The 55,653-nt window shown below is 63.0% G+C and carries 54 protein-coding genes and 2 pseudogenes (1 of these 56 only partly in view); 17 read left to right on the top strand and 39 right to left on the bottom strand.

Annotation, left to right across the window (positions count from 1 at the left end; genetic code table 11):
• The 8 genes and pseudogenes from V8Z78_RS14685 to V8Z78_RS14650 all read right to left on the bottom strand — a co-directional run.
• Positions 1-464: the 5' portion of an aspartate dehydrogenase gene (locus tag V8Z78_RS14685; RefSeq protein ID WP_046460451.1), read on the bottom strand. 337 nt of this gene lie to the left of the window's left edge; only the first 464 of its 801 coding nucleotides appear in the window; its start codon is at positions 462-464; the stop codon falls past the left edge of the window.
• Between the two features lie 42 nt (positions 465-506).
• Positions 507-1,313, bottom strand: coding sequence for an IclR family transcriptional regulator (locus V8Z78_RS14680; RefSeq protein ID WP_349731595.1), 807 nt, complete (start codon positions 1,311-1,313; stop codon positions 507-509).
• Positions 1,314-1,318: 5 nt separating this feature from the next.
• A complete protein-coding gene (locus tag V8Z78_RS14675) occupies positions 1,319-2,197 on the bottom strand; it encodes an alpha/beta fold hydrolase (protein ID WP_046460450.1) in 879 nt (292 codons plus the stop codon).
• Positions 2,198-2,205: 8 nt separating this feature from the next.
• Positions 2,206-2,739, bottom strand: a complete 534-nt coding sequence (locus V8Z78_RS14670; RefSeq protein WP_003072476.1) for a cupin domain-containing protein — start codon at positions 2,737-2,739, stop codon at positions 2,206-2,208.
• Between the two features lie 260 nt (positions 2,740-2,999).
• A pseudogene (locus tag V8Z78_RS14665) lies at positions 3,000-4,677 on the bottom strand (long-chain-fatty-acid--CoA ligase).
• Between the two features lie 213 nt (positions 4,678-4,890).
• Positions 4,891-5,955 carry a class II fructose-bisphosphate aldolase gene (gene fba, locus V8Z78_RS14660; protein WP_004340312.1) on the bottom strand — a complete coding sequence of 355 codons (1,065 nt, stop codon included), beginning with the start codon at positions 5,953-5,955 and terminating at the stop codon, positions 4,891-4,893.
• A 130-nt stretch (positions 5,956-6,085) separates the two neighbouring features.
• The gene (locus V8Z78_RS14655) at positions 6,086-7,435 is read right to left on the bottom strand and encodes a histidine kinase dimerization/phospho-acceptor domain-containing protein (RefSeq protein WP_057094828.1); all 1,350 of its coding nucleotides are present in this window, start codon (positions 7,433-7,435) and stop codon (positions 6,086-6,088) included.
• A gap of 5 nt (positions 7,436-7,440) precedes the next feature.
• Positions 7,441-8,136 (bottom strand): response regulator transcription factor, encoded by a 696-nt coding sequence (locus V8Z78_RS14650; protein ID WP_004340295.1) that lies wholly within the window; start codon positions 8,134-8,136, stop codon positions 7,441-7,443.
• 155 nt (positions 8,137-8,291) lie between these two features.
• On the opposite strand from V8Z78_RS14650, the gene V8Z78_RS14645 reads away from it, so the two are divergent.
• The 3 genes from V8Z78_RS14645 to V8Z78_RS14635 are packed head-to-tail and all read left to right on the top strand — an operon-like array spanning position 8,292 to position 10,287.
• Positions 8,292-8,882: a phosphatase PAP2 family protein gene (locus V8Z78_RS14645; protein ID WP_004340293.1), complete on the top strand. Its 591-nt coding sequence runs from the start codon at positions 8,292-8,294 to the stop codon at positions 8,880-8,882.
• 47 nt (positions 8,883-8,929) lie between these two features.
• Positions 8,930-9,685 carry a phosphatase PAP2 family protein gene (locus tag V8Z78_RS14640; protein WP_054074325.1) on the top strand — a complete coding sequence of 252 codons (756 nt, stop codon included), beginning with the start codon at positions 8,930-8,932 and terminating at the stop codon, positions 9,683-9,685.
• 26 nt (positions 9,686-9,711) lie between these two features.
• Positions 9,712-10,287: a phosphatase PAP2 family protein gene (locus tag V8Z78_RS14635; RefSeq protein WP_057094007.1), complete on the top strand. Its 576-nt coding sequence runs from the start codon at positions 9,712-9,714 to the stop codon at positions 10,285-10,287.
• A gap of 159 nt (positions 10,288-10,446) precedes the next feature.
• Here V8Z78_RS14635 and pyk read toward each other — a convergent pair whose 3' ends face one another.
• The 6 genes from pyk to V8Z78_RS14605 form a co-directional block, all read right to left on the bottom strand.
• A complete protein-coding gene (pyk, locus tag V8Z78_RS14630) occupies positions 10,447-11,883 on the bottom strand; it encodes a pyruvate kinase (RefSeq protein ID WP_004340286.1) in 1,437 nt (478 codons plus the stop codon).
• Positions 11,884-12,193: 310 nt separating this feature from the next.
• Positions 12,194-12,973, bottom strand: coding sequence for a CPBP family intramembrane metalloprotease (locus V8Z78_RS14625; protein WP_012840250.1), 780 nt, complete (start codon positions 12,971-12,973; stop codon positions 12,194-12,196).
• Between the two features lie 22 nt (positions 12,974-12,995).
• The gene (locus tag V8Z78_RS14620; protein ID WP_046460447.1) at positions 12,996-14,405 is read right to left on the bottom strand and encodes an aminopeptidase P N-terminal domain-containing protein; all 1,410 of its coding nucleotides are present in this window, start codon (positions 14,403-14,405) and stop codon (positions 12,996-12,998) included.
• A 31-nt stretch (positions 14,406-14,436) separates the two neighbouring features.
• Positions 14,437-15,264 (bottom strand): sulfite exporter TauE/SafE family protein, encoded by an 828-nt coding sequence (locus tag V8Z78_RS14615; protein WP_057094008.1) that lies wholly within the window; start codon positions 15,262-15,264, stop codon positions 14,437-14,439.
• A 172-nt stretch (positions 15,265-15,436) separates the two neighbouring features.
• The gene (locus V8Z78_RS14610; protein WP_057094011.1) at positions 15,437-16,465 is read right to left on the bottom strand and encodes a hypothetical protein; all 1,029 of its coding nucleotides are present in this window, start codon (positions 16,463-16,465) and stop codon (positions 15,437-15,439) included.
• 3 nt (positions 16,466-16,468) lie between these two features.
• A complete protein-coding gene (locus V8Z78_RS14605) occupies positions 16,469-17,236 on the bottom strand; it encodes a nucleotidyltransferase family protein (RefSeq protein WP_279089633.1) in 768 nt (255 codons plus the stop codon).
• 154 nt (positions 17,237-17,390) lie between these two features.
• On the opposite strand from V8Z78_RS14605, the gene tkt reads away from it, so the two are divergent.
• From tkt to V8Z78_RS14590, 3 genes are all read left to right on the top strand, one after another.
• Positions 17,391-19,439: a transketolase gene (gene tkt / locus V8Z78_RS14600; RefSeq protein WP_012840255.1), complete on the top strand. Its 2,049-nt coding sequence runs from the start codon at positions 17,391-17,393 to the stop codon at positions 19,437-19,439.
• A 141-nt stretch (positions 19,440-19,580) separates the two neighbouring features.
• Positions 19,581-20,579 carry a type I glyceraldehyde-3-phosphate dehydrogenase gene (gap, locus tag V8Z78_RS14595; RefSeq protein ID WP_003060372.1) on the top strand — a complete coding sequence of 333 codons (999 nt, stop codon included), beginning with the start codon at positions 19,581-19,583 and terminating at the stop codon, positions 20,577-20,579.
• 211 nt (positions 20,580-20,790) lie between these two features.
• A complete protein-coding gene (locus V8Z78_RS14590) occupies positions 20,791-22,293 on the top strand; it encodes a rhomboid family protein (protein WP_004340262.1) in 1,503 nt (500 codons plus the stop codon).
• Positions 22,294-22,310: 17 nt separating this feature from the next.
• On the opposite strand, the gene V8Z78_RS14585 is transcribed toward V8Z78_RS14590, so the two are convergent.
• Positions 22,311-23,477 carry a hypothetical protein gene (locus V8Z78_RS14585; protein ID WP_223305612.1) on the bottom strand — a complete coding sequence of 389 codons (1,167 nt, stop codon included), beginning with the start codon at positions 23,475-23,477 and terminating at the stop codon, positions 22,311-22,313.
• 457 nt (positions 23,478-23,934) lie between these two features.
• On the opposite strand from V8Z78_RS14585, the gene V8Z78_RS14580 reads away from it, so the two are divergent.
• The gene (locus V8Z78_RS14580; RefSeq protein ID WP_003072435.1) at positions 23,935-24,351 is read left to right on the top strand and encodes an OsmC family protein; all 417 of its coding nucleotides are present in this window, start codon (positions 23,935-23,937) and stop codon (positions 24,349-24,351) included.
• Between the two features lie 133 nt (positions 24,352-24,484).
• Here the strand turns inward: V8Z78_RS14580 and V8Z78_RS14575 are convergent, their stop codons facing one another.
• Complete coding sequence (locus V8Z78_RS14575; RefSeq protein ID WP_003072434.1) at positions 24,485-24,766, bottom strand: hypothetical protein; 282 nt, start codon at positions 24,764-24,766, stop codon at positions 24,485-24,487.
• Positions 24,767-24,998: 232 nt separating this feature from the next.
• On the opposite strand from V8Z78_RS14575, the gene V8Z78_RS14570 reads away from it, so the two are divergent.
• Positions 24,999-25,931: a pirin family protein gene (locus V8Z78_RS14570; RefSeq protein WP_012840259.1), complete on the top strand. Its 933-nt coding sequence runs from the start codon at positions 24,999-25,001 to the stop codon at positions 25,929-25,931.
• Positions 25,932-26,218: 287 nt separating this feature from the next.
• Entirely contained in the window at positions 26,219-27,619 is a 1,401-nt protein-coding gene (locus V8Z78_RS14565) for an aspartate ammonia-lyase (RefSeq protein ID WP_003061583.1), read from the top strand.
• A 124-nt stretch (positions 27,620-27,743) separates the two neighbouring features.
• On the opposite strand, the pseudogene V8Z78_RS14560 reads toward V8Z78_RS14565, so the two are convergent.
• The 5 genes and pseudogenes from V8Z78_RS14560 to V8Z78_RS14540 form a co-directional block, all read right to left on the bottom strand.
• Positions 27,744-28,122 (bottom strand): annotated as a pseudogene (locus tag V8Z78_RS14560) (HPF/RaiA family ribosome-associated protein).
• 279 nt (positions 28,123-28,401) lie between these two features.
• Positions 28,402-28,845, bottom strand: a complete 444-nt coding sequence (locus V8Z78_RS14555) for an ExbD/TolR family protein (RefSeq protein ID WP_003061580.1) — start codon at positions 28,843-28,845, stop codon at positions 28,402-28,404.
• Positions 28,846-28,856: 11 nt separating this feature from the next.
• Positions 28,857-29,516 carry a MotA/TolQ/ExbB proton channel family protein gene (locus V8Z78_RS14550; protein WP_046460441.1) on the bottom strand — a complete coding sequence of 220 codons (660 nt, stop codon included), beginning with the start codon at positions 29,514-29,516 and terminating at the stop codon, positions 28,857-28,859.
• 60 nt (positions 29,517-29,576) lie between these two features.
• The gene (gene dapB, locus V8Z78_RS14545) at positions 29,577-30,410 is read right to left on the bottom strand and encodes a 4-hydroxy-tetrahydrodipicolinate reductase (protein ID WP_012840263.1); all 834 of its coding nucleotides are present in this window, start codon (positions 30,408-30,410) and stop codon (positions 29,577-29,579) included.
• A gap of 106 nt (positions 30,411-30,516) precedes the next feature.
• Positions 30,517-31,062 (bottom strand): outer membrane protein assembly factor BamE, encoded by a 546-nt coding sequence (locus V8Z78_RS14540; RefSeq protein ID WP_046460440.1) that lies wholly within the window; start codon positions 31,060-31,062, stop codon positions 30,517-30,519.
• 146 nt (positions 31,063-31,208) lie between these two features.
• Here V8Z78_RS14540 and fur point away from each other — a divergent pair, with 146 nt between their 5' ends.
• The 3 genes from fur to V8Z78_RS14525 all read left to right on the top strand — a co-directional run bounded on the left by fur (position 31,209) and on the right by V8Z78_RS14525 (position 34,619).
• A complete protein-coding gene (gene fur, locus V8Z78_RS14535) occupies positions 31,209-31,634 on the top strand; it encodes a ferric iron uptake transcriptional regulator (protein WP_003060349.1) in 426 nt (141 codons plus the stop codon).
• Positions 31,635-31,797: 163 nt separating this feature from the next.
• On the top strand, positions 31,798-33,393 hold the full coding sequence (locus V8Z78_RS14530) for a DUF1800 domain-containing protein (RefSeq protein WP_349731594.1): 1,596 nt from the start codon (positions 31,798-31,800) through the stop codon (positions 33,391-33,393).
• Between the two features lie 11 nt (positions 33,394-33,404).
• Entirely contained in the window at positions 33,405-34,619 is a 1,215-nt protein-coding gene (locus tag V8Z78_RS14525) for a DUF1501 domain-containing protein (RefSeq protein WP_349731593.1), read from the top strand.
• On the opposite strand, the gene hprK is transcribed toward V8Z78_RS14525, so the two are convergent.
• The 3 genes from hprK to hpf form a co-directional block, all read right to left on the bottom strand.
• Complete coding sequence (hprK, locus tag V8Z78_RS14520; RefSeq protein ID WP_003060345.1) at positions 34,616-35,575, bottom strand: HPr(Ser) kinase/phosphatase; 960 nt, start codon at positions 35,573-35,575, stop codon at positions 34,616-34,618. The genes V8Z78_RS14525 and hprK overlap by 4 nt on opposite strands.
• Before the next feature lie 36 nt (positions 35,576-35,611).
• Positions 35,612-36,085 (bottom strand): PTS sugar transporter subunit IIA, encoded by a 474-nt coding sequence (locus tag V8Z78_RS14515; RefSeq protein WP_034347954.1) that lies wholly within the window; start codon positions 36,083-36,085, stop codon positions 35,612-35,614.
• A 156-nt stretch (positions 36,086-36,241) separates the two neighbouring features.
• On the bottom strand, positions 36,242-36,601 hold the full coding sequence (gene hpf, locus V8Z78_RS14510) for a ribosome hibernation-promoting factor, HPF/YfiA family (protein ID WP_349731592.1): 360 nt from the start codon (positions 36,599-36,601) through the stop codon (positions 36,242-36,244).
• A gap of 441 nt (positions 36,602-37,042) precedes the next feature.
• On the opposite strand from hpf, the gene V8Z78_RS14505 reads away from it, so the two are divergent.
• On the top strand, positions 37,043-37,960 hold the full coding sequence (locus tag V8Z78_RS14505) for a phosphoribosylaminoimidazolesuccinocarboxamide synthase (protein WP_003067010.1): 918 nt from the start codon (positions 37,043-37,045) through the stop codon (positions 37,958-37,960).
• A 146-nt stretch (positions 37,961-38,106) separates the two neighbouring features.
• On the opposite strand, the gene V8Z78_RS14500 is transcribed toward V8Z78_RS14505, so the two are convergent.
• The 4 genes from V8Z78_RS14500 to V8Z78_RS14485 form a co-directional block, all read right to left on the bottom strand.
• Positions 38,107-38,592 (bottom strand): FKBP-type peptidyl-prolyl cis-trans isomerase, encoded by a 486-nt coding sequence (locus V8Z78_RS14500; RefSeq protein ID WP_003067008.1) that lies wholly within the window; start codon positions 38,590-38,592, stop codon positions 38,107-38,109.
• 77 nt (positions 38,593-38,669) lie between these two features.
• Positions 38,670-39,653, bottom strand: a complete 984-nt coding sequence (locus V8Z78_RS14495) for a Bug family tripartite tricarboxylate transporter substrate binding protein (protein WP_003067006.1) — start codon at positions 39,651-39,653, stop codon at positions 38,670-38,672.
• A 67-nt stretch (positions 39,654-39,720) separates the two neighbouring features.
• Positions 39,721-40,095, bottom strand: a complete 375-nt coding sequence (locus V8Z78_RS14490; RefSeq protein WP_003067005.1) for an AtuA-related protein — start codon at positions 40,093-40,095, stop codon at positions 39,721-39,723.
• A gap of 15 nt (positions 40,096-40,110) precedes the next feature.
• A complete protein-coding gene (locus V8Z78_RS14485) occupies positions 40,111-41,472 on the bottom strand; it encodes an acyclic terpene utilization AtuA family protein (RefSeq protein ID WP_003067003.1) in 1,362 nt (453 codons plus the stop codon).
• Positions 41,473-41,598: 126 nt separating this feature from the next.
• On the opposite strand from V8Z78_RS14485, the gene V8Z78_RS14480 reads away from it, so the two are divergent.
• Positions 41,599-42,486: a LysR family transcriptional regulator gene (locus tag V8Z78_RS14480; RefSeq protein WP_349731591.1), complete on the top strand. Its 888-nt coding sequence runs from the start codon at positions 41,599-41,601 to the stop codon at positions 42,484-42,486.
• Between the two features lie 180 nt (positions 42,487-42,666).
• Here the strand turns inward: V8Z78_RS14480 and V8Z78_RS14475 are convergent, their stop codons facing one another.
• Together V8Z78_RS14475 and V8Z78_RS14470 are read right to left on the bottom strand one after the other, a co-directional pair.
• Positions 42,667-43,713 carry a pirin family protein gene (locus tag V8Z78_RS14475; protein WP_349731590.1) on the bottom strand — a complete coding sequence of 349 codons (1,047 nt, stop codon included), beginning with the start codon at positions 43,711-43,713 and terminating at the stop codon, positions 42,667-42,669.
• Between the two features lie 147 nt (positions 43,714-43,860).
• On the bottom strand, positions 43,861-44,583 hold the full coding sequence (locus tag V8Z78_RS14470; protein WP_349731589.1) for a glutathione binding-like protein: 723 nt from the start codon (positions 44,581-44,583) through the stop codon (positions 43,861-43,863).
• A gap of 234 nt (positions 44,584-44,817) precedes the next feature.
• Here V8Z78_RS14470 and V8Z78_RS14465 point away from each other — a divergent pair, with 234 nt between their 5' ends.
• Positions 44,818-45,861 carry a Bug family tripartite tricarboxylate transporter substrate binding protein gene (locus V8Z78_RS14465; protein ID WP_046460436.1) on the top strand — a complete coding sequence of 348 codons (1,044 nt, stop codon included), beginning with the start codon at positions 44,818-44,820 and terminating at the stop codon, positions 45,859-45,861.
• A 17-nt stretch (positions 45,862-45,878) separates the two neighbouring features.
• On the opposite strand, the gene V8Z78_RS14460 is transcribed toward V8Z78_RS14465, so the two are convergent.
• Complete coding sequence (locus V8Z78_RS14460; protein ID WP_057094030.1) at positions 45,879-46,763, bottom strand: LysR family transcriptional regulator; 885 nt, start codon at positions 46,761-46,763, stop codon at positions 45,879-45,881.
• A 163-nt stretch (positions 46,764-46,926) separates the two neighbouring features.
• On the opposite strand from V8Z78_RS14460, the gene V8Z78_RS14455 reads away from it, so the two are divergent.
• Entirely contained in the window at positions 46,927-47,736 is an 810-nt protein-coding gene (locus V8Z78_RS14455; protein ID WP_003066994.1) for a substrate-binding domain-containing protein, read from the top strand.
• A 67-nt stretch (positions 47,737-47,803) separates the two neighbouring features.
• On the opposite strand, the gene V8Z78_RS14450 is transcribed toward V8Z78_RS14455, so the two are convergent.
• Positions 47,804-48,379: a DUF1439 domain-containing protein gene (locus tag V8Z78_RS14450; protein ID WP_224649271.1), complete on the bottom strand. Its 576-nt coding sequence runs from the start codon at positions 48,377-48,379 to the stop codon at positions 47,804-47,806.
• Between the two features lie 232 nt (positions 48,380-48,611).
• Between V8Z78_RS14450 and V8Z78_RS14445 the strand changes: the two genes are divergently transcribed.
• Complete coding sequence (locus V8Z78_RS14445) at positions 48,612-49,283, top strand: DUF924 family protein (RefSeq protein ID WP_179627371.1); 672 nt, start codon at positions 48,612-48,614, stop codon at positions 49,281-49,283.
• Between the two features lie 5 nt (positions 49,284-49,288).
• Here V8Z78_RS14445 and V8Z78_RS14440 read toward each other — a convergent pair whose 3' ends face one another.
• From V8Z78_RS14440 to V8Z78_RS14410, 7 genes are all read right to left on the bottom strand, one after another.
• A complete protein-coding gene (locus V8Z78_RS14440; RefSeq protein ID WP_034350912.1) occupies positions 49,289-50,392 on the bottom strand; it encodes an acyltransferase family protein in 1,104 nt (367 codons plus the stop codon).
• A 434-nt stretch (positions 50,393-50,826) separates the two neighbouring features.
• Positions 50,827-51,588, bottom strand: coding sequence for a sterol desaturase family protein (locus V8Z78_RS14435; RefSeq protein ID WP_231879755.1), 762 nt, complete (start codon positions 51,586-51,588; stop codon positions 50,827-50,829).
• 59 nt (positions 51,589-51,647) lie between these two features.
• Positions 51,648-52,610 carry a transporter substrate-binding domain-containing protein gene (locus tag V8Z78_RS14430; RefSeq protein WP_052951043.1) on the bottom strand — a complete coding sequence of 321 codons (963 nt, stop codon included), beginning with the start codon at positions 52,608-52,610 and terminating at the stop codon, positions 51,648-51,650.
• A 156-nt stretch (positions 52,611-52,766) separates the two neighbouring features.
• Positions 52,767-53,603, bottom strand: coding sequence for a tRNA-uridine aminocarboxypropyltransferase (locus tag V8Z78_RS14425; protein ID WP_046460432.1), 837 nt, complete (start codon positions 53,601-53,603; stop codon positions 52,767-52,769).
• Between the two features lie 81 nt (positions 53,604-53,684).
• On the bottom strand, positions 53,685-54,467 hold the full coding sequence (locus tag V8Z78_RS14420; protein ID WP_349731588.1) for a hypothetical protein: 783 nt from the start codon (positions 54,465-54,467) through the stop codon (positions 53,685-53,687).
• A gap of 72 nt (positions 54,468-54,539) precedes the next feature.
• Positions 54,540-55,151, bottom strand: a complete 612-nt coding sequence (locus tag V8Z78_RS14415) for a class I SAM-dependent methyltransferase (RefSeq protein ID WP_034382436.1) — start codon at positions 55,149-55,151, stop codon at positions 54,540-54,542.
• Between the two features lie 132 nt (positions 55,152-55,283).
• Positions 55,284-55,526: a hypothetical protein gene (locus tag V8Z78_RS14410; RefSeq protein ID WP_003066979.1), complete on the bottom strand. Its 243-nt coding sequence runs from the start codon at positions 55,524-55,526 to the stop codon at positions 55,284-55,286.
• Between the last annotated feature and the right edge of the window lie 127 nt (positions 55,527-55,653).

Genomic DNA, 55,653 nt, shown 5'->3' with positions numbered 1-55,653 from the left:
GTGCCGCTCCATGCCTTGGGTGGCTTGCGGCCCGTGTAGAGCACCGTCTCCAGGCCGCCGACACGCGCCGCAGCCAGGGCATCAATGCCACCGATGGCGCCCGACAACAGCTGGGCCTGCGTCTTGCCGGCCTCGGCCGCAGCCTGTACGCGATCGGCCATGCCCGGTGCGCTCAAGGCACCTATGGATGCGATGACCGCAGGAATGCCACGCGCAAGCGCCGGCAGCACATGCTCCTCGATGGCTGCATGACCCGCGCATTCCACGAGAAGATCCGGCACCGCATCGCCGGGCAGGGCCTGCAGCAGTTGCGCCTGTGGCGCCAGGCGGGCAGCCGTCTCGCGCACGGCTGGCGTGATCTCGGGAACCAGTACCCAGCCCACCTGCAACCGGGTATCTCCGCTCAAAAGCTCCAGCACACTGGAGCCAATCGCGCCGCAGCCAATCAAAGCAATATTTTTCATCTCTAGCCTCCTGAAAAATGCGCTGGCCCGGCGTGATCGGGGTCAGCGCAAATGGTCCGGGTGCTGCTGGCGCAAATGAGCGGACAGAGTCTCTGCCGCCTGCTGCACCTTCTGCACCCAGAGCTGGGTTTTTTCGGGCCCCAGCTCGGTAAACGGAATGGCCATGGCCAACCCCGCAACCACCCGCCCGTCTGCGGCGCGCACCGGCGCTGCAATACTCGAAACGCCAGGCTCGTAAAAGCCCTCGCCCATGGCATAGCCACGCTCGCGATCCTCGGCCAGCAGGCGCAGCAGCTCGTCGATATTGCGCGGCGTGCTCTCGGAGAACTGGGGCAGTTCCTCGCCACCAAACACCGAGCGCAGCTGCGCGCCGTCCATGTCATGCAACAGGGCTCGTCCCAGCACCGTCGCATGCGCCGGCAGACGCGAACCCATGCGCACAGCGCCCTGGAATGCTCCGGACGGAGTGACGCGTGCCACATAGACCACGGAAGTGCCGTCGCGCAATGCAAGATTGCTGGTCATGCCCAGCTCATCGCACAAGGCCTGCAGCACAGGCTCGGCCAGTTGCGCCAGCGGCTGGGTGGACAGGTAGTCATAGCCCAGGCGCAGCACGGCCAGACCGAGCCGGTATTCGGTGCCGCTGCGCTGCAGATACCCCGAGTTTTCAAGCGTGGTCAACATGCGAAACACCGTGGAGCGCGGCAGCTCGAGGCTGCGCGCCAGCTCGGGTGCGCTCCAGACCGGTTGCGCCGGGCCAAAGCAGGCCAGCAGGCGCAGTCCTCGGTCCAGAGCGGGCACGGTGTAACGGTCTTGTTCGTTGGTTGAAATCTCGGAGGTTTCGCTCATAGCAATCAGCTGGTATTGGGGCAATAGCTTTGGTTCAACAAAGATGCCAGCCTATGCGCGACCTCCATTGGTTGTTCCACGGGTGAAGCATGACCGGCAGCCGCAAGCGTACCGTAGTGCGCGCCCAGCAGTTCGGACCAGGACTTGCAAGCTGCAGGTGTAGTCACCACATCGTGCTCGCCGACCCAAACCTCGACCGGCATGCCAAGCCTGCCCCGTGCCTGTGCCAGATCGCTGCCGCAAAGCAGCTCGACCGCCTGCGCATAGCCCTGCGGCTGCATGCGCGCCGTATTCCAGCGCACCCATGCACGCACGGCTTCAGGAGCCTCGGAGGACACCAGGCGCTGATCGATAACGGCCGCCAGACCGGCGACGCCCTTCTCGGCCAGAGCCGCCAGGCGGCCCTCGCGTACCTTGGCCTGCTGCTCGGCCTTGGCTGGGGCGCCGTAGCCGCCCGCCGGGCTGATGAGCACCAGTTGCTCGACCAGCCCGGGGGCCGCCGTGACTGCCAGCCTGGCCGCCATCAGGGCGCCCAGGGAATGGCCGACCAGCAGGCAGCGCCGCACACCGAGCACCAGCAGTGACTGGGCCAGCACCTGCGCATAGTCGGCATCGGCAGGCGCCGATTGGGCCAGCGGCGTCGACACGCCATAGCCGGGTGCATCCCAGGCCAGAACGCGCGCCTTGTCACCCAGCTGCAGCGCCACATCCAGCCAGGATGCAGCCCCGGAGCTGATGCCATGCAGCAGCACCACCGCAAAATCGGAGCTGGCATCGCCAGCCTCGCGCCAGGCGACCTGGGCCTTCTGCGGAAGCTTCACCAGCTGCTCGGGAAAACCGGTCTGCAGCAGCTGTTGTTTCAGCGACAGCAAATCCTCGTGCATGACAAAGCTCAGCGCTTGATCTTGGCCAGAGGGTGCTCGGGCGGATAGGTCGGGGTGACAGGCTTTTTGGCGCCCAGCATCACGCACATCAGCGCATCTTCATCACCGACATTGATCTCTTCGCGGTACACGCCGGGCGGCACCGAAACCACATCGCGATCGGTCAGGATGGTCTCGAAACGCTCGCCGTCCTTTTCCAGCACCAGCTTGAGCTTGCCGCGCATCACGAAGAACACTTCTTCCACATCGGTGTGCAGATGCGAAGGGCCTTCATGGCCGGCGGGAATCACCATGGTGGAGAAGGTGAAGTTTTCCGACGGAATGGTGTTGCTGTCGGAGGCCACGCCCGTGCCGCCCGTGCCGATGTAACGCATCTGGCCGCGGCGGTATTTGGGATCAAAGTCGGCCTGGAACTTCAGGGCATCGAAGTCGTACTTGCGCGTGGCAAAGCGCGCAATGCGTGTGCTCATCCAGTCTTCAAAGCTGGAGCCTTCGGGGCGATCCCAAGTACGGGCGCTGTTGTCTTGTGCGATCTCGCTCATATGTCTCTCCTGAAACCGTTGGTGAACACAAAAAGCGACCTGCTTTTTGTTTTACTAATAAAACCAGGTTCATTTGGCGAAACAATTATAAGAAGACTTGCCCGATATCAACAAGCACATTTCCTTGTTGCTGCGGTGGAGACAGGTATCGGTGTGGCGTTTTTCCCCGCCCACACAGGCACGGGCCTGAAAACAGGCATAAAAAAAAGGAGCGCCAAGCGCTCCTGTGAACTCGCCTTGAAGGACAAGATGAAAAACTCTCAGGCGTCGCGCAGCTCCCTGCGCAGGATCTTGCCCACGGGAGTCTTTGGCAGATCGGTGCGAAAGACGATGTGGCGCGGACGCTTGTAGCCAGTCAGATTGGCATGGCAGTAGTCGCGGATGGCCTGCTCCGTCAATGCCGGATCTTTTTTTGACGACGACGAGCTTGATGGCCTCGCCGGACTTTTCGTCGGGTACGCCGACCACCGCGCACTCCAGCACGCCGGGGCAGTTGGAGACCACGTCCTCGACCTCGTTGGGGTAGACATTGAAGCCGCTGACGATGACCATGTCTTTCTTGCGATCCACGATCTTCACAAAGCCGCGCTCGTCCATGGTGCCGATGTCGCCGGTGAGGAAGTAGCCGTCCGCCGTCATGACCTTGGCGGTCTCGTCGGGGCGCTGCCAGTAACCGGCCATGACCTGCGGGCCCAGCACGGCGACTTCACCGGGCAGACCCGGCTCGCTCACGTCCTGGCCGTCGCTGCCGACCAGCTTCACATAGGTGCTGGGCAGGGGCACACCTATGGTGCCCGAGTAAGCCGTGGCCGTGACCGGGTTGCAGGTCACCGAGGGGCTGGTCTCCGAGAGGCCGTAACCCTCGCAGATGGGGCAGCCGGTTTTCTTGAGCCACAGCTCGGCGACCGCGCTCTGCACGGCCATGCCGCCGCCCACCGAGACCTTGAGGTGGCTCCAATCCACGGTGCCGAAGTCGGGGTGGTTGGCCAGTCCGTTGAACAAGGTGTTCACGGCCGGAAAGCTGTGGAAACGGTGCCTGGACAGCTCCTTGAGCGTGGCCTTGAGATCGCGCGGATTGGGGATCAGCACAGTCTTGCCGCCGGTACGCATGGCCAGCATCATGTTCACCGTGAACGCGAAGATGTGATAGAGCGGCAGCGCGCAGATGCTGGTGGGCTGCTCACCTGCCGGCACCTTCTTCATGGCGGGCTCGTTCCAGGCTTCGGACTGCAGCACGTTGGCGATGATGTTGCGGTGAAGCAGTACGGCCCCTTTGCTCACGCCCGTGGTGCCGCCCGTGTATTGCAGCAGCGCCATGTCGTCGGCCTTGAGCACCGGCGCATTCAAGGTCGCACCGCGCCCCTTGGCCAATGCGTCATTGAAGCGAACCGCGCCGGGCAGGCTGAAGGGCGGCACCAGCTTCTTGACGGAGCGCACCACGTAATTGACCAGCATGCCCTTCAAAAGCCCCAGCTCGTCGCCCATGGCGCAGAGCACGATGTGCTGCACGGCGCTGCCATGCATGCCGTCCTGCAGGGTCTTGGCGAAGTTCTCGATGATGACGATGGCCTTGGCGCCCGAATCCTTGAGCTGATGCTCGAGCTCGCGCGCCGTGTAGAGCGGGTTGACGTTGACCAGCACATAGCCGGCACGCAGCACCCCGGCCACGGCCACCGGGTACTGAGGAATATTGGGCATCATCAGCGCCACGCGGTCGCCGCGCTGCAGTCCCAGGCTTTGCAGATAGGCGGCAAACAGCTTGCTCTGCGCATCGACCTGGGCGAAGGTCAGCTCCTTGCCCATGAAGGAATAGGCCACCTTGTCGGCATGCTTGGCAAATGCCTCCTCCATCAAGGCCACCAGCGATGAATACTGGGACGTGTCAATGTCCGCAGGAACTCCCTCTGGATAAGCATTCAGCCAAGGACGGTCACTCATTCTTCTGTCTCCGTGTCTTATCGTCTGATCCCGCCATTGTGTTAAAAAGCACGGTCGTTCGATACTGTAGTAACCCTAGGAAACAAGCCGGGTCACCTTGGTAACAGAAGTCAAAACCCATGAAAAAAGCCCGCAGGCAACAGACTGCGGGCTTTGAGTGTTTCCAGCCTCCAGCGCTTACTGGTAAAGCGCTGACAGCTATCAAACCTGAGTTTACTTGACCAGCTGGGCCAGATCGCCGGCGGCGTACTTCTTGGCCATTTGCTCCAGGCTATAGCCCTTGATCTTGGCGCCCTGGCCTTCGCAGCCGAACTCGATGTAGCGGGCCTTGCAGACTTGCTTGGCCGCTTCGCGGGCAGGCTTGAGCCATTCGCGGGCGTCGAACTTGTCGGGATTCTCGGCCAGGAACTTGCGCACGGCGCCGGTCATCGCCAGACGGATGTCGGTGTCGATATTGATCTTGCGCACGCCGTACTTGATGGCTTCCTGGATCTCTTCCACGGGCACGCCGTAGGTTTCCTTCATCTTGCCGCCGTACTGGTTGATGATGGCCAGCAGTTCCTGAGGCACGGAGGAGGAGCCATGCATCACCAGGTGGGTGTTGGGGATGCGGGCGTGGATTTCCTTGACGCGCGAGATCGCCAGGATGTCGCCTGTGGGCTTGCGGCTGAACTTGTAGGCGCCGTGGCTGGTGCCGATGGCAATCGCCAGTGCGTCCAGCTGGGTGGCCTTGACGAACACGGCAGCTTCTTCGGGATCGGTCAGCATCTGGCTGTGGTCCAGCTTGCCTTCGGCGCCGATGCCGTCTTCTTCGCCAGCTTCGCCTGTTTCCAGGTTGCCCAGGCAGCCCAGCTCGCCTTCCACGGTGGCGCCGATCTGGTGGGCCATGGCCACCACCTTCTGAGTCACGTCCACGTTGTAGTCGAAGGACGAAGGGGTCTTGCCGTCGCTCATCAGCGAGCCGTCCATCATCACCGAGCCGAAGCCCAGGTTCAGCGCGCCCTGGCAGACTTCAGGCGTGGTGCCATGGTCCTGGTGCATCACCAGGGGGATGTGGGGGTACATCTCGGCGGCCGCCTGGATCAGGTGCTTGATGAAGGGCTCACCGGCGTACTTGCGGGCACCGGCGCTGGCCTGCAGGATCACGGGCGCGCCGACTTCGTCAGCCGCCGACATCACGGCCTGAACCTGCTCCAGGTTGTTCACGTTGAAGGCGGGGATGCCATAGCCGTTTTCAGCAGCATGGTCCAGCATTTCGCGCATCGAGATCAAAGGCATGGTGGGTTCCGTTCAAAGTTTTGAGAGGCAACGCCCCCGGCGATGAATCACTGCAATGCGCCGCACTGCAGCTGTGGCCCGGGGAAAGACCAGCGGCCACGCTTCGGTAACCGCTTAGTAACCGGGTATTTTAACCGGCTAGCGGTAATTCCATGCGATAGCAGGTGGTGAAGCCTTGCGGCGCCTCGGCCACCATGAAGCGCCCGCCATGGGCCTGCATGACACGGCTGACGATTTCATGGCCCAGATGCAGGCTGTCCACGGGCGGCACATGGTCCGGTGCGGCATCACGTCGGCCGTCATCGCAGACCTGCACCCAGGCCCGTTCCTGGACGCTGTCAAGGCCGGCCTGCACCTCGATCTGCGTGCCTGTCGGCGTGTGACGCACGGCGTTTTCCACCAGATTGCGCAGTGCCGAATCGAGCAGCAGCGCATTGCCGCGCACTGGCAGCTCCTGCGGGGCCTCCACGGAGATCATGTCTTCACGCTGCCAGGCATGCTGGGCCTGCGCCGCCGCCACATTGCGCACCACATCGGCCCAGTTCACGGTCTGCAAAGGGGCATCCAGCATGCCGCGTCCAGCCCGGGCCAGGGTCAGCAACTGATCGAGCACATGGCCGGCATGCAGGGCGTCCCGGCCGATGCGCTGCAGCGCGGCCTGCATGACAGCGGTATCGGTCTGCCCCTCCGACTTCAGCGCCTGGGCCTGCAAAGCGATGGAGGCCAGCGGCGTGCGCAGCTCATGGGCCACTTCATTGGCCAGATTGCGCTCGCGCTCCAATGCCTCCTGCTGGCGGTCGAGCAAGGTGTTGATCGAGCTGACCATGGGCGAGAGCTCGCGCGGCACATGGGCATCGGACAAGCGCTGGTCACGACCCAGATCCAGCGCCTCCACGCGTTGCGTGAGCTGATTGAGAGGACGCATGCCTCGGCGCATGGCCACACCCAGCGCAATCACGACCACCGGCAGCAGCCAGAAACCCGGCTCTATCATCTGCATGGCGATGTCGTCGGCCAGACTGTCGCGCTCGGCCAGGTCGATCATCACCGTGACCTTGGCGGTTTTGTCGTGGCTCCACTGGGTATAACTGCGCCAGGCCTTGCGTTCATCCGCACCAATCGTGGCAAAGCCCTGCTCGATGTCGAAATCCGGCAAAGGCGCCTGTCCGGTGCGCGAGATCAGCAGTCCTTGCGCATTCCAGAGCACCACGCTCAGCGACTCCTGATAGTCGTGGGCGTGCAGGCCTGCAGGCGGCTGGACAGCCGTGGTCTGTCCGACCGGCACATCGTCCTGCACATGCCAGTTCAAGGTCAGCGCAGCCACTCCTGCCAAGTGTCCGTCGGTCAGTTCATCGGCCTCGTGCACTCCGGTCTGGTAGCCCCAGATGACGAAGCTGCCCCAGACCAGCGCCAGCGCGCCCAACATCCAGGCCAGCAGATTCAGCTGCAGCGAGCTGCGGCGCATGCCGGTTTGCGGCATGGCCTTCACTCCTGCTCCTGCGGCATGAAGTAGCCCACGCCGCGCATGGTCACAATGATCTTCTGGCCCAGCTTCTTGCGAAGATGGTGGACATAGACCTCCACGGCATTGCTCTCCACCGTATCGCCCCAGCTGTAGAGATGCTCCTCGATTTGCGGGCGCGACAGCACCCGCCCGCGCGCCAGCAACAAGGCCCAGAGCACGGCAAATTCGCGCGGCGAAACCTCCACCTTCTGCCCCGCCTGCCGGATGGTGCGGGCAGCCGGGTCCACCTCCAGATCCGCATGGCGGATCACCGGCGATGCCTGACCGGCCGCGCGGCGCATCATGGCGCGCAAGCGGGCCTCGAGCTCGTCCATGTCAAAGGGTTTGACCAGATAGTCATCGGCCCCCAGATTGAGCCCCGCGACCCGGTCCTGCACCTGATCGCGTGCCGTGAGGATCAGCACCGGCGTGGCCGGATCGGGCAGTTGCGGCACACCGGGCCGTCCTGTCTGCAGGCGCAGGCGGCGCACGACCTCGCTGCCATCACCGTCGGGCAGACCCAGGTCCAGCAACACGGCATCGAAGCGCTCGGCACTCAGGGCATGCCAGGCCTCGGCCACGCTGGCGCACACGTCCACCGCATAGCCGCGCTGCATGAGATTGGTTCGCAGCCCTGCTGCAATGCCTTCGTTGTCTTCGACCACCAGAATTCGCATGCACGCATTGTGCGCGGCAATTCGCCATCCGCTCAACTGGCTGGTCAACGCCGACACCCACCTCCCCTGATCGCGCATGGGCTTGACATCCGCAAGCCAGCATTTCGCTTTAACATCTGCCACCCTCCATTGCCGCAATCTGCCGCAGCGCCTTCATGTTCTTCTTCGATCCATTTCTGTTTGCGCTGTTCAATGCCGATGCCCAGACGCACTGGTTCAGCATCCAGCTGGCACGTGCACTCTCGGCCTGGTTGCCCAATCTCAGCGGCATTCTTGTCCTCATCGCCCTGGTGTTCGGCTCACCGGCAACACGCCGCACCATGTTGATGCTGCTACTGTCCATGGCCACGGCCTGGCTGATCGCCAGACTCATACGCTGGGGCTTCCCGGCTCCGCGCCCGTTCCAGCTCAATCTGGGCACGCTATGGATTCAGCATGGCGGACGTGCCGGCTTTCCCAGCCTGCATGCCAGCGGAGCCTTTGCCCTGGCGATGGCCCTCAGCCTGGGCGCAACCCGCCACCGCAAGCCGCTGGTCTGGCTGGCCTGGATAGCCGCCATCGGCATCGCCTGGAGCCGCGTCCATCTGGGGGTGCACTTTGCGTCCGATCTGATGGCCGGCGCGCTGGTAGGCATTAGCGGTGCGCTCATCGTCTGGCATATTGCCTTCCAGCTGCGCCGTCGCCGTCATCTGCGCGTCGTGCCGCATCTCAAGCGCCTGCGCAGCGCATGGGCGGCCCAGGGCTGAGCCTGCTCTTAAGCGCTTGTTAAGAAGCGCTTTCTATTGTGGCGGCCATGAAGTCGTCCGCCCCCTCGCTCCCCCTCCCGCCTCTTCGCCAAGCCTCCGCTCCAGCCCTGCTGAGCTGGACTGTCATTGCCCTGAGCTGCGTGCTGGCCTGGGACATGAGCAGCCTGGACATGCCCATGGCGCACTGGTTTGGCAGCAGCCAGGGCTTTGCCCTGCAGAACGACTGGTTCATGGTCAACATTGCCCATGAAGGTGCGCGCAAACTGGCCTGGGCCATCGTCATGGGGCTGAGCCTGATGATCTGGTGGCCTATCGGCTGGATGCGAAAAGTGTCTTACCCACGCCGGATACAACTGGTGGTGGGCGCACTGGTCTCGCTCATCATCATGGCGCTGATGAAACGCATCAGCGTGACCAGCTGCCCCTGGGACCTCGCCGACTTCGGCGGTGTAGGCCACTATGTCTCGCACTGGGCCTGGGGTGTCATAGATGGCGGCGGCGGCCACTGCTTTCCGGCCGGTCACGCCTCGGCGGGCTTTGCCTTCATCAGCGGTTACTTCGCGCTGCGCCACGACCTGCCGCGTGCAGCGCGCCTGTGGCTTGTCGCGGCTCTGCTTGCGGGTTTTGCCCTGGGCCTGGCGCAGCAGATGCGCGGTGCCCACTTCATGAGCCACACGCTGTGGACCGCCTGGCTGTGCTGGACGGCAAGCTGGTTTTGCGATCTGCTGACCACCCGCCGCCTGGCGCATCAGGTACCGGCGGATGCAGCCCTTTCTCCCGACGAGCTGCTTGCCCAGGACTGAGCTCAGCACACACGCAAAGGTCATTCATGCTGCTTTTCGATGCCCCCGTATTTCACTTTCTGAATGCCAACACCCAGAGCCCGCTGTGGTGGATTCAGGCCTCGCGCTTCGCCTCCAACTGGTTGCCCGGCCTGTGCGCCCTGCCCGTGATTGCCGCCATGCTGGCGCTTGGCAAGGGCTGGCGGCGCAGCCTGCAACTGGCCTTGCTGTCCATGGCATGTGCCTGGGTGACCTGCCGTCTGATTCGCTGGGGCCTCCCCATGCCCAGGCCGGCGCAGCTGGGAATGGGCATGCAGTGGATAGCACATGCTGCCAGCGCCAGCTTTCCCAGCATGCACGCCGCCGGCGCCTTTGCCCTGGCTCAGGGCGTCAACCTGGGCGTGGGCAGACATCAGCGCTGGCTGGTTGTTGTCGCATGGCTTCTCGCCACCAGCGTGGCACTGAGCCGCGTGGTGCTGGGCGTGCATTTCCCGTCGGACGTTCTGGCCGGCATGCTGGTCGGTACCGCCAGCGCCGTGCTGGTCTGGCGCAGCGCCCTGCAGATTAAACAAGCCCGTCGTCGCCAACAGCTCAAGCGCCGCCTGCAACCCCAGCTCGGCTGATTCACGCCATCAAAAAAGAAAGCTGCCAGCGCTTATGCATAAAGCGCTGGCAGCTTTTTTGATGAGGCATGCTTCAAGTCAGAGGCATCGAGCAAGAGCCGCCTCGCAGCGAAGATGCCGTCCCCCCTCGGGGGGACGCGGCATAGCCGCCCAGGGGGCTCACTCCACCCTGCAGATCTTGAGCATATTGGTACCACCGGGCTGGCCCATGGGCTCGCCGCAGGTGATGGCGTACACATCGCCGGACTGCACGATGCCGCGGGCCAGCAAATGGCCCTTGGCCTGGTCCAGCGCCATGTCGCGCTCGGCGCTGGTGTCCATCAGCAGAGGGCGCACATTGCGGTACAGCGCCATCTTGCGCTGCGTGGCCAGCTTGGGTGTCAGGGCGTAGATGGGAATATGGATGCGATGACGGCTCATCCACAGCGCGGTCGAGCCGGAGTCCGTCAGCGCCACGATGGCCTTGGCACCCAGATGATGAGCGGTGAACAGCGCGCCGATGGCGATTGCCTGGTCGGTACGCTTGAACTGGCTGTTGCTGAAGTCGGCATCCTTGACGCGGTCTTCGGCCGCTTCCGCAGCGGCGCAGATGGCGGCCATTTCACGCACGGTTTCCAGCGGGTACTTGCCGGCAGCGGTTTCGGCGCTCAGCATCACGGCATCGGTGCCATCCAGCACGGCATTGGCCACGTCGCTCACTTCGGCACGGGTGGGCACGGGGTTGGTGATCATGGACTCCATCATCTGGGTCGCGGTGATCACCACCTTGTCCATGTCGCGCGCCATGCGGATCATCTTCTTTTGCAGCGCGGGCACGGCGGCATTGCCCACTTCCACGGCCAGATCGCCACGGGCGACCATGATGCCGTCGGAGACCTTGAGAATTTCTTCCAGGCGCGGAATGGCCTCGGCACGCTCGATCTTGGCGATCAGGCCGGGCTTGTGGCCGTACTGGGCAGCGGCCACATTGCACAGCTGGCGCGCCATTTCCATGTCGGTGGCGTTCTTGGGGAAGCTCACGGCCACGTAGTCGGCCTGGAAGGACATCGCGGTCTTGATGTCTTCCATGTCCTTGGCGGTCAGTGCGGGAGCCGTCAGGCCGCCACCTTGCTTGTTGATGCCCTTGTTGTTGGACAGCTCGCCACCCAGCTTGACGACGGTGTGTACCTCTTCACCGCGCACCGCGTCCACGGTCAGCACGATCAGGCCGTCGTTGAGCAGCAGCACATCGCCGGCCTTCACGTCACGGGGCAGCTCCTTGTAATCAAGGCCCACGCCGTTGATGTCGCCCAGTTCGGTGCGCGATGCATCGAGCACGAAGCGCTCGCCGGGCTCGAGCATGACCTTGCCCTCGGCAAACTTCCCGACGCGGATCTTGGGACCCTGCAGGTCGGCCATGATGGCCACTTCGCGGCCTGCACGCTGGGCAGCCTCGCGCACCATGGTGGCACGGTCGATATGGTCCTGCGCCTTGCCATGGCTGAAGTTCAGGCGCACGACGTTCACGCCTTCGCGCACCATTTGTTCAAGCAGTTGCGGATCGCTGGAAGCGGGGCCCAGTGTGGCGACGATCTTGGTAGCACGACTCACTTGCATGAAATGTCTCTCTCGCGATGGAATGTAATCGGGTTTCAATTCTGGCACGAATGCGGTTACATGACTGCATCTTGCACGCTGCTGCCGCACCCGACAAGCCAGCCAAAGGGCCGCAAAAACAGTAGCTGTCTACGCATGTCAATGATTGAACTCAGGTCACATCGAGCATGAAATGTTTATATTTCAAGCGCTTGCAGCTACTGATTCAGAAGCATAAGAGCGAAACTCGCGCCCGAATCGGCGCGCCTGCTGCAGCGCATCAAAGACCGCGTCGAAACAGTTTTGCCCGGCAGGTTCAAATGTGCAGGCCTCAGATCAGCCCGTGCGAGAGCAGATAGGTCACCACATGCGTGAGCATGGCGGCCTCGAGTCCGTAGCGCCAGAACATGATGCCCGCCAGCAACCCATAGACGCTTTCACACACCAACAGCTGCAGTACGACCGGCACCGGCAGCTCGCCGACCACGGTCCAGCCCAGAAATACCGGAATGCAGCCGGACAGCAAGGCAGCCAATGCAATCGCCGCCCAGCCCAGCCGCCAGTCCGGGCGCTGCCTGGGGCTGCCGAAGGCCTTCCACAACATCCACATCACGCCGGTCAGCATGCCAAGACGCAATAGCAACTCTTCGGTAATCGCGCCGTAGAGCAGCTTGGGCCATAGCGGCAGGCCGTAGGCCGGGTCCACAAAAGACATGCTTTCGGGCCAGACCACGGCCAACGTCACCAGCCAGGCGGCACCGATCACGCCGCCCGCCACGCCGGGCAGGCTCAGCACGCGCACGCCGCGCCATGGCATGCGTCCCTCGGCCACGGCATGAATCAATGGTGCGCTCAAGCCCAGCCTCGGGCCCAGCCGGACCCCGAGGCCCACGCTCAGCGCCAGCAGGACGCTCAACCCCGCCGTCGCGGCCCAGCCGACCACAATGTCGGAGCCGCCACTGGCCAGAGCGGCCAGCCAGGCCGGCGGCGTCGTCCAGGCCAGCGCCACCACGCCTGGCAGACCCAGCAACCAAAGCAGCAAGCCCATGCGCGCGGCAGACTGTGGCCTGGCCGCAGCGCGATGAGACAGGTGGGCAAAGGTCTGCGGCATGTTGAACCCTGGCTCAGGCCTCTCAGTCACGCATCAACGCTTCGATCTCGTCGGCCTTGACCGGCACGCCGCGGGTGATGAGCTCGCAGCCGGTCTCGGTGACGATGGCATCGTCCTCGATGCGGATACCGATGTTGTGGAACTGCTCGGGCACGCCGGGTGCAGGACGCACATAGATGCCCGGCTCTACCGTCGTGACCATGCCGGGGCGCAGGATGCGGCTGGGGCGATTGGCAATGGTTTCGCCCGAGATCGGGTCCTTGCGCTCGCTGATCACGCCCAGCTCGCTGGGTTCCACATAGCTGCCGCAGTCATGCACATCCATGCCCAGCCAGTGGCCGGTGCGGTGCATGTAGAACTGGAAGTAGGCACGCGACTCGATCACATCCTCGGCCGTACCGTACTTGGTACGGTCCAGCAGTCCCAGGTCCAGCATGCCCTGGGCCAGCACAGCGACGGTGGCGTCATGCGGGTCGTTGAAGCGATTGCCGGCCCTGGTGACGGCGATCGCCGCTTCCTGGCTGGCCAGCACCAGGTCGTACAGCGCACGCTGCGCCCCGCTGAACTTGCCGTCGGCCGGGAAGGTGCGCGTGATGTCACTGGCATAACCATCCAGTTCACAGCCCGCATCGATCAGCACCAGCTCGCCCGCGCGCACCGGAGCCTTGTCGGCCTGATAGTGCAGCACGCAGGCATTGGCACCGGCTGCCACGATGGAGCCGTAGGCCACGTACTGCGAGCCATGCTGGCGGAATTCGTGCAGCAGCTCGGCGTCCAGATGGTATTCGCGCACCTCCTCGCCATTGCGGATCATGCGGGCCGAGCGCTGCATGGCACGCACATGGGCCTGGGCACTGATCTGCGCGGCGCGGCGCATGATGTCCTGCTCATGCAGGTCCTTGACCAGACGCATCTCGTCGAGCAGCGCACAGGCATCGCCCTGCTGTGTGGGGCAGAGCACGCCAAAACGCGAGCGGGCGCGCACCTGGCTGAGCCAGCCTTCGACCTGTTCGGCCAGGCCCTTGTGGGTGGCAAAGGGGAACCAGACGCGCTCACGGTTTTCCAGCAGGCGCGGCAGGCGGGAATTGATTTCATCGCTGGAGAAGGCCTGAGCCATGCCCAGCTTGGTCTTGGCCGCCTCGGGGCCCAGGCGATAGCCGGTCCAGACCTCGCGCTCCAGATCCTTGGGCTGACAGAACAGCACGCTCTTGCCGTCGCTGGTCAGCACCAGGCAGGCATTGGGCTCGGAAAAGCCCGTGAGGTAGTAGAAGTAGCTGTCGTGGCGATACAGATACTCGGTATCGCGGTTGCGATGCAGCTCGGGAGCCGTAGGGATGATGGCGACACCGCCGTCGCCCAACTGGGCGGCCAAGCGTGCGCGGCGTTGGGCATATACAGAAGTCATGGGCATATCGTAATGCTGGCCGGGCATCTGTACATCAGCTTACATCTGCGGATGTCAGCTATTGCACTCCTGCCCTTGTGTCGGTCTGAATCCCGGTGGCCAGCAGCGCCATCGCATCACCGGGCACCAGGGCCTCGGGCTGACTCGCGCGCCAGCCCGACCAGAGCAGACTTGCCCCGGACAGAATCAGCAGGCCGCAGACCAGCCATTCCACCAGCCTTTTGGGCCAGGCGGGCGGATGTCTGGCACTCCACCAGGTCACGCCCGTGACGACAGGAAAGGCCAGTACCGTCCAGCCCATGACCGCCCAGTTCAGTTGCCCCTCCACAGCCACCATGGCAGCGCGCAGCAAGGAGCAGGAGACAAACATGGCAAACAGGCAGTGGCGCACCAGCATGCGATCCAGCGGCTGACGGTAGAGGTGATAGACCATGGGCGGGCCGGGCGTGGCAAACAAGCCGCCGAGCAGCCCCGACGACACGCCGGCCACCCACATCGAGACAGGGCCCGAGGGCTGATCCAGCGCCTTCTTCTGCATCAGCAGCAACATGGCGCACAGCACGATCACCAGGCCCAGCAGCATGCGCAGGCCGTTGAGCGTATTGCCGCTGAGCCAGTGCAGCAGCAGCACCCCGCCGACCACGCCCAGCACGCTGCTGATGAGCATGGGCTTGAGCATGACCCAGTCCGGCTCGAAGCGGTAGGCGCGCATATAGCTGATGCCGTTGATGATGGACAGCAGACAGGCCACATTGGCCGCATCGGCAATATTCATCAGGCCCGTGGCCCCTGCCACGCCGACAAAGATCAGCCCGAACGCGAAGCCCGTGAGGTTCTGGCAGAACGCGGCCAGCCCCACCAGAGCCATGAAGAAAACGATTTGCATGCACTCACCCGATGACGGCCACAAGAGGAACTGTGGATTTGCATCCGGTTGCGCCAGTCAGAAAATTAAAAAGCATAGCAGACGCTTGCCATGACAAGCATTCGTGCAATCCACAGAGAAGCTCCTCAACTCATAGCTTCTAGCTCTTTGTTGCCATGGTTTTCAAGGTAATTCATGGGGTAAGTATTTTGATCTGCTGCGCCGACCACTCGATCAGCTCGCCACGCTGCGCATGCCAGCCTTGGGGCGCGAAATCCGGCCAGTGACAAAGCAGCTCGCGGGTTGGCACATCCCATAGCCAGCCCTGCCCTTCGCCCACCACCAGCAAGCGACCGCTCACGCAGTGCAGATGCCGGGCAGGCGGCAGGCCAGGCATGGGCCAGAGCTGGCCCGCATGGCCTTCCTCGGGCACAGGCGCATGGATATCGAAGATCACCACGCCCGGCGCATGCAGGCAGTCGCCAAAGCCATCGTCATCCCAGTTGCCGACGTTCCAGATCGCGACGCGCGAGTCATCCAGCCACACGCAGGGCTGGTCCCAGCCCTCGCCCTGCGCCAGCCGCTTGCGCGAGGGGCCGTCCTCGGATTCCCAGCGATTGCCATCCAGCCAGGCGGGCAGCGACCACACGGCGGGAATGCCCACGGGTGCCCAAACCCAGCCGTCGTCCAGCAGCCATTGCTGCGAAGGGCTGGGCAGAAGACGGCCATGAAAATAATCCAGATAGTGCGGCCGCTCGAACGCCAGCCCATCGCGCTCGGTCAGGTTCTCGCCCGTCGCGCAATCCATGGCATCGAGCCGGTTCCACTGCGTGCGGTGAATCAGCACATCGCGGCCCTTGTGCTGGACAAATGCGATGGAAAAAGGCACGGTCCTGGGGTGGTAGTCGCCCCCAAAAAGCTGCACGACGCGCTCGCCCGTACGCAAATTCACCAGCACGCCAAATGAGCCTCCATCATCTGCAATCACCGCATAGTCGCCACTGAGCGCGCAATGCACCTTGAAGCCATGCGGCCAGTGCGGCGCAGGCGGTGTCGGCTCTGGCAAATCCAGCTGCGCCAGTTGCTGGCTCCGGCCGCTTGGCAGCTTCAACGCATGCAAGCCGCCGTCCTCGGTCAGCAGCAGCAACTGGCCCCAGCCAGCCTGCGCAGTGCAGGCGTGGACGATGTGCGGGCCTTGCCAGTCGATGCTGCGTGCGCTCATGTCTCAGCCCTGATTCAGCTCGGCCAGTCGCTCGGGCGTGCCCACATCGACCCAGCGACCGGTGTAGAGCGAGGCCCCCACGCGGCCGTCCTGCATGGCGCGGCGCAGCAGCGGGGCCAGCGGGGCGCGCAGGCCTTCGGGGTTTCCGGGCTGCACATCGAACCACGGTGCTGCAAACAGCTCGGCTTTCAAGAGCGCAATCGTGCTGTAGGTATAACGCGGGCGTTCGTCGTCGGCAGGCAGATCCAGCGCCTTGCCGTCCTCGCTCAGACCAAAGTCGCCACACGGATTGTGTGCAGGATTGGGCACCAGCCACAGATGGGCCAGTTCATCGCTGTGCGCAAACGCCTGGGCATCCTGCACCGCAAAGCAGAAATCCGGCGCATAGACATCGCCTGCGGCCAGCCAGAAAACCCGGCCCAGCTGAGGCAGGGCGCGGCTGATGCCGCCAGCGGTTTCAAAGGCTTTCTCGGGTTCCTCCGAATAGGAAAGCCCTAGCTTCGCGGTCGCGCCCCCATCGGGTTGCGGCACGAATTCATCGCCGAAATACGCGGGAATCTGCGTCCCCAGCCAGCCAGTATTGATGACGGCCCGTGCCACGCCCGCAGCCTGCAGCGCCTGCAGGTGCAGCTGTAGCAGCGGAACGCCCTGCACCTTGAGCAGCGGCTTGGGCGTGATATCGGTCAGAGGCCGCATGCGCTCGCCCCGGCCTGCGGCCAGCAGCATTGCAGGGGGTTGCACCAAGAGGGGGGCAGCGTTTTCTACAGTCATTGCAATCAGCTTTTCAACACGGTTTGAGGTGTAGCAGACACCTGTTTCTGGGGTTGCACTGTAGAGCATTGACCCGCATCCCGCCTGCGAAAATTGGGCCTCCATTAAAATGATGGGCTTAGCAGAATTACCCCCTCCTTTTCGGAGCGCCCTGATGGCCAACACTCAAAATATGGCGAATGCAATCCGTGCACTCGCAATGGATGCCGTTCAACAAGCCAATTCCGGCCACCCCGGTGCCCCCATGGGCATGGCCGACATGGCCGTAGCACTGTGGAGCCGCCACCTCCAGCACAATCCCGTGAACCCTCACTGGGCCAATCGCGACCGCTTCATTCTGTCGAACGGCCACGGCTCCATGCTGATCTATGCGCTGCTGCACCTGAGCGGCTACGACCTGCCCATCGAAGAGCTGAAGAACTTCCGTCAGCTGCACAGCAAGACTGCCGGCCACCCCGAAGTGGGCATCACTGTCGGCGTGGAAACCACCACCGGCCCTCTGGGCCAGGGCATCACCAATGCCGTGGGCTTCGCACTGGCTGAAAAGCTGCTGGCTGCCGAGTTCAACAAGGACAAGCACGAGATCGTCGACCACCACACCTATGTGTTCCTGGGCGATGGCTGCCTGATGGAAGGCATCTCGCATGAAGCCGCCGCGCTGGCCGGTGCCTGGAAGCTGAACAAGCTGATCGCCCTGTACGACGACAACGGCATCTCCATCGACGGCAAGGTTGCCCCCTGGTTCATCGACAACACGCCCGAGCGCTTCGAAGCCTACGGCTGGAACGTGATCCGCGCCGTGGACGGCCACAACGTGGACGCCCTGGACAAGGCCATCGCCGCCGCCAAGAAGAGCGCCGACAAGCCCACGCTGATCTGCTGCAAGACCCATATCGGCAAGGGCTCGCCCAACCGTCAGGACACGGCCAAGGCCCACGGCGAACCTCTGGGCGCCGAAGAAATCGCACTGACCCGCGCTGCTCTGGGCTGGACTCATGGCCCCTTCGAGATCCCTGCCGAGGTCTACACCGACTGGAACGCCAAGGATCTGGGTACCAAGGCCGAAGCTGCCTGGAACGAAAAGTTCGCTGCCTACACCGCTGCCTTCCCCGAGCAAGCCGCCGAGTTCACGCGCCGCATGGCTGGCGATCTGCCTGCCAACTTCGGTGAAATCGCCGCCAAGATCGCCTCCGACGCCCATGACGCCGGTGCCACCGTGGCCAGCCGCAAGGCCAGCCAGCTGGCTCTGGAAGGCCTGACAGCCGCTCTGCCCGAACTGCTGGGCGGCTCTGCCGACCTGACCGGCTCCAACCTGACCAACACCAAGTCCACCCCCTCTTTCCGCGTGGACGACAAGGGTGCCGTGGTCAAGACCGAAGAAGGCCAGATCGGCCGCCACATCAACTACGGTGTGCGCGAGTTCGGCATGGCCGCCATCATGAACGGTGTGGCGCTGCACGGCGGCTTCATCCCCTACGGCGGCACCTTCCTGACCTTCTCCGACTACAGCCGCAACGCCATCCGCATGGCCGCGCTGATGAAGCAGCGCGTGATCCACGTCTTCACGCACGACTCCATCGGCCTGGGCGAAGACGGCCCCACCCACCAGTCCATCGAGCACGCAGCCTCCCTGCGCCTGATCCCCGGTCTGGACGTGTGGCGCCCCGCCGACACCACGGAAACCGCCGTGGCCTGGACCGTGGCCCTGAGCCAGAAGAACAAGCCCACAGCCATGCTGCTGAGCCGCCAGAATCTGGCTTACTCGCCCAAGAGCGAAGACGCGCTGGACAACATCGCCTGCGGCGCCTACGTGCTCTCCGAGCCCAAGGATGTGGGCCTGAAGGGCAAGAAGGCCCAGGCCGTGATCATCGCCACCGGCTCCGAAGTGCAGCTGGCTCTGGCTGCCCAGAAGCAGCTGGCCGAACGCAAGATCGCCGTGCGCGTGGTCTCCATGCCCAGCACCACGACCTTCGACAAGCAGGATGTGAAGTACAAGAAGGCCGTGCTGCCCGCCGGCCTGCCCCGCATCGCCGTGGAAATGGGCGTGACCGACTTCTGGTGGAAGTACGGCTGCGCCGCCGTGGTCGGTATCGACACCTACGGCGAATCCGCTCCCGCAGGCGTGCTGTTCAAGCACTTCGGCTTCACCGCCGAGAATGTGGCCGACACCGTGCAGGTCGCCCTGCAGAACGCTGGCAAGTAAGCGCAAAAGGGGCCTCGTGCCCCTTTTTTCCGGCTGAAGTTTGCTCACCCGCAGTCCTCAGCCATCCGGACCAGGCCCAGGGTGCCGAGTCCGGGCACAATCCGCTCCGGTTTTTCATTACTCACTATCTACGAGGCAACTATGACGATCAAGGTTGGTATCAACGGCTTCGGCCGCATTGGCCGCAACGTGCTGCGCTCCGCAGTGCAAAACTTCTCCGACATCGAAATCGTCGGCATCAACGACCTGCTGGAGCCCGACTATCTGGCTTACATGCTGAAGTACGACAGCGTGCACGGTCGCTTCGACGGTGAAGTTTCTGTCGAAGGCAACACCCTGGTCGTCAACGGCAAGAAGATCCGCCTGACCCAAGAGCGCGATCCCGCCAACCTGAAGTGGAACGAAGTCGGCGCCGACATCGTGATCGAGTCCACCGGCCTGTTCCTGACCAAGGAAACCGCCCAGAAGCACATCGACGCAGGCGCCAAGAAGGTCATCCTGTCCGCTCCTTCCAAGGACGACACCCCCATGTTCGTGTTCGGCGTGAACCACGGCACTTACAAGGGCGAAGCCATCATCTCCAATGCTTCGTGCACCACCAACTGCCTGGCTCCCGTGGCCAAGGTGCTGAACGACAAGTGGGGCATCAAGCGCGGCCTGATGACCACCGTGCACGCAGCGACCGCCACGCAAAAGACCGTGGACGGCCCTTCCAACAAGGACTGGCGCGGTGGCCGCGGCATTCTGGAAAACATCATCCCCTCCAGCACTGGCGCTGCCAAGGCCGTGGGCGTGGTGATCCCCGAGCTGAACAAGAAGCTGACCGGCATGTCCTTCCGCGTGCCAACGTCTGACGTGTCCGTGGTCGACCTGACCGTGGAGCTGAACAGCGAAGCCACCTACGAAGAAATCTGCGCCGAAATGAAGGCCCAGTCCCAAGGTGCGCTGAAGGGCGTGCTGGGTTACACCGAAGACAAGGTCGTCGCCACCGACTTCCGCGGCGAGACCTGCACCTCCGTGTTCGATGCCGAAGCCGGTATCGCCCTGGACAAGACCTTTGTGAAGGTCGTGTCCTGGTATGACAACGAGTGGGGCTATTCCAACAAGTGCCTGGAAATGGTGCGCGTGGTGGCCAAGTAATCCTCAAGGATTACCTGCCCAAACAGGCTCAATCGCTTATCAGATAAGCGCTGACAGCTATCAAAAAGCCAGCATGGCGTCCCATGCTGGCTTTTTTTTCGTCCCGCAAGACCGGAGCCGGCCGGAGCATGTCTCGGATACATTTGTAACACGCAGCCGCCACCAACGCCCCAGAGCATGAAGCGCGGCCACTTCCTCGGACAAGGCCGCCATGTTTATTGCGATTCCTCTTGAGAACAAGCCTTCCTGGCGCTCACCGCCCTGGATGACGGTGCTGCTCATCATCATCAACTGCGTGATCTTCTGGGGCTGGCAGGCGCCCGAGGAAGATGCCGTGGAAAAAGCGGCCCAGCAATATGCCCAGACCGCTTTGCCAACGCTGGAGCTGCCACCGTTTCTGGCCTATCTGGAGGAGCAATCCGCCCAGGGCAGCAAGCGCTTTGACCAGCACACGCTGCAGGCCGTGCGAAAGCTCTATCAGCACAAGGCCTATGCCCAGCTCTATGCGCTGCTGTGGGAGGAGAAGAAATTCCGCCAGCGCCTGCTGGACGGCCAGGTCATCACCGCCAACCACCCACGCCATGCGCAGTGGCAGGCTGCACGTGCCGCCTTCGCGCCCCACGAGCCGCGCGGCAGCTTTACCGAGCGCTGGTCCATGAGCTATGAGAATGGCGCCGGCTGGCAGCCCCTGCAGGCCTTCACCTCCATCTTTTTGCATGGCAGCACCAGCCATCTGCTGGGCAATATGGTGTTTCTGTTTCTGTTCGGCTTCACCCTGGAGCTGGCTTTGGGTGCCTTCACCTATCTGGCCTTCTACGTGATCGGCGGCATCGGCGCCTCGCTGTTCGCGCTGATGTTCTATGCCAGCATGGGCGGTTACGGCCTGGGGGCATCGGGTGCGATTTCGGCCCTCATGGCCATGTATGCGGTGATGTACCGCATGCGCCGCATCCGCTTCTTCTACATGCTGCTGTTCTACTTCAACTACGCGCGCTGGCCGGCCCTGATCATGCTGCCGGTCTGGATGGGCGTGGAGCTGCTGCAGCATCTGCTGGGCGGCAAGCAGGTGGCCTATATGGCGCACTTTGGCGGTCTGCTGACGGGCGCCCTGCTGATGTGGAGCTATATGCGTCTGCAGACCGTCGCGGCGCCAGTCAACGAAGAAGAGCAGGCCCTCGCCGCCGCCCGGCCGCTGACTGAAGCCGTGGCCCGGGCCCAGCGCCATACCGATGCGCTGGAATTTGGCCGCGCCGCTCCGGCCTGGCGTGAAGCAGCACGCCTGGCCCCCTCGGACCCGGCCATTCTGCGGGCCTGGTTTGAAAGCTCGCGCCATCAACCCGCCAGCGAAGACTTTCATGCTGCGGCGCGACGCATCTTCAAGCTGCCGGCCACCACGGACGCCGAACGCCAGCTGCAGCTGGCCAGCTATCGCAGCTATCAGCAGCGCGCACAGCCAGGAATGCGCATGAGCGCCGACACCATGCATGGACTGGTGCGCAGCTTCGTGCGCCTGGGAGCCCTGCCCGAGGCCGAAAAGCTCTGCCGCGCCCTGCACAAGCTGGCGGACCATCCCCAATGGCCGGCAAGCTTGCTGCTGCTGGTCAACGGTATGGCCCAGGCCGGGCGTGTGCAGGATGCCAAAGCCTGGCTGCCTGCGCTGCAGCAATCGGCTCCTGAGGAAGCTCTCACGCGCTGGCTGGCACAACAGCGCTAGCCAACGCCTTGCCGCGCTCAGGTCTTGGCTTCCAGCTCCTGCAGCTCATCACGCAGCACCCACTGCGCCTCCTTGGTGCTCTCGTGCTCGGGAAAGAGCTGCTTCATGCGCATGTAAACGGCCACCCCCTGCATGGGCTGCTCCACGCCCTGCTTGTAGGCGCGCACCACCAGCTCCAGCATGGGCGGGATCAGAGTGCTGCCGGCAAAGCGCTTCTCAAAATCCTTGGCCAGGATCAAAACATACCTGGGCTTGCCGGCCTTCCAGGCCTGCTGTGCCAACTCGTAACTGAGCTGGGCCGAGTCGGGCTTGAAGTCCGGCTTGCGCTTGACGCAGCTCACCCAGGCTTCCAGGGCCTCGCTGGCGCGCTGCTGGGCGAGCAACATGGGAATGAAACGCTGGCCCAGCTCCGCCAGGGCATCCGCGCGTTCGGTCAGCTTGAGCACCCGGAAGTAACGGCGGCAATCGGGCAGGCTCTCATAGTCCTCCCGCTGCCATTCGCGCGCCTGGTTCACGGCCTCGTCCATCTTGTTGTCCTGCACCAGCCTGGCCACCAGCGCATCGCGATGCCTGGCCTCCAGGGCCGCAGGGTCGATCTGCACGGTCGCAGGCCCCTCGGGTGCCTGTACGGGATCGATATCCAGAGCCGCATGGTGCTGGTACATGACATAGCCGATCATGGCCGCCATCACCCAGCTGAAATAAATCAACACAAAGCTCACCAGGGGCAGCACCAATCCGGGCGCTGCAACCTTGAGCAGCATCGCCAGAACCATGGGCGAGCCCTGCTGCAGCAGAAACAGGAAAAAGCACAGCAGCAGATAGGACTTGCCGATACCGATAATCGTGGCCAGCAGCTCGAAGGGATTAACGGCCGAGCTCAGGCTATTGGTATTGATCAGCACCATCCAGGTGGCAGGAATCAGGAAGGCCACCAACAGATTGGCAATCACGCCCAAGGTCAGGCTGCGGGTCGCCATAAAGCCCACAAATATGCCGAACACGACGAGTACCCCGAAGAATTTCCAGGGCAGCCATTTCCAGTCCTCATCGACCTGACTGGACCGGAAATCGGAGCTATGAGTAATTCCACGAGATGCAAGTGCCGAAACCTTGAATGCATAACGGCTGACTGCCAGCATCAAGCCCAGGCCCACAAACAAGACTCCAATCCACCCGAACATCAAGCCATAACTGCATGCCGACAACAGCAATGCATAGAGCAAAGGCTCGGTCTGCAGAGGAAACAGAAAAAAGCTATTGAGCTTTTGCCAGAACGGAGGGATTTTCCACTCGGAAGAATCACCTTTTTGGTGAACACCACGTATCGAATTCAATGTCTGCTCTCCCACTCTCGGTTTGATGAATCATCTGCAAGCACGCTTGCAGTGACCTAATCCGCTCTGGTATTGCCCGATTTTTCTTTGAAATCGGGTCATTGCTGAATTTTGCGGTAGAAATTCGCCCTAAATCCAAATACCGATAAACAGCCGGCATATTGGTTTTTTCGCTTGCCAGAAACCCCGCAAACGCTTTTGCAGCCGTGCTGGCTGGCCAAACCGCCTTGAATCGATAACGGATATGACTGCAAGGATTGCAGGCAGCGCTTAAAGTGGCCCAGGTTTTATGGAGAAGCAGCGAATGATTCACAGCGCACACGCACAAAGCAGCCCCACCCCGTACCGCATCACTCTGACCGATGCCCAAGGCCATGTCTGGCATGCCGATGAACCCGTGAATGATGGCGGCGCCGACACTGCGCCCAATCCCATGCAGCTCATGCTCTCGGCCCTGGGAGCCTGCACGGCCATCACCCTGCATATGTACGCGGGTCGCAAGCAGTGGCCGCTAAGCCATGTCGATGTGGATCTGCAACTCAACCCCGATGGCAAGCCCGCGGATGCCAACCAGATCACGCGCAGCATCACCTTGCATGGCGAGCTGGACGACGAGCAGCGCCAGCGCCTGCTGCAGATTGCCAATGCCTGCCCCGTCCACAAGCTGCTGGAAGGCAAGGTTTCCATCCCAACCGCCTTGACCGAAGCCGCACAGGCATGAAAAAAGACACCTCACGCCCCACCGCGTGGTACTCGCCTCCTTAAGGAGGGCCGCCTCCATCTTGGGGACTGCCAGGCGATAAAAAGCCCTGCAGTCACCGGCAGGGCTTTGGTCGCTGTTGTGTGTAACTTGATTACACCGTCACTTCCAGCGCACCCACTTCCACATAGTGTTCGAACTCGCGTTTGGCCAGAGATGCGGTTTCGGGCTGCTGGTCCTCTGGGTCGACCCAGGACAGCACGTAGCTTGCGATGGCGGTATCGACCTTCATCTCTATGCCCATGGGAATCTGCTCGGACGGACCATCTCCGACACGATGCTCCACCTTGCCTGTGACGCGAGCGGCAAAGTGCTCGGGATACAGCTGGATCTCGACTGCCGAGATCTGGTTGCCTTGAGTGCTGTGTTCGTTCATGTTTATTCCTCCTGCAGTTGTTAGGTCGCTGCGCACGAATTGCACAACGTGAAAGCCACTGCTAGCGGCCTACGCCTTAACTTAGCCGACTCCTGGCGGAGCCCGTGTCAGCCTATTGGCTGAATCCTCACAGTGATGTAACTGCGTGCAAGGCGTTGCTGCATTCTGCCGTCTGATTGCGCGAATACCGCATATCCCTGACACTCGAATCCCCTCGCCGTCAGGATTTGTCATGAGTGAATCAAAGAACTTACAACGTCTGCCCACCCGTATAGCCGATGTCGGCGGCATCCCCATCCACCGAGCCATTCCTCAGGCCGCGCTGCGCAAAGTAGGGGCCTGGTGCTTCCTCGACCACGCCGGCCCGGCCGTCCCCCCTCCTCCCGGCATGCAGGTCGGGCCCCATCCTCACATCGGCCTGCAGACTTTCACCTGGATGATCGAGGGAGAGGTACTGCACCGCGACAGCCTGGGCAGCGAGCAGATCATCCGCCCCGGCCAGGTCAATCTGATGACGGCCGGCCACGGCATTGCCCACTCCGAAGAAGCCCAGACACTGGGCGTGCATGCAGCCCAGTTGTGGATTGCCTTGCCCGACAGCCATCGCCATATCGCGCCCCGCTTCCAGCATTACCCCGACCTACCCAGGACCGAGATCGGCGACTTTGCCGTGACCGTGCTGGCCGGTGAAGCCCTCGGTCTGGCGGCCCCCGCAGAAGTCCACTCCCCGCTGATGGGCGTGGACCTTCTGGCCTGCGGCACGGCTGGCCAAGCGTGCGCCACCATGCCGCTGCGCGCCGACTTCGAGCATGCGGTGATGAGCCTGTCAGGCGAGGTGAAGGTTGAAGGCCAGGTGTTGCCCTCGCAGGAGCTGATCTACCTGCCCGTGGGCACGCAGGAAGTGCAGCTGGAATGCACGCCCGGCAGCCGCCTCATCATCATCGGAGGCGAACCCATGGATGAGGCCATCTTGCTGTGGTGGAACTTTGTGGCCCGCACCACCGAAGAGATGCAACAGGCCCAGCAGCAATGGGAGGCAGAGGCGGCCACCGATGCGGAGCTCGTCAACGGCCAGCCACGCCGTTTTGGCAAGCCCGTGGCTTCGCCTCTGAAGTCGTTGCACTCTCCCTCACTGGCTGGCGTCAGCCTGCGCGCCTCCAGATAATCCTGCCGGCGCTTATTCAATTCGCACCAATTTGGTGCGAATTGAATTTCTCAAAAAGAAAAATAAAAGCATCTTTGCAAGTTTTTGATGAATTTTGAAAGCTTTTAGAGGCAACGCACTCTCTTCAAGAGAAGGCAAGCCAGACGTTATGCATGAAACGTTTGGACTCATGCACACCAAGCTTTCATAATCGAGCCAACGCCCTGGCCACGAGAATGCGACCGCCGCTTTTCGTCCGGGGCGTTGCCACGTCCTGCCCAACTCAACTTTGCAAAGAAAGCCGATCAATGCGTCAAGAACATGACTTCATTGGCATCAAAACCATCCCTCCCGACGCGTATTGGGGTGTTCATTCCGCACGCGCAGTGGAGAACTTCCCCATCACCGGTCACTCGGTCGCGCACATGCCCGAGCTGATCCGCGCGTTTGCCTTTGTCAAAAAGGCAGCGGCCCAGGCCAATCTGCAGTTTGGCGCCATCAATCTCAAACAAGCCACCGCCATCTCCCAAGCCTGCGATGATCTGATTTCCGGCCAGCTGCACGAGCAGTTTGTAGTCGATGTGATCCAGGGCGGCGCCGGCACCTCCACGAATATGAACGCCAATGAGGTGATCGCCAACCGTGCACTTGAGCACCTGGGATTGCCCAAAGGCACTTACGATGTGATCCACCCCAATGATCATGTCAATGCTTCGCAGTCCACCAACGACTCCTACCCCACAGCCGTCAAGCTTGCCACCTACGCTGGCATCCAGAAGCTGCTGATCGCCCTGGCCGAGTTGCGCTCTGCTTTCGAAGCCAAGGCCGGCGAATTCGCCCATATCCTGAAAATCGGCCGCACACAATTACAAGATGCCGTGCCCATGACTTTGGGCCAGGAGTTTTCCGCTTTTGCTGCCATGATCGCCGACGATGAAAAGCGTCTGCGCGAATCCGCCTATCTGATGACCGAGGTGAACATGGGTGGCACGGCCATCGGCACCGGCATCAACGCTCCCGTAGGCTACGCCGGCGCCGTGACCAAGGCCTTGGCTGAAATTTCGGGCGTCCCCGTCGTCAAAGCCGGCGATCTGATCGCCGCCACGGGAGATACCGGCGCCTTTGCCGACATTTCCGGCATCTTGAAGCGTGTTGCAGTCAAGCTCTCCAAGATCAGCAATGACCTGCGCCTGCTCTCCTCGGGCCCTCAAGCAGGAGTGGCAGACATCAAGCTGCCGGCGCGCCAGGCCGGCTCATCCATCATGCCCGGCAAGGTGAATCCCGTGATTCCCGAGGTAATGAACCAGGTCTGCTTTGAAGTGATAGGCAACGATGCCGCCATCACCATGGCCGTGGAAGCCGGCCAATTGCAGCTCAACGCCTTCGAGCCGCTGATGGCCTGGGCTCTGCATAAAAGCCTCAGCCACCTGAGCAGCGCCTGCAAGACGCTGCAAGTCAACTGCGTGGAAGGCATTGTGGCCAATGAAGCGCTGCTGGATTCCCGCATTGCCGAGTCGGTGACGCTGGTGACGGCGCTGAACCCTCTGATCGGCTACGAAAAGGCCGCCAAAATTGCCAAGACCGCCATTGCCAACGGCAAGCAGATTGCCGTGGTGGCGGAAGAATTGGGCATCATGAGCCGGACCGAAATGAACAAGCTGCTGGTCGCCGACAAGCTGACCCAGGCCGGCGCATTGACCGCTGTATAAGCGCACTCTTTATCGACAATGCAAAAGGGCATGTTCGCCATGAACATGCCCTTTTTGGTTGATATGCTTTTAATAGCTTGGTATGCCTATATTCAAAGGGCAGGAAGCCAAAAACGCTTCATATTCAAGCCACTGCGGCATTCTCGTCACTGGGGTCATCCACGCCGCGCACGCTTTCACGCAGATTTTTGTCCTTGAGCTTGCCAAGATCGGTCTCCACCGCGCGTTTGAGCTTTTCAATCGCTGCGCTGAAGGCCTCCTTGACCTTTTCGGCTTCCGCATTCACTGCGATGGGGGGGGCGACCTGTGGCCCGGGTTTCGAGCACACAGCGTTTGCCTGGGCCGCCCGTGGTCTTGAGGGCATCAACGCCCGTGAGGAAGACCTCCACACGCACCACATACTCCTTCAGGCGGGCCAGCTTGGCATTGATCTCCTCCTGCGCCCATTGAGCCAGAGACTCTCCACCCTGGATGGAATCGTCGGCATGAACCTGTACTTGCATGCAAATCCTCCTAGTCACCAAATGCCGCAACCGCTGCGGCGAAATCTGTAGGGGTGCCATAAAGGCAGGCGAAAACATCGTAACGCCAGAACCTTGTTCTGCCCATCGGGGCTTGTTACGCCAGCAAAGGACAGGGGCTTTGACCATTGTGGAGGCAGCTTCTCCCGGATTTGAAAGAGATAGCAACAAGGGTAGGTTCTATGAGCTTTGCCCTTGAGCCAAAGCAAAAAGTGCCGACCGGTAATTTGCAAAAAGTAAGCGTTTTTACGCCTCGGGCCGTCAGTTAATGCCAGCCTTCGATTCAGGCTCCGCGACAAAGCCGATGCGCGTCAGGCCTGCTGCGTGGGCCCAGCCCATGACCTGCACCACGCGACCATAGGGAACGCTGGTGTCGGCACGCAACTGCACCTCGGCCTGAGGATTGCGCCGCCCCAGCTCTTCCAGTTGCTGCTGCACTGCCGCATCGTCCGCCACGCCCCCCTGAATCCAGATTTCGCCGGTGGGGCTGACCTCCACCATCAAGGCATCGCTCTTGCTCACGGCAGTCTGCTGCACTACTGTTTGCGCCTTGGGCAGTTGCACGCGCAAGGTGGCAGCCAGCATGGGAGCAGCCAGAATGAAGATCACCACCAGCACCAGCATCACATCCACCAGCGGCGTGACATTGATGGTGTTGATCGGAGTTTCCGCCCCCTGACGGCGGCTCATGCGACCGAATGCCATGACGCCATCCTTTATGAAGCATCCACTCCGAACTGGGCATGCAGATCATGGGCAAACCCCTCCAGCACAGCCTCCAGCTGGCTGGCCGAACGCCCGAGCAGGTTATAGGCCAGCACAGCAGGCAAAGCGACAGCCAGACCGGCGGCCGTCATGACCAGGGCTTCACCCACAGGCCCGGCAAGCTGAGCGATATCGACCTGACCGCTGCCCGCCAGCGTTCCCAGTGCATGGTGAATGCCCCAGACCGTACCCAACAGGCCCACAAACGGTGCCGTTGCACCAATGGTGGCGAGCAAGGTCTGGCCCCATTGCAACTGGGTCGATGCCTGACCCAGAGCCTCACGCAGGCTGCGCAACAGCCGCTGCCCCTGCGCCGCGCTTTGTGCCAGAGAGCCTTGCGCTGCCGCTCCGCCCTGCGCCACGGCATCGGCCATGGCCTGCACCAGCCCCTGTCTATCCAGCGCCTTGACCTGCGCCATAGCCTGGACCAGATCGGGCATCTGCCAGAACGCAGCCACGGCCTGCGGCACGCGTCGGCGCGCTACGGCCATAAACCAGAGCTTGTAGAGGATGACCACCCAGCTGAGCACGGACATCAGCAGCATCAAGGCCGCCGTCGCCCATGTGACCGCATCGCCCTCTGCCAGCCATTGCCACATTCCTGCAGACATCGCTCACCTCGCTCCCAGAAATAGCAAGGGGCCGTCACGGCCCCTTTGCAAATTGCGCGGTCAGCGCAGATTCAGCACATCGTACATATCGTACTGGCCAGTCTTTTTGTCGGCCAGATAGGCCACGGCACGCAGGCTGCCGTTGGCATAGCCGGCACGGCTGCTGGACTTGTGCGCGATCTCGATGCGCTCGCCGGTACCGGCAAACAGCACGGTGTGATCGCCCACGATATCGCCGCCGCGCACGGTGGCAAAGCCAATGGTGTCGGCCTTGCGCTCGCCGGTGTGGCCGAAGCGCTCATACACGGCGCGGTCGGCCAGCTTGGTGCCCTGGGCTTCGGCAATCACTTCGCCCATCTTCAGGGCCGTTCCAGAAGGTGCGTCGACCTTGTGCTTATGGTGAGCTTCGACGATCTCGATGTCGTAGCCGCCTTGCTGCAAGGCCTTGGCCGCCATCTCCAGCAGCTTGAAGGTCACGTTCACGCCCACGCTCATATTGGGGGCGAAAACGATGGAAGTCTTTTGGGCAAACTCGGCGATCTGCGTCTTTTGCTCATCCGAGAAGCCTGTGGTGCCGATGACCACGCCAACGCCCAGATCGGCCGCAACGGCCAGGTGCTCCATCGTGCCTTCGGGGCGCGTGAAGTCGATCAGGCAGTCGGCCTTCGACAGGGCTGCGCGCACATCGCTTTCGATCTTCAGCCCGCTGGGCTTACCCAGGAATGCAGAAGGATCGGTGCCGATGGCAGGGCTGTCGGCGCGGTCCAATGCCGCAGCCAGCACGCAGTCGCTGCTGTTCAGAATCGCTTCGATCAGCATATGGCCCATGCGGCCGGAGGCACCCGCCACAGCAACGCGCTGAGGGGTGGAGGAATGGGTGGTGGATGCGGTCATGGCGCTATCACTCGATCAAATGAAAGACGGCAGGATCACATCCACGCCGTCATAAAAAGAGAGCATCCACCGCTTTCTGCAAGCGGGGAACAACCTGTTCTGATGCTTAACGCGATTCCAGCGATGGATAGCTGGTGGCGGCGGGCGGCAGATTGGCCGCAGCCTGCTCGGCTTCGGTGTTATTGCGTGCGGGATATTTGGCCAGCTGGGCTTCGCTGGCTTCCAGCTGCGGAACCTTGGGCGTGCCCTTCATGCCTTTGAGGCTGGCCACGAAATCGGCCTCGGAAGGCATCTCGTCACCTTCGGCGCGCACAAAGGCGTCGCCATTGAAGAAGACGGTGAGCTTGCGGATCTGCGACTCCACACCGGGGCGATTGATGGTGAACACGTATTCCCAGCGATCGCCGTGGAACACGCTGGTCACGAGAGGTGTGCCCAGAATGTCGCGAATCTGCTGGCGGCTCATGCCGGGCTGCAAGGCCTCGACCTGTTCCTTGGACACGAAGTTGCCCTGCACGACATCGACCTTGTAAGGAGTGACGGCATTGGCGACACGGTGCGCGGCGCCATCGATACTGTTGCAGCCGGCCAGTGCCGCTGCGATTGCCAACGTCAGGGCCAGACCTGCGCGGCTACGGACTTGAACATGCATGGGTAATGGCATAGGGATATGATCGGGTTCATTGTAGCGGCAGGCCCCGGAGACACTTGGAGATTCCCTTTATCTGCGTGTAAAGCTTCTCCTTAAACAAGTGAGTCCAGCCTTCCATGTGCCCGTAGTCCACCAAGAGAGCCGACATGAAAAATATTGATGAACTCAAAAGCACGGGCCTCAAAGCCACTTTGCCGCGTCTGAAGATCCTGGAAATCTTCCAGAAGGGCGCCCAGCGTCACATGACGGCGGAAGATGTTTTCCGCGTGCTGCTGGACGAGCGCTCGGACATCGGCCTGGCCACGGTTTACCGCGTGCTGACCCAGTTCGAGCAGGCCGGCATCCTGATCCGCAGCAACTTCGAAAGCGGCAAGGCCGTCTACGAGCTCAACGAAGGTCAGCACCACGACCACTTCGTCTGCACCAGCTGCGGCAAGGTCGAGGAGTTCTATGACGCCGAGATCGAGAAGCGCCAGAACCTGATCGCCAAGGAAAAGGGCTGGGTGATTCAGGATCACTCCATGGCGCTCTACGGCCAGTGCGCCGAATGCGCCACACGCGCCGCCAAGTAAGAACGCAAAACGCGACGGCGAACCCAGGGGGCAGGACATGCAGATGTCTTGCCCTTTTTACATTTGGTGAGGACTTCTTTACATAGCTCCATCAAGCCTCAAACCAAACGCGAGCCGGACTGCGTATGCTGCAGTCATTCCCGCGCTTGAGGAGACCCGGTTCATGCGGCTGCTACCGTTTTCACCTGTCCAGGGCCTGCTCTGTCTGGCAGCCCTCGCATTGACCGCCTGCGCACCGCTGGGCCCCTCATCGAGCCGCCCCAGCCTCGAGGTGCTGCAGACGCTGAGCAGCAGCGCCCTGCCCGACAAGCCCAGCGCGCTGCAAAGCCAGCAATGGCTGGACCGGGTCACCTGGGGCGCCACAGACCATGATGCGGCCCGGCTGCAGCAGCAAGGCCTCACGCGCTGGCTGGCCGCTCAGCTCAGCCCCTCCTCCGCGCCCATGCCGGCCGAGGTGCAGCAGCACATCGACGCCCTGGGCATCAGCCAGAAGCCCATGGCGCAGATCCAGCGCGAAATTGCCGACCAGCGCCTGGCCATTCGCAACAGCCAGGATCCCGAGGAGGCCGCCAAACTGCGCAGCGAGCTGCAACGCCAGCTCAATCAGCTGGGCGGCGAAGCCCAGAAACGCCAGATCTGGCGCGCGCTTTATTCGCCCCACCAGTTGCAGGAGCAAATGACCTGGTTCTGGATGAATCACTTCAACGTCAGCACCCGCAAGGGCGATGTGCGCATGTGGGTGGGCGACTACGAGGAGCAGGCCATTCGCCCCCATGCGCTGGGCAAATTCCGCGAGCTGCTGACGGCCAGCATGCGCCATCCGGCCATGCTGCTGTATCTGGACAATGCCAGCAATGCCGCCGGGCGCATCAATGAAAACTACGCGCGCGAACTGCTGGAGCTGCACACCATGGGCGTGGGCAGCGGCTACACCCAGGCCGATGTGCAGGCCATGGCCCATGTGCTGACCGGTGTGGGCTTCTCCACCCGCGAGGCCGACGCTCCGCCGCCCAAGCTGCGCCCCGAACGCCAGGGCGACTACGTTCGCCATGGCTTCTTCGAATTCAACCCCAATCGCCACGACTACACGCCCCAGGTCTTGCTCGGCAGGCCGCTGGAAAAAAGCGGACTGGCCCAGGTCAACGAGGCAGTAGACCGCATAGTGGCGTCGCCCGTCACTGCGCGCTTCATAGCACGCAAGCTCTGCGTCTATTTTCTTGGCGACAAGCCGCCCCAGCCCGTGGTCGAGCGCACGGCCCAGGCCTTCGAGCGCAGCCATGGCGATATTGCCGCCACGCTGGCGGCCATGCTGAGCGACCCGCAGGCTCAGCAGTTCGGCCAGGGCTTCAAGGACCCGGTCCACTATGTGCTGGGCGCCACACGCCTGGCCTACGACCAGCGCGTGGCCAGCGATGTGGGGCCGGTACAGAACTGGCTCAACCAGCTGGGCCAGCCGCTATACGGCCACGAAACACCCGACGGCTACCCCGTGACGCAGTCGGACTGGTCCAGCTCCGGCCAGATGAATGCCCGCTTCGAGGTGGCAAGGCAGATTGGCAGCCGCGGCGCGCTGCTGTTCCGCAGCAGCCCGCAGCAGCCGCTGGAGAAGCCGCCCTATCCCGACCTGGACAAGCGCAGCAGCGTCCAGGCTCGCGTGCCGGCATTGGGTGCCGCCACACGCGCCGCACTGGCCCAGGCCAGGAATCCGGCGGACTGGAACAGCTTTTTCCTCTCCGCCCCCGAAATGATGTACCGCTAAGGAGGGCAGCCATGCAAAGACGTCAATTTCTCAGCCTCGGCGCTGCCCTGCCGCTGTTCTGCCAGTTGGGCCAAGGTCTGGCCGCCCCCTTGCAAAGCGGCTCGCCCCGTTTTCTGCTGGTCTTCCTGCGCGGCGCCTACGACAGCAACAGCCTGCTGGTGCCAACCCATAGCGACTTCTACTATCAGGCCAGACCCAACATCGCCATTGCCCGCCCGGGATCGGCCGACGGGGCACTGGCCCTGAACCCTCAATGGGGACTGCATCCCACGCTGCAAAGCAGTCTGCTGCCGCTGTACGAACAGGGCCAGGCCTGTTTTGTGCCGTTCGCGGGCAGCAACGACCTCTCGCGCAGCCATTTCGAAACCCAGGACTCGATCGAGCTGGGCCAGCCCCAGGAAGGCGGGAAAAGCTATCAGAGCGGCTTTCTGAACCGGCTGACCCGGGTACTGCAGGCCGACAGCCAGAGCCGGCTCAGCCCCATGGCCTTCACCGCCCAGCTGCCGCTATGCCTGCGCGGCAGCGCCCAGGTGGCGAACATGGCGCTGGCCTCCGTGCGCAAGTCTGCGCTGGACGAGCAGCGCAGCCAGACCATTGCCTCCATGTACCAGGGCTCGGCACTGGAAGCTCCGGTGCGTGAAGGCTTTGCGGTACAGCGTGCCGTGCAGCGCAGCATGCAGGAGGAAATGGACCAGGCCGGGCGCAATGCCATCAGTGCCAAGGGCTTCAGCCTGGTAGCCCAGCGCATGGCGCATCTGATGCGCGAGCAATTCGACCTGGGCTTTGTCGATATCGGAGGCTGGGACACCCATGTCAACCAGGGCGCCGCCAGCGGCAATCTGGCCAACCGGCTCGGCGACCTGAGCCAGGGCCTGGCGACGTTCGCCGAATCCATGGGAGCCGAAACCTGGCGCCATACCGTGGTGGCAGTGATCAGCGAGTTCGGGCGCACCTTCCGCGAAAACGGCAACAAGGGCACGGACCACGGCCATGGCACGGCTTACTGGTTTCTCGGCGGCGGCCTCTCGGCCCAAGCCGGCGGCAAGGTGCTGGGCGAGCAGATCGAAGTCACCGAAAAAGCGCTGTTCCAGAACCGCGACTACCCCGTGCTCAACGAATACCGCTCCCTGCTCGGCGGCCTGTTTGCGCGTATGTACGGCTTGAACACAGCGCAGCTGCAGCAGATCTTTCCGACGTCCCAGCCAGGCAGGCTGCAGCTGGTCTAGAACGACTCGCCGCTTTCCATGGCGCGGCGGTGGCGCATCACGAATTCCTGGTAAGTGTCGATGCCGCGCAGCTGCAAAATGGCATTGCGCACTGCGGCTTCCACCAGCACGGCAATGTTTCGGCCCGCCACCACCTGAATCACCACCTTGCGCACGGGCACGCCCAGCACGTCCTGGGTCAGCGGCTCGGCGGGCAGGCGCTCGTATTCGCGCTCCATGGTTTCCTTGCGCACCAGGTGCACGATGAGCTTGAGCCGCATCTTGCGACGCACTGCCGTCTCGCCAAAGATGGCACGAATATCGAGCAGGCCGATGCCGCGCACTTCAAGCAGGTTCTGCAGCAGCTCGGGGCATTTGCCTTCGACCGTGGTCTGGTTGATGCGATACAGGTCCACCGCATCGTCGGCCACCAGACCGTTGCCGCGCGTGACCAGCTCCAGCCCCAGCTCGCTCTTGCCCAGGCCCGATTCGCCCGTGATCAGCACGCCCATGCCCAAAATATCCATGAACACGCCGTGCATGGTGATGCGATCGGCGAAATGCTTGGACAGATAGGCACGCAGCACGTCGATGACAAAGGCCGACTGCTCCTTGGTGGAGAACAGCGGGATATGCGCGCGCTCGCACATGGAGATCAGCTCGTCGGGAGCGTCCTGGCCGTCGGCCAGCACCAGCACCGGCGGCTCCAGCGTGACGATGCGGGCAATGCGGCGCAAGCAGTCTTGCGAGGTGGCATTGGTCAGATAGGCGATTTCACGCTCGCCCAGCACCTGCAGACGGTAGGGGTGGATGTAGTTGAGATAGCCCACCAGATCGGCACCCGAGCGGGCCGAGCGCACGGCCATCTCGTCAAAGCGGCGCTCGGAGGCGCCCAGCCCCGCTATCCACTGCCAGCGCAGGCTGGAGTTGCGAAATGCCTCGAACAGTACGTCGGCACTGATGGCGCTGGGTCTCATGGCAAGGCCCTGTCAGTCAAAAAGAAGGGCCAGAACTCATGCCTGGGAGGTGATGGAGGACTGCCAGCTGTCGATCATGCCGTGCAGCTGCTGCGCATCGGTGGACGACTTCAGGCGCTCGCGCAACTGGCTGTCGCTGAGCAGCTCGGCGATCTCGGAGAGGATTTCCAGGTGCTTTTGCGTCGCCGCCTCGGGCACCAGCAAAAAGATCAGCAGGCCGACCGGCTGCTCATCGGGCGCATCGAAGCCGATGGGGTTGGCCAGCTGGAACACTGCCGCCATGGGAGCCGTCAGGCCCTTGATGCGGCCATGGGGAATGGCAACTCCATGCCCCAGACCGGTAGAGCCCAGGCGTTCGCGTGCGAACAGGCTATCGGTGATCAGGGCACGAGACAGACCATGCAAGCTCTCAAAGAGCAAACCCGCTTCCTCGAAAGCGCGTTTCTTGCTGGTGACATCAACGCTCACAAGCACTTGAGCGGCGGGAAGGATAGAAGCTAGGCGATTCATGGTGTGATCAACAATTATGCACCGCAGCGCTGAAAACCGTGGGGAAACCCTGATCACCATCAAAAACCGCCCCGTAGGGCGGCGCTTTTAGCGTTGTAACAAGGCGACAGCCCTGCAACAAACCGGCGCAAAAGCTAGGTTTGCGCCTCGCTTTCATCAAGCTGACACCTGCGCCAGCTGCAAGCCCCCGGAGTCCAGTCGCTTGGCTGTGGCACGCGGGCCTTGTTGACGAGTCTTGTAGCGCATCACCACACGGTCGAGTTTGTCGGCAAGGACGTCCACGGCGGCATAGAGGTCGAAATGCTGCGTCTCCACGAACAAGTCTTGCCCTTTCACGCGCACCGTGCAACCGGCGCGCTGTCGTTTGTCTTTTTCCTTTTGCTTGTGGACTGTGAGCAGTACCTTCACGTCCACAACCTGATCGAAGTGCCTGAGAATGCGTTCCAGCTTGGCCATGACATAGCTGCGCAGCGAGGGAGTGACCTCCAGGTGATGCCCGCTAATCGTCAAATTCATAACAAAACACTCCTTAGCTCTCGGTGAAATCACTGCGGTTTCACAGCGCCTGATGGCTGTGCCGCAGCCTGGCAGTTCGGAATGCGCATTCGTCTTTGCTGTGAACCCACTATGCGCCCGCCCCACGCCAAAGGCAACGAAATGACCGTGATAGCGCAGGCTCGCCAGGGGCCTTGTTTGTCGGTTTGATGACAGGCGGTTTTGACGCCACAATGAGTGGCTTTGGCCCGCATGCAAGGGATACGCCGGCATGCCCCAGGGCCTCGATCGCAGCAGGCGCGCACTGGCAAAGACCGTGACCGTCCAAACCCCTGCCTGCGCCATTAAAATCGCGTTTTTACGCAGCCGCCTCTCGGGCCTGCGACGCTGGCAGCCCCTTGGGCTTTCAGGCGCCTGCTGACCGACTGCACGCCTGAATTGCCTGACAGCCCTATCTCGACCATGACCACCCAGCCCTCCGCCCTGCATACCTCCAACATTGCCTCGCTGCCCCTGCTCGCACGTGGCAAGGTCCGCGACAACTACGCCGTGGGCGACGACCGCATCCTGATGGTGGCCTCCGACCGCCTGTCCGCCTTTGACGTGATCATGGGCGAGCCCATCCCCGGCAAGGGCGTGCTGCTGACGCAGATGGCGCTGTTCTGGTTCGACAAGCTGGGCCATATCTGCCCCAACCACCTGACCGGCGAAGCGCCCGAGTCCGTGGTCAAGCCCGAGGAAGTCAAGCAAGTCGAAGGCCGCTCCATGCTGGTCAAGCGCCTCAAGCCCGTGCTGATCGAAGCCGTGGTGCGCGGCTATCTGGCCGGCAGCGGCTGGAAGGAATACCAGGAATCGCAATCGGTCTGCGGCGTGAAGCTGCCCGCCGGCCTGACCAACGCGGCCAAGCTGCCCGAGCCCATCTACACCCCCGCGGCCAAGGCCGAAATGGGTGACCACGACGAGAACATCACCTACGAGCGCACTGTGGAAATGGTGGGCGAGCAGCTCGCGGCCCAGATCCGCGATACCGCCATCCGCATCTACAAGGAAGCGGCCGAGATCGCGCTGACCAAGGGCATGATCATTGCCGACACCAAGTTCGAGTTCGGCCTGACCGAAGACGGCACCCTGGTTCTGATGGACGAGGTGCTGACCCCCGACAGCTCGCGCTACTGGCCCGTGGAAGGCTACGAGGACGCACTGGCCAAGGGCGAGAACCCTCCCAGCTACGACAAGCAGTTCGTGCGCGACTGGCTGGAGCAGGCCCAGGTCAACGGCAAGGCCTGGGACAAGAAGGCTCCCGCGCCCCGCCTGCCCAAGGAAGTGATCGACAGGACGGCGGCCAAGTACCGCGAAGCGCTGGATCGCCTGACCGCCTGAGCGATCGGTGCCAAGCAGACAAAAGGCCCCCGGAACAGAAATCCGGGGGCCTTTTTATTTTGATAGCAGCTTGCGCTTTCAGAAAGAGGATTTCAGCCTGAAATAATTATGAAATCCTTTATGAGCATGTGCTGACAGCTATATTTTTAGTGGTGATGGCCGTGACCACCGTGCACATGCTTGTGGGCGATTTCTTCTTCGGAGGCCGCACGCACCTCGTTGACCACCGCGCTGAAGCGCAGCGCAAACCCGGCCAGAGGGTGGTTGCCGTCGAGCAGCACCACGGGGCCCTTGATCTTCACCACGTTGTAGATCTGGGGCAGGCCCTGGTCGTTGGTGCCGCGCAGCTGGCCGCCCACCTTCACGCCTGCAGGGAACTCGCCCTTGGGAATGGTGCGCTTGAGGCTTTCGTCGCGCTCGCCGAAGGCGTCCGCCACGGCCAGGTCCACAGTCACGACATCGCCTTTTTGCTTGCCGTCCAGAGCAGCTTCGACCTTGGCGAAGATGTTGTCATAGCCGCCGTGCAGATAGGCCACATCGCCCTTGTCCAGCAGTTTGACGGCCACGCCGCCCGCGAGCAGCTCGTGAATCTTGTAGTTGATGGTGACGGCAGTGTCTTTGGTGATGTTCATGACAATGGATTTCGAGTGGGGCGGTGCCTGAACCCGAGTCAGGCATCGCGCAAAGCTGCCATTGTCGGCGACTCGGGCTATTCCAGTGTCACGCCCGTGGCCTTAACCACGCCGCGCCATTTGTCCACGTCGGCACGGATCTGCTGCGCGAAGACCTCGGGCCTGCTGGCCACGGGCTCGGCGCCCAGGCTGCGCAGCTGCCGCGCCACCTCCGGGTCGCGCACGGCCTGGGCAACGGCGGTCTGCAGCGTATCCAGCACCGCCTTGGGCGTTCCCGCCGGAGCCAGCAGGCCGAACCAGCCCGAGACCTCGTAGCCGGGCACGCTTTCGGCGACGGTGGGAATGTCTGCCGCCCCGGGCCAGCGCTGTGCCGTGGTCACGGCCAGCGCCCGCAGCTTGCCGCTGCGCACAAAGGCGATGGTGGAGGGCAGATTGTCGAAGCCGGCCTGTATCTGCCCGCCCATGAGATCGGTGAGCATGGGCGATGCGCCCTTGTAAGGCACATGGGTCATGTCCACGCCCGCCATCATCTTGAGCAGCTCGGCGCTCATGTGCGGAGAGCCGCCTGGACTGGTCGAGCCGAAGTTGATCTGTCCGGGCCTGGCCTTGGCCAGCGCCAGCAACTCGCCCAGGGTGCGCGCGGGGACGCTGGGATGGACCACGATGATGTTCGGCGTGCTCGCCACAACGGTGACGGGCGCGAAGTCCTTGACGGCGTCATAGGGCAGGTTCTTCTGCAGCGCCGAATTGATGCCGTGCGAGCTGGCCGTTCCCATGACCAGGGTGTAGCCGTCGGCTGCGGCCTGGGCCACGGCAACCGAGCCTATGGCACCGCTGGCGCCAGCCCGATTCTCGACGACGAAGGGCTGGCGCAGCCGCTCGGACAGCTGGGCCGCCGCCAGCCGCGCGATGATGTCCGTGGTGCCTCCTGCCGGATAGGGCACGACGATGCGCACGGGCTTGGCGGGATAGGCCGGGGCCTGCGCGAAGGCGACGGCCGTGCAGGCCGCCATGGCCAGCGCGGCGGCGGCAGCCAGGGCGCGAAACAGATGCGAGGTCATTGCGGTGTCTCCTGGTGGTGTTTTATGGAATATGCGGCGGATGCCCGTACTGGATGTCGGTGCCAGTTCAGCCCGGTGCACGGCGGCGTAGCAGCGGCGCCAGCGCAGCGGGGACGAGCAGCTCGAAGCCCAGGATCGCCGCCGACAACGCCTTGCCGTAGTTGTCCACCGACAGGCTGCGCGAGACGCCGCCGCCCAGTGCACCGTGCGCCACGAAGTTCAGCGCGTGCAGGTTATCGGCCTCGTAGCGCAGCACCTCGCCGGTGATGGCCCGGCCATGAAAGGCCTTGAAGCGTTCGGCGCTCAGCTGCTGCTTGAGCAGCGCATAGAGCTCGGGCTCGTAGGCAAACACGGCGATGTTGGAGGTATTGCCCTTGTCGCCCGAGCGCGTATGCGCCACCTGCTCCAGCGGCACCCGGATGTCCTGGTTCATGTCCTGCATGCTTTGCTCCCCTGTTCAGCTCGTGAAGTAGTCGATATGCGCCGTCACCTGCTCGCGCGGCACCAGCGAGGACCACACGCCTATCACCTCGCGCGTGCGTTCCTGGTGCGGCACGCGCTTGCCGGTGTGGGCAATCCCCGAGACCGCCATGCCGTCCACTTCGCGCCCCACCTTGACCGCCTCCTCGCGCGACCGGGTGCGTGCCGCCACGCGCACGGCCACTTCATAGGGCTCGGGCGCATTCGCCGGCGTGGCAGCGCCATGCACGGCATTCAGGCCCAGGAAGTCGATGCGTACCTCCTCGGCATCGAGCTTCACGATGCGCAGGCGCTCCTCCAGGATGCGCTTGGCAAGTTGGGCGCGGCGCAGTGCGCCGGGGCCGGCATAGAAGAACATGTCCTCGCCGATGAAGCCCTCGGTGCACCCCATGGAAACCTTCAGCGTGGGTGTGCGCGGCTTGCCCGTGAGCCCCGTCACGCGCACGCGGTCCGGCGCCAGCTGCTCGATGCGGGCCTGCGTGAAGTCGACCACCACATCGGGCGTGATGTAGTTCGCCGGGTCGTGCACCTCGTAGAGCATCTGCTCCTTGACAGTCTGCAGGCTGATCATGCCGCCCGTGCCTTCCACCTTGGACAGGGTCACGCCGCCTTCGGCATCGACCTCGGCGATGGGAAAGGCCAGGTTCCAGGGCTCGGGCACGTCCTTGAGGCCCGGGTCTGCAAAATATCCCCCGGTGACCTGGGCCCCGCACTCCATCAGATGGCCTATCGCGCTGCCAGCACCTACGCGCTCGTGGTCCAGCAGGTCCCAGCCGAACTCATGCACCATGGGAGCCAGGAACAGCGAAGGGTCGGCGACGCGGCCCGTGACCACGATCTGCGCACCTTCCGCCAGAGCGTCAACGATGGGAGCGGCCCCGAGATAGGCTTCGGCCGAGATCAGCGAGTGGGCAATGCTCTGCGTGGGGGCTCCGGTCTCCAGGATGGTGGGGGCCAGCGACAGCACGCGGTCGGTGATCAGGCTGCCGCCCACGGCCGCCACCTTGACGCCGGTGATACCCAGCTCACGCAGCAACTCGACGATGCGCCGTGCCGCGCCCTGCGGGTTGATCCACCCCTGGTTGGAGATGATGCGCGTGCCCTGGCGCATGCAGGCAGGCAGCACGGCGCGCATGCGGTCGTCGAGATAGGTGTCGTAGCCCGGGAAGGACGGGTCGCGCCGGGCCCTGACCTGCGCGGCCGAGACCGTGGCCTCGGCCATGGTCTCGAAGCACAGGTAGTCGAGCCGACCATGCTCGGCATTGAGGGCGGCGGGCTCGATCCGGTCGCCCCACCACGCGGCTCCCGCGCCTATGCGCAGGATCTTGCTGTCATTCATTACGCTTGTCTCCGTTGTTCCCCCAGACCGGGGGCTGAAACCATTCTGTACAGTCGTTTTTCAAGAGACAACGCATGCGCGCGCACAGCGCATGTGAATCAATTTCACAGGAGGCGAAGACCTTAGATGGACCAGTTCGGCGAGATGACGGTATTCCTGCGTGTGATCGAGGAAGGCAGTTTTTCCGGTGCCGGCAGAAGGCTTGAGCTGTCGCCTTCGGCGGTGAGCAAGCTCATCGCGCGCATGGAGGCACGCCTTGGTGTGCGGCTGTTCGAGCGGATTGCCGGAGCCATACGCCTGACCCAGGAAGGCGAGCACTTTCGCATCGCCAGCCAGCGCGTGGTGCAGGCCATGGAGCAGGCCGAGGCCTGTGTGCGCGTGGCCGATGCCGAAATCTCGGGCACGGTACGCATCCATACGGCGCTGACCACGGCCAAATACCTGGTGGCGCCGCGCCTGCACCTGCTGCTGGACCGGCACCCGCGCCTGCACCTGGACTTCGTCCTTGGCACGGAGCGCGGCGACTTCGTGCGCCAGGGCATAGACGTCGCCATCCACAGCGGCCGGCCTACGGAGCAGACGCTGATCGGTCGCCCGTTGATGCTCAGGCCCTGGGTGATAGCCGCAGCGCCACAGTACCTCCAGCGCTTCGGCCATCCCGAGCAGCCCGAGGACCTGCTGCAGCACCGCTGCCTGAACTTCACCATACGCACGCAGTGGAACCGCTGGACCTTCCACGAGGAAGGCGGACTCAAGACCATAGACATCCCCAGCCACATCGGAGCCAACCAGGGCGAGCTGCTGCGCAGCCTGGCATTGCTGGGCCATGGCGTGGTGCGGCTGGCCCACTTCCATATCGCCGCCGACCTGGAGCGCGGAACCCTGGTGCCGTTGCTGCAGCAGTTCCAGGAGCGCAGCGAGGACGACCGCTTCTACCTGCTGTATCCGCGCGGCAGATCGCTGGCACCGCGTGTGCGTGCCGTGTTGGATTTCCTCGCAGGGGAGTTCTGCTGAGCGGATGCCCCCAGGCATTGCCGCGCACATTCAAGCAGGCTGCGCCCCCTTGGATCTGGGCACCGCCCGCAGGGACGCAGTCCATGCCCGCGAACACGAACACGAGCAATACCGGCATGGCCGCTGCTCAGGGAGCTGGGCTGCACGCCGGAGGCTGCCAGCTTCAGGCCCTGAGCCGTATCAGGCCCGGGGAGGCTGCTCGTCGACGTCGGCCCCTGGGTAGCGCGCAAAGCGGCGGTTCTCGCTGCCATGCACCGGATCACTGTCCTTCCAGGGCCAGCCGCCGAACTGGGTGCGGCGGTAGTCCTGCATGGCCTGCATGATCTCCTCCTGCGTGTTCATCACAAAGGGGCCGTATTGCGCCACCTTCTCGCCGATCGGCTTGCCCTGCAGCAGCACCAGCTCTGCACTGACATCGCCGGTGTTGACCAGCTCCAGCTCGCGCTGAGCGTCGACATGCATGGCCAGATGTCCGTTCACGGCTTCGCCACCCACAGTCATGCTCTTGCCTACGAAGAAGTAGAGCATGCGGTGAGTTTGGTCACCGGCTGCCCTGGGCAGGGTCCAGCGGGCACCGGGCTCCAGCTCCAGCGTCCAGATGGCCACATCGCTGTCGGCCTGGGAGGCCCAGGATTCGGGTGGAGGCGGCAAGGCCTTGTCCGCACCGTCCAGGGCACCAGCCACGACGGTCACGGTGGTTTTGCGGCCCGCCGCATCGCTGAAGCTCAGGCGCGGGATCTGCTCGTTCCAGAACATGGTGAAATGGGGCTCCACCATCTTGTTCTTCGCAGGCAGGTTCAGCCAGATCTGGAACAATTCCAGCGGATTGGGCTTGTCGCTGTTCAGCAGCGGGAACATCTCCGAATGCTGGATGCCCTTGCCGGCCGTGAGCCACTGCACATCGCCTCCGCCAAAGCGTGCGGCTGCGCCCAGCGAGTCCGCATGGTCGATGCGGCCCTTGCGCACCAGGGTCACGGTCTCGAAGCCGCGATGCGGGTGGCCCGGAAAGCCCGGAATCGGCTCGCCGTGGTACATGGAGAAGCCGTTGCGGGCGCTGAAGTCGCTGCCCATCTCGCGTCCCTCGAACTCCACGGCCTGCACGCCCATCTTGCCGTTGCTGGCCGGATAGCTGTCATCGTGGTGAGCGCAGAACAGAAAGGGATCCAGGCAGGGCCAGCGCGGCCCCAAGGGGGCGCTTTCCAGAATGGGTTGGCGATTCGTGGTCATGGAGTTCTCCTCTTGAGAGGCCACTGCCAGTTGCAGGGCCCTAAGTCTCGAAGATAAGGCCAGCCCACGGGTTTGAAAGACATCACCGCTGGGACAGTACTTGCCGCTTTTGCAACAGCGGCAAGCCCATACTGCCCTGGTCGGCGCTCAGCCGCGCGGCGGAATGTTCAGACCTTTTTGCGTCGCCGGGCGGGCCATGAAGGCCTTGAGCACGCGCTGCAGCTCCGGAAACCCGTTCCAGCCCACCAGCTCGGCGGCGTTGTAGCCGTTCTCGTCGACCATATTGCGCACCCAGGGCCAGATGGCGATATCGGCAATCGTGAGCTGCGCGCCCATGATCCACTCGCGGCCCTGCATGCGCTGCTCCAGCACGCCCAGCAGGCGTTTGGACTCGTTGATATAGCGGTCGCGCGGGCGCTTGTCCTCGAAGTCCTTGCCCGCGAACTTGTGGAAGAAGCCGACCTGGCCGAACATGGGTCCCACGCCGCCCATCTGGAACATCAGCCACTGCAGCGTCTCGTAGCGCGCCGCGGGGTCTGCGGGCAGCAGCGGGCTGCCGCTCTTCTCGGCCAGATAGATCAGGATGGCCGCCGACTCGAACAGCGCCAGTGGCTTTCCGCCCGGGCCTTGCGGGTCGATGATGGCGGGAATCTTGTTGTTGAGAAAAGTGCCGACAAACTCTGGTGTGAGCTGGTCATTGGTCTGGAAGCTGACAAGGTGCGCCTCGTAGGGCAGCTGCATTTCCTCCAGCGCAATCGATACCTTCACGCCGTTGGGCGTGGGCAGCGAGTAAAGCTGGATGCGCTCGGGGTGCTGCGCGGGCCATTTGCGGGTCACGGAAAAATCGGCGAGGACTTGGGGTTGCGTCATGGGTTTCCTTCGGAGCGTGTTGGCAATCTCTGCGGCCCCGCAAGGGGGTGGCAGCGTGACCTGGTAAGCCACGACACAGAGCGCCCGAGCATCCTAACGGTTGTCATGCGGCCTTGCAGGCAGCGCTGCCGATGGCTGGGATGGCCAGATGCGGGTACGCAGATTCCCTCATCGAAGACGGCGCTTCAGCGGGTGATATTGGGTGTCTACAAGAAGTGAACACGGAGATATGACATGCATCAGCTTCCTGGGAGGCCCGATTCTTTTCTCACCGGCGCAAAGACGCCTGCTTGCGCTTTGCTGAACCGGCGACAAGTGCTGAGCCTAGGCGCTACCGCGCTGGCTGCAGGGCTGATGCTGGCCAGCGGTGCGACCGCTGCCGCAGGCTTTCCGGAGCGCGCCGTGACGGTCGTCGTGCCGTATTCGCCGGCCGGAGGCGTGGACATCGTGACCAGGCTGGTCACCACGCCCATGGCGGAGTTTCTGGGTCAGTCCATCGTGGTGGAAAACAAGCCCGGAGGCGGCACGAATATCGGCATGGCGACAGTGGCACGCTCCGCGCCCAATGGCTATTCGCTGCTGACGGCCTCGAACACGCTGACCACCAACAAGGCGCTGTACTCCAAGCTCAGCTTCGACCCCGCGACCGACCTGATTCCGGTAGGGCGCATCGGCGAGGCGCCACTGGTGGTCGTGGTCAACGCCAAGTCACCGTACAAAAGCCTGGCCGAACTGATTGCAGCGGGCAAGGCCAAGCCCGGCGCCCTGTCCTATGGCACGGCAGGCGTGGGCAGTTCGGGCCATATGGCGAGTGCCTTGCTGGAAAAAGCCGGGCAGTTCAAGGGCGTTCATATTCCCTACAAGGGTGGCTCCACCGCCGTGACGGATCTGCTGGGCGGGCGTCTGGACTTCATGGCGATCAACCCACTGGAAGTCGCGGGTCATGTGAACAGCGGCAACCTGCGCGCACTGGCGGTGCTCAACAAGAATGGCTCGCGCCTGCTGCCTCAGGTGCCGACTGCGCGCTCCCTGGGCGTGGATGTGCAAGCTACCGTATGGTGGGGCCTGGTAGCGCCCAAGGGAACGCCCGAGGCCGTGATCCAGACGCTGAACGCTGCACTCAACAAGGCGCTGACCACGCCTGCGGTCACCCAGACGCTGGCCGATATGGGTGCAACGCCCCTGGGAGGAACACCGGCTCAGTTCGGCAGCTTCATCCAGGCCGAAACCCGGGAACTCGGCGACGTCATCCGAGCCGCCGATATTCGCGCGGACTGATGCCGGCGAAGGCCGCCCTAGCGCAGCAACTGCCAGAACATCTGCACGCAGGGTGACGGCGCCTGCTGCATGCTGACCAACGCGATGCGCGAATGGCGCGCGGCGTCGGCCAGCGGCTGCAGCACCACGCCGGGCGGGCAGATGCGCTCATAGACGCTGGGCACGATGGACAGACCCAGGCCTGCGGCCACCAGCGCCAGCATGGTCGAGGTCTCGCGTGCCGGCTGGGCGATGCGCGGCACAAAGCCGGCCTCGCTGCACAGCGCCAGAATATGTTCGTGCAGACCACCGCCGAGCACGGCCGGGTGCAGCACAAAAGGCTGGTCGGCCAGGCTGCTCAGTGCCAGTGCTTCGCCCGCAGCCGCCTTGGCATGTGCCACCGGCAGGGCCAGCTTCAGCTCATCGCGCCACAGCGTCTGCTCCCTAATCGGCACGGGGATGCGAAACGTCGGCGAGGGACGCATGAAGCCGATGTCGATCTGTCCCGTCGTCAATGCCGCGATCTGCTCGCCCGTGGTCATATGCTGCAGATCCAGCTCCACCTGCGGGTGACGGCTGCGAAAGTCGCGCAACATGGTGGAGAACTCGTCAAACAGCGGCACCGATGCCGTGAAGGCGATGCGCAAACGCCCCGCCAGGCCATGGGCTGCCATGCGCACCAGCTCGCCCGCCTGCTGATGCAGTTCCACGATCTGCCGCGCCTTGTCCTGCAGCAGCAGGCCTGCCGGCGTCAGCGCCACGGCGCGGCGCGAGCGCTCGAACAACTGCGCCCCCATCTCCTGCTCCAGCAGACGGATCTGCTGGCTCAGCGGGGGCTGGCTCATATGCAAGCGCTGGGCCGCACGGCTGAAATTCAGCTCCTCGGCCACAGCCAGAAAACAGGTCAGACGGCGCAAATCCATAGGACGATTTTCGTATCAAGTCCAGACGCAAACGGTATTGGACGCAAAGGCCGCAGCTTTTCACAATCCGGTCAGCCGCAGCAGCCATGACAAAAGTAGCTGCCTGCGTTGATTCCAAAAGGGTTCAAGGCCTATCCCGCCCGCCCAATACAGAGAGACATTGATGAAGCCGTTTCCCCTTTTCACCGTTCGCCGAGCCCTGCTGATCAGCGCTGTGGCGCTGGCCGCAGGCTGCGCCCAGCAGCCAAGCAGCACGCCCAAGGAGCCTGTGCGTCTCATGACCTCGGGCGGCTTCACCGCAGCGCACAAGCTGCTGGCGCCTCAGTTCACGGCCCAGACCGGCCTGGCGGTGGAGTCGGCCTATGGCTCCTCCATGGGGGCCTCGCCCACCTCCATTCCCAATCGCCTGAGCAAGGGCGAGAAGGCCGATGTGGTGATTCTGGCGCGCGGTGCGCTCGACGATCTGGCCGCCAAGGGCCTGGTGCGCAACGGCACCCAGATCGACCTGGTGCGCTCGGCCGTGGGCGTGGCCGTGAAGAAGGGTGCCCCCATCCCCGACATCAGCAGCGAGGACAAGCTGCGTCAGGTGCTGCTCAACGCCAAGAGCATTGCCTATTCGGCCAGCGCCAGCGGCACTTACTACGAAACCCAGATGCTCAAGAAACTCGGCATTCACGACCAGGTCATGCCCAAGAGCAGGAAGATCGTGACCGAGCGCGTGGGCACCATCGTGGCGCGAGGCGAGGCCGAAATCGGCCTGCAGCAGGTCAGCGAACTGCTGCCCATCGAGGGCATCAGCTATGTCGGCACCCTGCCCGATTCGGTGCAGCACTACACCATCTTCTCGGCCGGCACGGCCAGTACCTCAACCAACCCGCAGGGGCTGGAGCAACTGCTCAAGTACTACACCTCGCCAGCCGCCGCCAAGACGATTCGTGACACCGGCCTGGAGCCCGTCGCCAAGCCCCGCTGAGCGCCGCATGACCCCGAAAAAAAGCCCGCCAGGCATACGCCTGCGGGCTTTTTTGTCGCCTGGCAGCTCAGCGCTTGCTGCCCGCGCTGGCCTTCTGCACCAGTGCCACTGTCAGCCCCTGGGCGGTGACGGTGATGGCGCCAGGCTCCATGGCCAGCGCATCGACCAGGGCCAGATCCTGGTCCTGCAACTGATAGAGTACCACCTGACCCATGGCCTGCTCGGCCAATGCCGTGGCATAGGTGCCCAGCATATCGCTGAGCGCGGGCGACAGCCCGTCCATGCTGAGCTGGTTGACCTTGATCTGGTAGGCGCGCAAGGTGCGGTCGGTGGGCTCATAGCGCAGCGCGAAATCGACATTGAGCAGGCCGCTGTACTGCTCCTTGAGCACCTTGCCGCTGAGCTCGGCCGGGATCACAGCGTTGAGCATATTGCGCTCGGGCAGCATGCTCAGCTGCGGCGCCTTCAGGTCCAGCTGCAGCAAACCCGCCACGGGAAACTGCCTGGGGAAACGCCTGGCCAGCATCTCCTGCAGCTTCTGCTGGCTCACGCTCACGCTGCTGGGCACGGACTTGCCCGAGCAGCCCGTGGCAGCCATTCCCAATCCCAACACTGTCACCGCCAACCATGCGCGCCGATTCATCACGACCACCGAACTCCGTAAAACCTGATTCAAAACCCATGCAAACACTTGATAAACCAACGCTGTCAGCTATGGTTTTTGATCAATCCATTGTCTCTGAGCCTGCTATTCCACAGAGTCTCGATGGGTGTTCGCAGTTCCCTATCTGATGCAATCTGCAGGTAAAAGACTGTTATCTAACGTCCGACGCCATCCAGGGTTGACTGTCAACGCCAGCGGCAGTGCATGCACAATGATTTGCATGACTGCAAATTCCCTTCCCGTCAGCCATGAGGCGCTGACCGCCGCCGCCCAGGACACCAGCCTGCCCGACCAAGTTCTGACCCAGTGGTTCGGCAGCCCCAGGCCTGGCAATGCCGATGCCCTCAAGCACAAGGCGCAGTGGTTCACCAAATCGGCGGCCTTCGATGAGGAGCTGCGCCAGCGCTTTGGCACTGCCGTGGAAGCCGCCCTGGGCGGTGCACTGCAGCACTGGGCAACCCAGGGTCCATGGCAGCAGCTGGCATTGGTGATCCTGCTGGACCAGTTCACGCGCAATATCCACCGCAACACTCCCAAGAGCTTTGCCGGTGACGCGCAGGCCCTGGCACTGGCGCTGCAGGCAATGGACTCCGGCACCGACCAACAACTGCCCGAGGTGGCCCGCGTCTTTATGTATCTGCCGCTGGAGCATGCCGAAGACCCGGCCATGCAGCAACGCAGCGTGGCCGCCTTCGAGGCTTTGCTGCAGAGCGCCACGGACACCGAGCTGCGCGAATATCTGGCCGGAACGCTGGACTACGCCCATCGCCATCAGGTGGTGATAGAGCGCTTTTGCCGCTTCCCTCACCGCAACAGCATTCTGGGCCGCGCCAGCACCGCCCAAGAGGCCGAGTACCTGGCCCAGCCCGGCTCAGGCTTCTAGGGCGATCACGAGCCGCGCGTAGCCTCGCGCAGCGCGGGTTCCTGGCGTGCCTGAGGCTGGCGCTCAGGCTTCTTGCTCGCTCCCAGGTCGCGGTGGCGCATGGCCCAGCGCTCCACCGTGTAGAACGACAGTGCCGACAGCGCGGTAGAGATCAGCAGGCCTGCGACCACGGTCACGGGCCAGGAGTAATCGGCACGCAGATAGCGCACCACCGGGTAATGCCAGAGGTAGATGCCATAGGACAGCTGGCCCAGCTTGATGAGCACCGGTGCCGTCAGCATTTCATAGACCAGTCCCGCGGGCTTTTGCACGGCCAACAGCACGACCAGGGCCGCGCATTCCACCACCGTGATGCCCCAGACCATGGCGTGCTGGTTGTCCCACTCCAGCTCCATGATCAGCGGCACGGCCAGCACAAACCACATGGTGTAGGCGCGCAGCGACTGCAGACGCTCTACCCATTGCGGGCGCTCCATCATCAGCGCCGCCAGCAAGGCGCCGGCCAGCAGACCCGAGGCCCGCGTGTCGAAGCGGAAAAAGATTTCGTAGAACTGCTGGCCCTGCACCACCCAGAAGATGCGCCACAGCGTACTCAGCAGCCACAGCGCCGCAAGCGGCGCCCAGACTCGGCCAGGCGTGGCCTTGCGCAGCAGCAGAACCAGCAGCGGCGGCCAGATCAGATAGAAATGCTCCTCCACCGACAGCGACCACATGTGCAGCAGCGTGTCCGGACTGTCGAAGAAGGCAATGCCGTAATCGGCCAGATAGAGAATGGAGACCAGTGCGTCCGAATAGATGTCCGTCAGATCGGGCCAGATAAAAGGCGCGAACACACAGTAGGCTCCAAGGAACAGTGCCAGCGCAGGCATGAGACGGAAGAAGCGGCGACGGTAAAAGCGCCAGTAATCGAGCTTGCCATGCTGCCGATACTCCATCAGCAGCAAGGAGGTGATCAAAAAACCGCTGAGCACGAAGAACAGATCGACACCGAAGAAGGCGCCGTCGAACATCGGGGCATGTGCATGCGAGAGCAGCACCAGCACAATGGCTATGCCTCTCAATCCATCGAGCGCTGGGTTGTAGCGCAGCTTGAACGCCGACTCCACCAAAACCGGACACCTTTCCTTTCGCCCAGGCACGGGCCGGGCTTGCAGACAAACAATCACAGCCATGCACAAGACATGGCTGAAGCAGTATTCAGAGTTTGAGCAAAGAGGCAGTAACAGCTCTTTGCAGCGACCCGGGGGTCACTGAGCGCATGAAAACGCGCTCGGGGGGCCGGAACCTGGCAGGCGATTTGTCTGCTTCAGCTCACTGACGGTGAGACGGCAGATTGTTATGAATGCCCACAGCCAGACGGCTTGGCGTCTGTTGACAGGTGAACAGACCGGGCCAATTTGAACAGATTTTTACCGCCGGCCCAAACCAGGGGCAGAGCTTGCCGGGCTCTGGCAGGGTCTTGGCAATCCGTGTTAACAATTAAGAACAAAAACAGCAGCCCACGCTCCACCCATCGGCATCATCAGCTATCAAATTCGAAGCTTCAGGATGACTTGCGGCGCCCGCAGGCGGGTGCACTCTGGTGAACATCGCGCCACAGCAGCATCTCGGCCACGCGTTCGGACTTGTCGTCATCAAAGCCCAGCTTCTGCGCGCGCTCGGCGGGGTTGGTCCAGGTGCCGAACAGCATGTCCCACAGCGGCAGACCGTAGTTCTGCGCATGGTGGCCATGCTGATGGTGCACGGTATGCATTTCCGGGCGTTGCAGCACATAGCCGAGCCAGCGCGGCGTGCGCAGATCGGCATGGGTGAACAGATCGAAGGCCGCCGTCAGCCCCAGGGCCACGGCCGCCGCAGCCGGGCTGGCACCCAGCACCCAATAGCTGGAAATCACGCTCAGCAGCATGGCAGCGCAGGAGTCCAGCGGATGGGCGTAGAACGAGGTCAGCACCTCGATGCGCCGCGCGCTGTGATGCAGCTGGTGAAACACGCGCCACAGCAGATCGGAGGCATGGGTGGCGCGATGCCACCAGTAAAAGACAAAGCTGGTGATGAAAAAGCTCAGCAGCCCCACCAGTAGCGGGTTCCAGCGTGCGCCCACATCCAGCAGCGCATGCTGGCGAATACGCTCCTCCAGCAACCAGCCCAGCGCCAGCGTGCAAACCAGCGTCAACGCGCCCAGGGCGCTGCTGTAGATCAGCCAGCGCCGGTCGCAGAGATTGCGCGAGGCGGGCGCAATCACCTCGCGCGTGAAGACTGCCACGAAAAGCAGCGCAATCAGCGGATAGACCAGGTACTCCAGCACGGCAAACACTCCCTTTGCGGTTTGCCTTGCAGTCTATCGGCTGATGTGGCTTTGCCGCTTTATTGGGGCAATACGAACTGCTCCAGCGGCGTGTCGTTGGGCGTGGCCAGCTGTTTCTTGAGCACCTCGCCCATGGGCAGGTTCAGGTTCACGTTCTTGGGCGCAATGGGCTGCATGAACCACTTGTTGTAGAGCTTGTGCAGCTCGCCCGAACGGATCATCTGCAAAATGGCGCCGTCCACGGCCTTCTTGATCTGCGGGTCGTCCTTGCTGAACTGGATGGCAATCGGCTCGGCACCAATCACCTCGCCCACAATCTTGTAGCCCTTGGGATTCTTGCTCTGGCCGATCACGCCGGCCAGCATGTTGTCGTCCAGCACAAAGGCATCGACGCGACCCGACTCCAGCATCAGAAAGCTCTCGAACTGATCCTTGCTCATCAGCGTCTTGAAGTTCAGCTCGTTGTCGCTGGCGTACTTGCGCAGAATCTGCACCGCCGTCGTGCCCGTGATGGCGCCCACATTGCGCCCCTGCAGCTGCTTGAACGAGGTGATGCCCGAGTCGACACGCACGGCCATGCGCACCTCGCTGACATAGGTGGTCAAACCAAACGCCACCTGCTTCTGGCGCGTGAGGTTGTTGGTCATGCTGGCGCAGTTGAAATCGGCCGTGCCGTTATTGATCAGCGGCATGGTGTTCTGCGGCGTCAGCACCATGTATTTGAGCTGGGCCCGAGGTGCAATCGCATGCACCACGCGCTCGCAGAGGTCCATGTGATAGCCGACGAACTTCTCGTTGGCACCGATCGCGTAGGACATGGGAACTGCTGCCTCCCGCACCCCCAGCACCACGGTGCCGCCGGCCTGCCAGCGCTGCAACGTGGGCGATGCGGACAGATCCACGGCCGTGTCGATACCAGAGCCGATATTGGAACTCGCCGCCTCAGTCTTGCCCGCAGCCATGGCCGAGCCCGCGCATACCAGCGCTGCTGCCAACCCCACCCATTTCCACGACTTGCCCATCACCCACTCCCGAAAAACAAAAGCGCCGAGACCCCTGGTCATCGGCGCTCATCACCCACCCGATCCGGCACACACCTCATGCACTCATGAGGCCCTGGACCGATTGTCCGTGTTCGCTTATTGCTTTGAGTGGAATGCTTATGCCTGCACGGCGCTTCATGCGTCGCGTTTGGCGGGGGCTGCCCTCATCAGTTCACGCAGGCGCTGGTGGGCGCTACTGGCCTCATCGACCGGCTGCTGGTGCTTGGCCTGTAGATAGCGTTCGGTGAACACGCCCAGATAGCTCTCCAGCACGCGGCCGGCCTGCACATCGCCGGCATCGCCCACCAGCTCCAGGCACAGGGCCGCCACCTCGCTGGTGCAGAAATGATCGTCGCGCTTGGATCTGCGCAATTGATAGCGAGAGATCAGATCCGGGTGCAGACTGAGCACGGGGAAGCCATCGAGATACGGGCTTTTGCGAAACATCTTGCGCGCCTCCGACCAGGTCGCGTCCAGCAGTATGAACAGCGGGCGCCTGCCGGGCTGCAGCGCACGGCTGTCGCCGCCGTCCAGCGTCTCCAGCACACGCTCGGCAGGCTCTGCATATTCACCTGGGAAGACCACATAGGGCTGCCACTGCGGATCGGCCAGCAAAGCCTCCAGCTGCGGATCCAGCTCGGTACGCGACCAGCCGAAGGCATGGGTGTCCTTCACCACATCGGCGATCAGCCAGCCGGTGTTGCTGGGCTTGAGCGGCTCGGCATCATGCATCAGCAGGCAGAAGGCCGCGCGCGTGGCCAGCTCGGGGCGCAGTGCGCACATGCAGTGGGAGGGGCGCAAGCGGCAGCCCTCGCAGCGCTCGCCCTTGGGGCCGCCGCGCGCCAGAAACGGACGCGTGCTGCGCGCCAGCCGCGCCTGGCGCAAGCGCGAGACGGCATGCGGAGACAGCGTGGAGGCAAGAGTTTTCTGCGGAGTCAGAGCGGCAGGGGACAAAGGCGTGGAAGCGGGCAAGACGGACACCAGCAGGTTCGGACAGATGCCCGGATTGTCCCGCCTTTGCCAAATCCAGTGCTGATGCTGCAGGAGCGCCGCTTAGTCGCAGTCGCCCTGCTCGAAGGTCGGACCACGACCGAAGCTGAACACCGTGGGCCTGGCATTCCTGAGTCCGGTGGAAATCACGCTCCTGAAACGATCCGGCTCGCAGTTGAAGCGCGTGTCCAGCACATAGTCCTCGGACTCTGCCTTGACCATGGCGTCACGCCAGGCGGCCGTCGCATCCAGCACCTTGCCGTCCACCATGGGGGCCTGCACCGAGTAATTGATGAAGTTGGTCAGGCGCGAACCCTTGGCCTCCAGATAGACCACGGGGTCTGCGGCATTGCCGCACAACGTCAGGCAGTCGGCGTAGTAACGGCTATCCAGCAAAGGCTCGAAGCTGCCGAAAGTCAGGTCGCCGAGCTTGATATCGGGCTGCCCCTCGGACACGTTCAGCACGCTCTTGAGCGAGAGATTGCAGCTGGGTGCGATATCGATCTCGACAGACTCGATCACCTTGTCGGCCTCGTCGCTGACCAGAGTGATATCGCAGCCGTCGGTGCGGAACTGGTGGCGATGGAATTCCGAGCGCATGGCCGGGCCGGCAATCTTTTCCACATAGGCCAGATTCATGCCTATGGTTTCGGTGCTGAACAACTGATCGATCACACGCTTGGCCTGGGTGGCAGGCTGTGCAGGCGCGGAGGCCGGCGCAGCGGCCGGAGCCTGTGCCGGGGGCGCGGCGCCCTCGGTCTTGGAATCCGAGCAAGCCAGCAGCAGGGCTGCGCCAGCCATGGCAACGGTCCAGACTCCGCAGCGTTTGATCCAGCAATGAGGCATCTGCATATCCTTGTGAGTTCGCAAGCCCCGCAATATAGGTGCAGGCCCCGAAATCACCAAGAACAAGAGGCTTCAGCCTCCAACGCACTCCAGTTCGAACAGCGGCATATCGGCCTGACGACTCAGCCATACGCCGCCGCCCAGCTCCTTGAAGTGAGGCTGCAGGCCGCGGCGGTACAGCTCGGCGCGGTGGCGATACAGGCGCGGATCGGTCAGTTCCTCGTCGATGATGTCGCGCTCGTAATCCTCGCGTGCCACGGCCTCGATATAGAGCCCGCCGCGCGACAGCCGGCCCAGATTGGCCAGCGCCTTTTTCAGGTCAGTCGGACTCAGATAGGGCAGCACGCCCTGGCAGATCACCAGATCGAAAGGCTGGCCGTCTTTGGGCTGCCAATCCACCACCGAGCCTTGCTCCCAGCCATAGCGCTCGCACAGATAGGGACTGAACTCCACGCCCTGATACTGCACGCCCGGAAAGTGCTTTTGCACCGCCTCGCGCCACAGACCTATGCCGCAGCCCACATCAAGCACCCGCTGCACGGGCACGCGCAGATACGCAAGATACGAGCAGACAAACGCACCCAGCCGCCGCGCGTGCTCGGGATCGATCACGCTGGTCTTTTTGTCAAAGTAAAAGCGCTGGTAATACGCCTCGTCAAACCACTCGTTGCTTGCTGATTGCACGCAGCCTCCTTCAAAAAACAAACGGCGCCCGAAGACGCCGAAACTTCAAAAACCGACGCTGACTCAGGAAAGAGACAGCCAGCAAGGGCCTGGGCGGCCCCGCCGGGGCAAGGCGCGCAGCGCCTCAGGGGGTTAAATTCTGCCAACCACGGACCAGCCCTTGCGCTGGTCCTGCTTGTTGTTCTCGTAGTCCCACACCGTGCCGCAGCGCTCGCAGACATAGCGGGTCACCGTCGCCGTGCTCGAGCCGCGCTCCTCCTTGCGGTTGCCGCGCTGCATCAGTTCGGCATGGCCGGGGGCTTTGCGCCAGTTGCGCTGAATGCCGGCACAGGCGTCGCACAGATGGTCTTCGGCAGGAGTGGTGGTGTTGGTCATGAAAAAATTACTGAATGTGGTGCAGGCCCCGGACGTCCGCCCGCGCTGCAAAGCAGCCATTGTGCCGCCTGCCCCGGTTTTGCACCGGCAGCGGGCACAGCATCACCGCTTGCAGGTCGGGCATGAC

The organism is Comamonas sp. wu1-DMT, from assembly GCF_040187805.1.
Taxonomy (GTDB): Bacteria; Pseudomonadota; Gammaproteobacteria; order Burkholderiales; family Burkholderiaceae_C; genus Comamonas; species Comamonas thiooxydans.
Note: the sequence above shows the minus strand (reverse complement) of the source record. Positions and strands in the feature narration are given on the sequence as shown.

Bases quoted from the DNA above. Each gene is read 5' to 3' on its own strand.
- V8Z78_RS14680 (WP_349731595.1), bottom strand. From the start codon at position 1,313: ATGAGCGAAACCTCCGAGATTTCAACCAACGAACAAGACCGTTACACC.
- V8Z78_RS14675 (WP_046460450.1), bottom strand. From the start codon at position 2,197: ATGCACGAGGATTTGCTGTCGCTGAAACAACAGCTGCTGCAGACCGGT.
- V8Z78_RS14670 (WP_003072476.1), bottom strand. From the start codon at position 2,739: ATGAGCGAGATCGCACAAGACAACAGCGCCCGTACTTGGGATCGCCCC.
- fba (WP_004340312.1), bottom strand. From the start codon at position 5,955: ATGCCTTTGATCTCGATGCGCGAAATGCTGGACCATGCTGCTGAAAAC.
- V8Z78_RS14655 (WP_057094828.1), bottom strand. From the start codon at position 7,435: ATGCCGCAAACCGGCATGCGCCGCAGCTCGCTGCAGCTGAATCTGCTG.
- V8Z78_RS14650 (WP_004340295.1), bottom strand. From the start codon at position 8,136: ATGCGAATTCTGGTGGTCGAAGACAACGAAGGCATTGCAGCAGGGCTG.
- V8Z78_RS14645 (WP_004340293.1), top strand. From the start codon at position 8,292: ATGTTCTTCTTCGATCCATTTCTGTTTGCGCTGTTCAATGCCGATGCC.
- V8Z78_RS14640 (WP_054074325.1), top strand. From the start codon at position 8,930: ATGAAGTCGTCCGCCCCCTCGCTCCCCCTCCCGCCTCTTCGCCAAGCC.
- V8Z78_RS14635 (WP_057094007.1), top strand. From the start codon at position 9,712: ATGCTGCTTTTCGATGCCCCCGTATTTCACTTTCTGAATGCCAACACC.
- pyk (WP_004340286.1), bottom strand. From the start codon at position 11,883: ATGCAAGTGAGTCGTGCTACCAAGATCGTCGCCACACTGGGCCCCGCT.
- V8Z78_RS14625 (WP_012840250.1), bottom strand. From the start codon at position 12,973: ATGCCGCAGACCTTTGCCCACCTGTCTCATCGCGCTGCGGCCAGGCCA.
- V8Z78_RS14620 (WP_046460447.1), bottom strand. From the start codon at position 14,405: ATGCCCGGCCAGCATTACGATATGCCCATGACTTCTGTATATGCCCAA.
- V8Z78_RS14615 (WP_057094008.1), bottom strand. From the start codon at position 15,264: ATGCAAATCGTTTTCTTCATGGCTCTGGTGGGGCTGGCCGCGTTCTGC.
- V8Z78_RS14610 (WP_057094011.1), bottom strand. From the start codon at position 16,465: ATGAGCGCACGCAGCATCGACTGGCAAGGCCCGCACATCGTCCACGCC.
- V8Z78_RS14605 (WP_279089633.1), bottom strand. From the start codon at position 17,236: ATGACTGTAGAAAACGCTGCCCCCCTCTTGGTGCAACCCCCTGCAATG.
- tkt (WP_012840255.1), top strand. From the start codon at position 17,391: ATGGCCAACACTCAAAATATGGCGAATGCAATCCGTGCACTCGCAATG.
- gap (WP_003060372.1), top strand. From the start codon at position 19,581: ATGACGATCAAGGTTGGTATCAACGGCTTCGGCCGCATTGGCCGCAAC.
- V8Z78_RS14590 (WP_004340262.1), top strand. From the start codon at position 20,791: ATGTTTATTGCGATTCCTCTTGAGAACAAGCCTTCCTGGCGCTCACCG.
- V8Z78_RS14585 (WP_223305612.1), bottom strand. From the start codon at position 23,477: ATGTTCGGGTGGATTGGAGTCTTGTTTGTGGGCCTGGGCTTGATGCTG.
- V8Z78_RS14580 (WP_003072435.1), top strand. From the start codon at position 23,935: ATGATTCACAGCGCACACGCACAAAGCAGCCCCACCCCGTACCGCATC.
- V8Z78_RS14575 (WP_003072434.1), bottom strand. From the start codon at position 24,766: ATGAACGAACACAGCACTCAAGGCAACCAGATCTCGGCAGTCGAGATC.
- V8Z78_RS14570 (WP_012840259.1), top strand. From the start codon at position 24,999: ATGAGTGAATCAAAGAACTTACAACGTCTGCCCACCCGTATAGCCGAT.
- V8Z78_RS14565 (WP_003061583.1), top strand. From the start codon at position 26,219: ATGCGTCAAGAACATGACTTCATTGGCATCAAAACCATCCCTCCCGAC.
- V8Z78_RS14555 (WP_003061580.1), bottom strand. From the start codon at position 28,845: ATGGCATTCGGTCGCATGAGCCGCCGTCAGGGGGCGGAAACTCCGATC.
- V8Z78_RS14550 (WP_046460441.1), bottom strand. From the start codon at position 29,516: ATGTCTGCAGGAATGTGGCAATGGCTGGCAGAGGGCGATGCGGTCACA.
- dapB (WP_012840263.1), bottom strand. From the start codon at position 30,410: ATGACCGCATCCACCACCCATTCCTCCACCCCTCAGCGCGTTGCTGTG.
- V8Z78_RS14540 (WP_046460440.1), bottom strand. From the start codon at position 31,062: ATGCATGTTCAAGTCCGTAGCCGCGCAGGTCTGGCCCTGACGTTGGCA.
- fur (WP_003060349.1), top strand. From the start codon at position 31,209: ATGAAAAATATTGATGAACTCAAAAGCACGGGCCTCAAAGCCACTTTG.
- V8Z78_RS14530 (WP_349731594.1), top strand. From the start codon at position 31,798: ATGCGGCTGCTACCGTTTTCACCTGTCCAGGGCCTGCTCTGTCTGGCA.
- V8Z78_RS14525 (WP_349731593.1), top strand. From the start codon at position 33,405: ATGCAAAGACGTCAATTTCTCAGCCTCGGCGCTGCCCTGCCGCTGTTC.
- hprK (WP_003060345.1), bottom strand. From the start codon at position 35,575: ATGAGACCCAGCGCCATCAGTGCCGACGTACTGTTCGAGGCATTTCGC.
- V8Z78_RS14515 (WP_034347954.1), bottom strand. From the start codon at position 36,085: ATGAATCGCCTAGCTTCTATCCTTCCCGCCGCTCAAGTGCTTGTGAGC.
- hpf (WP_349731592.1), bottom strand. From the start codon at position 36,601: ATGAATTTGACGATTAGCGGGCATCACCTGGAGGTCACTCCCTCGCTG.
- V8Z78_RS14505 (WP_003067010.1), top strand. From the start codon at position 37,043: ATGACCACCCAGCCCTCCGCCCTGCATACCTCCAACATTGCCTCGCTG.
- V8Z78_RS14500 (WP_003067008.1), bottom strand. From the start codon at position 38,592: ATGAACATCACCAAAGACACTGCCGTCACCATCAACTACAAGATTCAC.
- V8Z78_RS14495 (WP_003067006.1), bottom strand. From the start codon at position 39,653: ATGACCTCGCATCTGTTTCGCGCCCTGGCTGCCGCCGCCGCGCTGGCC.
- V8Z78_RS14490 (WP_003067005.1), bottom strand. From the start codon at position 40,095: ATGCAGGACATGAACCAGGACATCCGGGTGCCGCTGGAGCAGGTGGCG.
- V8Z78_RS14485 (WP_003067003.1), bottom strand. From the start codon at position 41,472: ATGAATGACAGCAAGATCCTGCGCATAGGCGCGGGAGCCGCGTGGTGG.
- V8Z78_RS14480 (WP_349731591.1), top strand. From the start codon at position 41,599: ATGGACCAGTTCGGCGAGATGACGGTATTCCTGCGTGTGATCGAGGAA.
- V8Z78_RS14475 (WP_349731590.1), bottom strand. From the start codon at position 43,713: ATGACCACGAATCGCCAACCCATTCTGGAAAGCGCCCCCTTGGGGCCG.
- V8Z78_RS14470 (WP_349731589.1), bottom strand. From the start codon at position 44,583: ATGACGCAACCCCAAGTCCTCGCCGATTTTTCCGTGACCCGCAAATGG.
- V8Z78_RS14465 (WP_046460436.1), top strand. From the start codon at position 44,818: ATGCATCAGCTTCCTGGGAGGCCCGATTCTTTTCTCACCGGCGCAAAG.
- V8Z78_RS14460 (WP_057094030.1), bottom strand. From the start codon at position 46,763: ATGGATTTGCGCCGTCTGACCTGTTTTCTGGCTGTGGCCGAGGAGCTG.
- V8Z78_RS14455 (WP_003066994.1), top strand. From the start codon at position 46,927: ATGAAGCCGTTTCCCCTTTTCACCGTTCGCCGAGCCCTGCTGATCAGC.
- V8Z78_RS14450 (WP_224649271.1), bottom strand. From the start codon at position 48,379: ATGAATCGGCGCGCATGGTTGGCGGTGACAGTGTTGGGATTGGGAATG.
- V8Z78_RS14445 (WP_179627371.1), top strand. From the start codon at position 48,612: ATGATTTGCATGACTGCAAATTCCCTTCCCGTCAGCCATGAGGCGCTG.
- V8Z78_RS14430 (WP_052951043.1), bottom strand. From the start codon at position 52,610: ATGGGCAAGTCGTGGAAATGGGTGGGGTTGGCAGCAGCGCTGGTATGC.
- V8Z78_RS14420 (WP_349731588.1), bottom strand. From the start codon at position 54,467: ATGCCTCATTGCTGGATCAAACGCTGCGGAGTCTGGACCGTTGCCATG.
- V8Z78_RS14410 (WP_003066979.1), bottom strand. From the start codon at position 55,526: ATGACCAACACCACCACTCCTGCCGAAGACCATCTGTGCGACGCCTGT.